Genomic DNA, 57,671 nt, shown 5'->3' on the forward strand with positions numbered 1-57,671 from the left:
ACTTCAGACGGGCGGTTTCTGCCTGCAATATTTTGGGATCGTCAAAATGACTCGCTGCGATAACACTGCTGTAAGCGAGCTGCTTTTGCATGCTTTTCAAAAACTGTTCAGTGCTGGCCGCCAGTTTTGCGGCATAGACACGGTTCTCTTCAAGCGTATTGTCGATTAACAACTGGCGCTGGACGCTGTAGCTGGCATAGAAGCTGTTTGCCAGCGTCACGAAGGCGCTCATGACGGCTAAACTGAGGATCAGGCGTCGAAGATCGATACGAAACAAGGAGTTGGAAAGGAATAAGCGCAACGAGAATTCAATCCACTGTCAAAAAAGTGGCTCATATTTAACACCCGCGGCCCGGATGCACAATAAGGCTGAAAAAATAAACAATAAGCCCATGAAAATGAGATAAAAAAAGGGAACCCTCAGGTTCCCTCAGATAGCGTTAATCAGGCATCAGATTCTGATGACTGTCAGCTTACATATTGGCGATCATGTCGTCGGCAAACTCGCTGCATTTACGCAGCTTAGCGCCTTCCATCAGACGTTCGAAATCGTAAGTCACGGTTTTAGCCGCGATTGCGCCTTCCATGCCTTTCACGATCAGGTCTGCCGCTTCGAACCATTCCATATGACGCAGCATCATCTCTGCAGACAGAATGATGGAACCTGGGTTCACTTTATCCTGACCCGCATATTTCGGTGCCGTACCATGAGTGGCTTCGAACAGCGCGCAATCAGAACCGATGTTTGCGCCCGGTGCGATACCGATGCCGCCAACCTGTGCCGCCAGGGCATCAGAGATGTAGTCACCGTTCAGGTTCATACAGGCAATAACGTCGTATTCAGCAGGACGCAGCAGGATCTGTTGCAGGAAGGCATCAGCGATGACGTCTTTGATGATGATGTCTTTACCATTGTTCGGGTTCTTGATTTTCACCCACGGGCCGCCATCGATCAGCTCACCGCCGAACTCTTCACGCGCCAGCTGGTAGCCCCAATCCTTGAAGGCACCTTCGGTGAACTTCATGATGTTGCCTTTGTGAACCAGCGTCAGTGAATCACGATCGTTAGTGATGGTGTATTCAATCGCCGCACGAACCAGACGCTTAGTGCCTTCTTCGGAGCAAGGTTTGATGCCGATACCGCATTCCTGTGGGAAACGGATTTTCTTCACACCCATTTCGTCTTGCAGGAATTTGATCACTTTGTCGGCTTCAGCAGAGCCGGCTTTCCATTCGATACCCGCATAGATATCTTCGGAGTTTTCACGGAAAATCACCATATCGGTATCTTCCGGACGTTTAACCGGGCTTGGCGTGCCGGTGTAATAACGCACCGGACGCAGACAGATGTACAGATCGAGCTGCTGGCGAAGGGCTACGTTCAGGGAGCGAATGCCGCCGCCAACTGGCGTAGTCAGTGGGCCTTTGATAGCAACACGGTAATCACGGATCAGATCCAGAGTTTCTTCTGGCAGCCATACGTCTTTGCCGTACAGTTCTACTGATTTCTCACCGGTGTAGATTTCCATCCAGGAGATTTTACGCTCACCTTTGTAGGCTTTCTGAACTGCCGCATCAACAACCTTGATCATGGCTGGAGTCACGTCAACGCCGATACCATCACCTTCGATGAATGGGATCACAGGATTATTAGGAATAACCAGTTTACCCTGAGCGTCTACTGTAATCTTTTTACCTTCAGCCGGAACAACTACTTTGCTTTCCATTAACCTCTCCTTCGAGCGCATTTTTGTTAAAAATTTGTAAGATGCCGGTTGATACTACTCGAATATTTCCCGCTAGCCAATCCGAAACATTTTTCAAGTATAATGCGCTAATTCTCTCTAACTTCAATGCCTATGAACCCGCTATCTTTTAAAAATCACAACGTTAAACGTTTCAGCAAACGGCCTGCCAAAGAACAATCTGCCCCAAAAGGGCCGAGAAAAGTGATTCTCTTCAATAAACCGTTCGATGTACTGCCACAATTCACTGATGAGGCCGGTCGCGCGACACTAAAGGATTACATTTCGTTAACAGATGTCTATGCCGCAGGCCGTCTGGATCGCGACAGCGAAGGTTTACTGGTGTTGACCAACGATGGCAAACTGCAGGCTGCGCTGACACAACCGGGCAAGCGTACCGGGAAGATTTACTATGTTCAGGTCGAGGGTGAACCCGATGCTGCGGCGGTTGTGGCGCTGCGTGAGGGCGTGGTGCTGAAAGATGGTGCCACCCTGCCCGCTGGCGCTGAAATCGTTGATGAACCGGAATGGTTATGGCCGCGTCATCCGCCAATCCGTGAGCGCAAAGCGATCCCCACTGCGTGGTTGAAAATCACGTTGTACGAGGGGAGAAACCGCCAGGTGCGCCGCATGACGGCACACGTGGGTTTTCCGACGCTGCGTCTTATCCGTTACAGCATGGGCGAGTTTACACTCGGCGACTTACAACCCGGCCAATGGAAGGAAATTTCACATGTTTAAACCGCACGTTACCGTTGCCTGCGTCGTACAGGCTCAGGGAAAATTTCTGGTGGTGGAAGAAACCGTCCACGGTAAAGTCACCTGGAATCAGCCCGCCGGTCATCTGGAAGCTGACGAAACATTAATCAGCGCCGCGAAACGTGAATTATATGAAGAAACGGGCATTCATGCCGAACCTCAGTCGTTCCTTGGTCTGCACCAGTGGCAGGCACCGGACGGCACGCCCTTCCTGCGTTTCGCCTTCGTGATTGATCTGCCACACATGTCCGACACCGCGCCGCAGGACGACGACATCGATCAGTGCCGCTGGGTCACTGCCGAAGAGATTATGGGTTCCTCACAGTTGCGCTCGCCGCTGGTGGCGGAAAGCATCCGCTGTTATCAGCAATCCCCGCGTTACCCTCTGGAAATCCTGCACAATTTCAACCTGCCGGAATAACCTGCCGGGCCGGTTGTTGCTTTCCTGTGAATCAGCGATGCAGCAACCGGCCTGACGTGATAAAATTTCGCGCGTTCTTTTTTGCGTAATCTTTAAGAAGTAACCGATGTCCGGGTTGCTGTGGTGTTTTTTGTCGCGCGCGGCCTTCATCCTCGTGGGACAAATACCCTGAAAAACACCGTCAGCGCCGGGCAATTAATTCCTATGTTTCGGGACTATTATGTCTGACAACAGCCAGAAAAAAGTGATCGTCGGGATGTCCGGCGGTGTCGATTCCTCTGTATCTGCCTACCTTTTGCAACAGCAGGGTTATCAGGTCGAGGGTCTCTTCATGAAAAATTGGGAAGAGGATGACGACGAAGAGTATTGCACAGCAGCCACCGACCTCGCCGATGCGCAGGCCGTGTGCGACAAACTGGGCATTGAACTGCACACCGTGAATTTCGCGGCGGAATATTGGGACAACGTGTTCGAATTATTCCTCGAAGAATATAAAGCCGGACGCACGCCGAACCCGGATATTCTGTGCAACAAAGAAATCAAATTTAAAGCCTTCCTCGAATTTGCGGCAGAAGATTTGGGCGCGGATTACATCGCGACCGGTCACTATGTGCGCCGTCAGGATATCGACGGTGTCAGCCATTTGCTGCGTGGCGTTGATGGCAACAAAGATCAGAGTTATTTCCTCTACACGCTCGGTCACGAACAGGTCGCACAAAGCCTGTTCCCGGTGGGTGAACTGGAAAAACCGGAAGTCCGCCGCATCGCGGAAGAACTGGATCTGATCACTGCTAAGAAAAAAGACTCTACCGGCATCTGTTTTATCGGTGAGCGTAAATTCCGTGATTTCCTTGGCCGCTATCTGCCTGCACAACCGGGCGTGATTAAAAGCGTTGATGGTCAGGTCATGGGCCAGCATCAGGGGCTGATGTATCACACGCTTGGTCAGCGTAAAGGTCTGGGTATCGGCGGCCAGAAAGACGGCAGCGAAGAGCCGTGGTACACGGTGGAAAAGGATGTGGAAAACAACATTCTTTACGTCGCGCAAGGCCACGAGCACCCGCGTCTGATGAACGTCGGTCTGATTGCCCAGCAGTTGCACTGGGTCGATCGCAAAACGCTGACCGCCCCGCTGACCTGTACGGTGAAAACCCGTTATCGCCAGGAAGATATTCCCTGTGTGGTGACACCGCTCGGCGAAGACCGCATTGAAGTGCGTTTTGATGCGCCTGTTGCGGCCGTGACACCCGGCCAGTCAGCGGTATTTTACCTCGGTGAAATCTGTCTGGGCGGCGGCATTATCGAACAACGCCTGCCACTTCAGGTCTGATACTGAACAATCTGGCGCATGAATACGGGACGCTTTCGGGCGTCCCGCTTTATTTCTGCCCGCCTGTGACGTTCTGCACTGATTCCGAACTGTGTTTAGGGGCAGTTTTATGGCATGATCTGTCGCCAATAGTTTGGGCTATTTTCTTTGGCACCGCGTCTCATCGTTTCGAAAACGCTTACAGGAGTAAACGTGGCTAAAAATTACTATGACATTACGCTGGCATTGGCGGGGATCTGTCAGGCAGCACGCCTGGTTCAGCAACTGGCACATGACGGTCAGTGCGCTCAGGAAGAAATGTCAGTTTCACTGCGCAGCCTGCTGGAGATGAATCCGGCGTCCACGCTGGCGGTGTACGGTAATAATGAAGCCAATTTGAAGATGGGGCTGGAGACACTGTTAGGCGTGCTCAACGCCAACCGTCAGGGGCCGGGCGCTGAGTTAACGCGCTACGCATTAAGCCTGATGGTGCTGGAGCGCAAGCTTTATGCCAATAAGCCGGCGATGAATCAGCTTGGTGAACGCATCGATCAGCTCGACCGCCAGCTGGCACATTATGAGCTTGAATCCGACACCATGATAAGTTCACTGGCCTCAATTTATGTCGATGTCGTCAGCCCGGCCGGTCCGCGTATTCAGGTGACCGGTTCACCGGCCATTTTACAAAATTCTCAGGTGCAGGCGAAGGTTCGCGCTATTTTACTGGCCGGTATCCGTTCCGCTGTGCTGTGGCATCAGGTCGGCGGTGGCCGCCTGCAGCTGATGTTTTCCCGTAATCGTCTGTTTGAACAGGCGAAAAATATTCTCGCTCATTGTTAATAAGATCCCAGGAGTTGCTACCGATGGAATTATCCTCACTGACCGCCGTTTCCCCCGTTGATGGACGCTACGGTGATAAAGTCAGCGCGCTGCGCACTATTTTCAGCGAATTTGGCCTGCTGAAATTCCGTGTGCAGGTTGAAGTACGTTGGCTGCAAAAACTGGCCGCCTGTGCAGAAATCAAGGAAGTTCCTGCTTTTGATGCCGACGCAAACGCTTTCCTTGACCAGTTAGTGGCCAATTTCGATGTCAACGATGCGCAGCGCATCAAAGACATCGAAAAGACCACCAACCATGACGTCAAAGCGGTGGAATATTTCCTGAAAGAAAAAGTGGCTGCCATCCCTGCCCTGCACGCGGTGTCTGAGTTCATCCACTTCGCCTGCACCTCCGAAGACATCAATAACCTGTCCCACGCGCTGATGCTGCAAACGGCACGTCAGGACGTTGTACTGCCGTACTGGAAACAAATCATTGATGCGGTCAAAGGTCTGGCGCACAAATACCGCGACATTCCGCTGCTTTCACGCACCCACGGCCAGCCTGCGACGCCATCCACCATCGGTAAAGAACTGGCTAACGTCGCTTATCGTATGGATCGCCAGTTTAAGCAGCTGGAAAACGTTGAAATTCTGGGGAAAATCAACGGTGCTGTCGGCAACTATAATGCCCACATCGTTGCCTATCCGGAAGTGGACTGGCACCAGTTCAGCGAAGAGTTTGTGACCTCTTTAGGCGTGACATGGAACCCGTACACCACGCAGATCGAACCGCATGATTACATCGCGGAATTGTTCGACTGCGTGGCGCGTTTCAACACCATTCTGATCGACTTCGACCGCGACATCTGGGGTTACATTGCCCTGAACCACTTCAAACAGCGCACCATCGCTGGCGAAATCGGTTCTTCCACCATGCCGCACAAAGTCAACCCAATCGACTTTGAAAACTCAGAAGGTAACCTGGGTCTGTCCAACGCCGTATTGCAGCACCTGGCGAGCAAACTGCCGGTATCACGCTGGCAGCGCGACCTGACCGACTCCACCGTACTGCGTAACCTCGGCGTGGGTCTGGGCTATGCGCTGATCGCCTATCAGGCAACCATGAAAGGCGTCAGCAAGCTGGAAGTGAACGAAGCGAATCTGGCGAATGAACTGGATCACAACTGGGAAGTGCTGGCCGAGCCAATCCAGACCGTGATGCGCCGTTATGGCATTGAAAAACCTTATGAAAAACTGAAAGAACTGACACGCGGCAAGCGTGTTGATGCTGCGGGTATGCAGACGTTCATCGATTCTCTCGAATTACCGGAGGAAGAGAAAGTCCGCCTGAAAGCCATGACACCGGGCAATTACATTGGCCGTGCAGCCAAAATGGTTGATGAACTGAAGTAATGTTCTCTTCACGGACGCGCCAGCTCAGCGGGCGCGTCCGTGTTGTTTGTAAGGCTTAACTCTGGGTCTGGAATTTACTTTGACGCAAATCGCCGATGATGTCGTTCATCCGGTCTTCCGTTAAACGGTAATAGCGGATGGAGAACGCGGTAATCAGATAGAAAATTGCCGGTAAAACGGTAAACAGAATTAATACACCCCGTATCGCTTCAGCTGACTGTTGTTCAACGCCTGCCTGATAACCAAACCATGCCAGCCCCCAACCTGTCAGCGCACCACCGATTGCCACGCCGAGTTTAATGACGAAAATATTCGCCGCAATATTCATGCCCGTAATACGACGTTGCGTTTTCCACTCGCCATAGTTATTGGCATCGGTAATCATTGACCATTGCAGCGGTGCATTTATACCCTGTAATAAATTCAGCGCGATATGCACGATAAATGCGGGGATCCAATATTCTGTTGGCAGTACAAAGAATAATAACCCGACCAGCGCACTTAATACGTTAACCCACACGGAAGCGCGGATTTTACACATCCAGGTACCCAGTGATTTCGCGAATAAACTCCCGATAACAGAAGCGACTGTCGTTGCCAGCATAAAGATGGAAATAATACCGCTGCCCTGATGCAACACATATTGCACGAAATACACCAGCAGGCTTCCGCGAACTACTACCCCACAAAGCATGGCAAGATTATAGACAGACAGGATCCGCCACTGGTCATTTTTCATCAAAATACGCACGTCCCGAAGGATATTCATATTCTCTTCTTTGACCGGCGTAATACGCTCGCGCGTCGTCAGGAAGCAGGTCAGGAACATCAGGCAACCAATCACACCAAAAATCCCCATCGCCCACTGCATGCCGGTAGCACGATCGCCGGGAGCGATAAAATCAGCCAGCGGCAGGATGAGTGCAGTCCCCATTGCGCCACCGATAGGAGCAATCGCAAAGCGCCAGGACTGGAGTGACAGGTTGTCCTGCGGGTCTGCGGTAATTGCTGCGCCTAACGAACAGTAAGGGATATTGATTGCCGTATACATGATGGTCATGAAGATATAGGCCAGCACCGCATAAACAATTTTGGCCGTTTGTCCGAAGTCAGGTGTGGAATACACCAATACGCAACTCACGGCAAAAGGCACACAAATAATCAGTAACCAAGGGCGGAAACGCCCCCAGCGACTTTTCGTCTGATCGGCAATTGCGCCCATTATCGGATCAGTAATCGCATCAAGTATGCGCACCACCAAAAATAGCGTGCCCATCACGGCGGGAGAAAGCCCGTAAATATTAGTATAAAAGTAAGCCAGAATAGCGACAGAGGAATCAAAAACGATATGGCTTGCCGCATCACCTAATCCAAAACCCAGCTTTTCTTTGTTGGTGATCCTTTCAGTTAACGCTGACATGCATTCACCTTAATTTTTAAATTAGAATTCCTTTGTCTTTATAATTCCTGACATTGAGGCGGGATATTCTGATATTTCACTTATGTTTTATGCTTTTAATCAAATGTGACGCAGACACGGCTTATTCCTGCTTTTTGTAATAAACAAAATTAATATATTCGAGCCGCATCACATTTAAGGGAGAAAACCAAAAAACATAAGTTGGATGGCGGTTTCGGCAATTGTTGTGTTTGCTTTGCGCTACCAATATTGATGGTCAGAAAACATATCCGCGCCGTCGTGCGGATGGCAACACTTACAAGGGGAAAGCATGTCTGCCATTTATAAGGATGCCCACCGTCCGGTGCATGAACGTGTCGCCGATTTGCTGGCACAAATGACGCCTGAAGAGAAATTCGCACAAATGCACGCGTTCTGGCTGATATTGTCCGCCGCGGGCGATCATCGCGAGCGCACCGATCTGAGCGATGAATTCGCCGGCGTCACTCAACAGGCGGCGCTCAGCGAACGCCTTAAACGCGGGATCGGGCAGATTACCCGCCCGCTGGGAACGCATATTGTCGAACCCAAAGAAGGGGTTCGCGCCCTTAATCGTCTGCAAAGAACCTTAATGGAAGAAACCCGTTTGGGTATTCCGGCTTTATTTCATGAAGAGTGTCTGGTCGGTTTATTGTGCAAAGATGCCACACTGTTTCCTTCGTCGCTGAACTACGCCTCCACCTGGGATCCGGCGTTGATGCAACGTACCGCTGCCGCCATTGGCGATGAAGCCCGCAGCACCGGTTGCCGTCAGGGGTTAGCGCCGGTACTGGACGTCTCCCGCGACGTACGCTGGGGGCGGACTGAAGAGACGTTTGGGGAAGACCCCTACCTGACGGGTGTGATGGCGACCCGTTTTGTGCGGGGTTTACAAGGTGAAAAACGCGATGTGCTGGCGACGCTGAAACACTATGTCGGGCACTCTTTCAGCGAAGGGGCGCGCAACCATGCGCCGGTGCATCTGGGGTTTAGTGAGCTTAATGACACCTTTCTCCTGCCGTTTGAAATGGCAGTGAAACTGGCAAATGCCGGTTCAGTCATGCCTGCCTATCACGATATTGATAATCAGCCCGGCCACTCAGATGCCTTCCTGATGACGACGCTGCTGCGCGAAGAATGGGGCTTTGACGGTCTGATAGTGGCGGATTATGGCGGCATCAGTCTGCTGCACCAGCATCATGGCATCAGCCGCAACGCCACGGAATCCGCCGCGCTGGCTTTTAACGCCGGTCTGGATATCGAGCTGCCGAAAGATGACTGCGCACGCCATCTTGCGCAAGCCGTTGAACAGGGTCTGATCTCCATGGCAAAAATCGACGAGATCGTCGGACGCGTTCTGCAGGAGAAATTCCGTCTGGGGCTGTTCGAGCACCCTTATACCGATGAAAATGCCATTGCGCTGCAAACACCCGAAACCCGTAAACTGGCATATGAAGCCGCAGTGAATTCCATCACGATGCTGGAAAATAATGGCGTTTTGCCGTTGGCTGGCCAGCAACGGCTCGCGATCATCGGGCCGACGGCCGATGATCCGCTGGCGCTGCTCAGCGGCTACAGTTTTCCGGTTCATCTGATCATCAGTGATATGCAGGACAGCGCGTCGCAGGTCGTGACGCCCTTACAGGCATTACAAAAACGCGTAAGCAGCCAGAATCTGCGTTATGCCAAAGGCTGCCACATTATTGAACATCGGGTGGCGGGTGCTCCGGTCTTCCCCGGTGATACGGGTAAACCGATACAAACCTCCCCCGTCTCACGGGATACCCGGTTGATTGCACAAGCGGTTGAAGCCGCAGAACAGAGCGATGTCGCGCTGGTCTTTGTCGGTGATCTGGCCGGATTGTTCCAAAGTGGCACCGTTGGCGAAGGGTCAGATACCGACAGCCTGCGCCTGCCCGGCGTACAGCAGGAGTTGGTCGCCGCCGTGGTGGCAACAGGAAAACCTGTGGTTGTCGTGATGACTGGTGGCCGCCCTTACAATCTCGGCGGGCTTGAAGATCAGGTCGCCGCATTGGTGATGGCATGGGCACCGGGCCAGGAAGGCGGAAATGCGATTGCCGATGTGCTGACCGGCGTGCGGGAACCTGCCGGGCGCCTGGTGGTATCCGTTCCCCACAGCGCGGGCGCCATGCCCTATTACTACAACCACAAACTCAAGAGCGGCGGCACACCCTATGCTTTCCATTTCGGCTCCCGCTATCCCTTCGGATACGGTAAAACATGGACCACATTCCGTTATGGCGAACTGTCGATTGTTCAGCCACAGGTAGCGTCGCTGAACGGCAACGTCATCGCAAAAATTACCGTCAGTAATAGCGGGGATAAAGACGGCAGCGAGGTGGTACAAGTGTACGTCCGCGATCGCGTGGCCTCGCAGGTTCGCCCGGTTCAGGAGCTGAAAGCCTTCCAGCGGGTGCATCTGCGCGCAGGCGAAAGTGCTGAGCTGACCTTCACCCTGCCCACCGACATGCTGAATTTCACTCAGCGTAACGGGCAGCGCGTGGTCGAACCCGGTGAGTTTGACATTCGCGTGGGTGCCTCGAGTGGGGATATCCGCAGTCAGGGCGTAGTGGAAATCACCGGCGAAGCCCGTGCGCTGGAGAAAATGTGGCGAATGGAAAGCCACTGCGTCATCACACATTAACCTTACGGGGCGTTTGAATTTATCTTTAACGCCCCTTTTCCCTCCCGCAGATTTAATCCCGCATACGCGTAAAATGTCACTGCAAAAATTCTCTTTCCTTCTAAAATAGAGGCCATTACAGCCATCAGGAAAAGCCCGTATGAGCATGGACACTAACCAGCAGGTGCTGGAAAAACTGAAAACCGATCTGGCTCAGACAGGCACTATGCCGCTGTATTTGTGTTTTAACGAATCGGTTCGTCAGGCAATGGAATCGGGTATTTTGCAGGACGGCGATTTCCTGCCGAGTGAGCGACAGTTCACCGAAGCGCTGGGGATTTCACGGATCACCGTGCGTAAGGCGCTGGCAAAGCTGGAACAGGACGGGCACATAGGCCGTTCACGCGGTTACGGCACCTTTATCAAAAAAGCGGTTGATGCCAGGCTTTCTTACTCGCTGGCCGGGGTGAAAGGGTTTTCGCGCGAAGTGATGTTACAAGGCCGCAAGCCCGATACGCTGTGGATCAGCCGTGATCAGATACCGGCATCCGCGCTGATTGCCAGCAAACTGGCGATCACCGAAGGCACACCGGTTTATATGCTCAAGCGAATTCATTACATCGACACGCGCCCGATGTCCGTGGCGGTTTCATACGTGATCATGGCCGCCATCGGGGATGTGCAGGATATCGGCGTCTCGCTCTATGACTATTTCAGCCGCAACAATATTGAGCTTGGCGCACTGCAAAGCCGGGTCAGCGCAGCAATGTCCGACGCTGAAACCTTGCAATCTTTGCAGCTGACTGAGCCCATGCCGCTGCTGATCATAAAGCAGACATTGTTCGACGGGCAAAACCGGCCGATTGAATACAGTGAAAGCTTTTGCCGCAGCGACATGTATGAGTTCATCAGCGAAGACTGATTCACAGCGCCGGTTCACTCTTTTCAAACGTGCTGGCCAGTTGCGCCAGCGTCGGCGCGCAATCCCCGCCAGTCTGCGAAACAACATAGGCCGCCACGCAATTTGCCAGCGTCATGCTTTGCCAGTGTGTCAGGCCGAGTGAAAGCCCTGCCAGCAAACCGGCGCAATGGCTGTCACCCGCACCTATGCTGTCAGCCACAGTGATTTTACGCGCCGCAATCCAGCCGCAATCACTGGCCTCCGCAAAATAATAGCTTCCCTTTTCGCCGCAGCGCAGTACCACCAGTTCACCGGTTTTGGCATTCAGCTCACGGCAGAAGGCTTCGGCGTCATCGGTAAACCCCAGCAGCGTGGCTTCCCGTTCGTTGAGCGTCAGGATCACGCCGGGGCGGATCACGCGGCGAATGCGTTCTTCGGGCATCACATCCAGACGCGGGCCAAAATCCACCACCACGCGCACCGCATCGGGTAAGGTTTCCAGCCAGTCGAGCAGCACCGTTCCCTGTTTCGCGCCCAACTGATAACCCGACACATACACCAGCCCGTTTTGTGGCGTAGCGTCGGTCAGCCAGCCGGGCTGCCACTGATTTTCAATACCGTCGACAGAGATAAACGTCCGCTCGCCGTCCGGCTCAACCAGCGCCAGACACCAGCCGTTATCCGCGCCGCGCACCTGCAAATCCGAGGTGATTTCCCGTGCCGCCATTTCACGCCTCAGACGATCGCTCCACATGCCTTCGCCCACCGGCAACAGATTACGGCTGTGAATACCCAGCTGTTTCAGCCCGAGCGCAATATTCAGCGCGCAGCCACCGAGGTGAAAACCGGTTACGTCGGCGGCAATATCCCCACCGCGCTCCGGTAACGCATCGGCTCTGGCAACCATGTCCATGACCGCAGCGCCGACGACCATCACCGGTGCCTGCTGATGCCAGTCGCCCTGCATCAGCGTCTGTAATAATTCGCGATGGCCCTGGCTCATTCAGCCTCCTGCGCCTGCTGGCGGAAACGCTGAAATGCGTCGCTGTAGCGCGTCATATTCTGCGGATTGACCCGTTTCAGTTCATCCAGCCACTCTTTCTTAAACACCTCAATGCCGTTCAACGCGCCGCAAATGGCGGTTGCCATCGCACCAATGGTATCGGTATCGCCGCCGAGATTGGCACACAACACTGCGCACTGATTCGGGCATGTTCCGGCCAGCTCCACCATCGCCAGCGCGGCAGGCACAGACTCAATGGTGCTGACGCCCGCGCCAACCAGCTGATAAACCGCTTCGGACGCCTGCTCCGTTCCTTCGGCTTTCTGCACCGTGGCGAAAGCCAGTTCGATGCGCGCCGCCAGTGAAGCGCTGAAAGTGGTGGGTTTGCGCGTTTGGGCATATTTCGCAATATCCGGCAGTGCCAGGCGGATTTCAGGCCAGCTCGCCCCTTCAATGGCCCGCGACACAGCCCAGGCAATCACCACCGCGCCTGCCACGGCAATATCAGATTTATGCGTCGGGCTGGACGCCAGCCACACCTGCTCGCAGAATCTCTCCAGCGGCGCCGAAGGCAGTACGCAGCCAAGCGGGGAAACGCGCATCGCCGCGCCATTGGTCACACCATTGTTTTCCAGCGCCTCAATGACCACGCCTTTCTTCTGTTCGGCCAGCGCAAGTTTCGAGCTCGGGCCAAGAATGTTTTTATTAAACGCGTCAAAACTGTCTACCCAGCGGATCACATTCCGCGCAATCAGTTCCGGTACGACGCGGCCTTCCGCTTCCAGCAGCGCATCGGCCAGCGCCAGCGCCATCGACGTATCATCAGTAAACTGTGCAGCGGTGAAATAACAGGCGGCGCTATTTTCTGCCGGGCCATCAAGAAAACGATCGATCCAGCCGAAGTGTTGCTTAACCCGCTCGCGCGGCCAGAGCTCCGAGGGCATGCCCAGCGCGTCGCCCAGCATTTGTCCGTACAACGCGCCGAGCATACGGCTCTCAAGGCTTAGCTGTGTCATGTAAATCTCCTGCTATCAATGTCAGAGGGGCAGCCTGCCCGCCTGTTGTGAAAAGAATGCTTAGGAAGGCTGGCTAAGGCTGACCGGTGTAATGGTTTTGCTGCGTTCGCGAAAGAACAGCAGAAACAGCAGCATCACGCTGACAACCATCGCAGCACCCACGCCCCAGACCGCAAACCAGTCGAACGTCATGCCATTTTTCGGCGTGCTCAGCGAGAAAGTGGTCATCGCCCGGCCGCCCAGCCAGTTGCCGATAAAACTGCCCAATCCCTGACAAATCATTGTGATCAGGCCCTGTGCCGCCGTGCGCATATGCAGCGGCGCTTTTTTATCGACATAGATATACCCGGTGACAAAATAGAAATCGTAGCTGACGCCGTGCAACAGAATGCCGAGGAACAGCATGCTGTAAGCCCAGACATCCGCCGTGCCGCCATAAATAAAGAATACGTAGCGGATTGCCGCTGTGACAAAGCCCAGCATCAGCACTTTTTTTATACCGTAGCGTTTGAGCAGGAAAGGTAACGCCAGCATGGCGAAGATTTCAGACACCTGGCCGAGGGTCATCCAGCCGGTTGCGTTGGGCAAACCCACCTGCGTCAGGTAACCGTTGGCAAACTGGTAGTAAAACGCCAGCGGCATACAAAACAGAAATGAGCACAACGCGAAAATCGCGAAAGAGCGGTCTTTCAGCAAGCCCAGCGCATTCAGGCCGAACAGCGCTTTGATATCCACCGGCCCTTTGCCTTTTGCCGGTGTCTCCGGCAGCCAGAAGCTGTAAACCCCAAGCACCAGCGAGGCAATAGCGGTGATCCACAACGGCAACCCGGTATCAGAAATGTTGTTCATGCCAAGCAGCAGCGGCAGCACAAAACCGATCACCAGCCCGGAAGCAATCCAGCCCAGCGTGCCAAGTACGCGGATGCGCGGGAAATCCTTCTCGGTGTCATTGATGTTGGCGAACGCAATGCTGTTGGTCAGCGCCACCGTTGGCATATAGGTGATGGCGTAAACCACCAGCAGCGGGAAGAAGGTGGAAAATTCGGTTTGCAGCGCGATAAACGCCATCAGCACAGCACCGGCCAGCAGCAGCCAGCCAAGCACTTTTTGCGCGACGAAGTAGCGGTCAGCCATCACGCCCACCAGCACCGGCGAGAGAATGGCCGCTATGGCGGTGCTGCTGTAAGACCAGGCGATTTCGGAGGGAGTAAAACCCAGCTTATTCAGGTATTGCCAGAGAGGCACAAACCACGCTCCCCAGATAAACCACTCGATAAACATCATAACGGACAGCTTCAGATGGGTACGTTTCATTATTATATCCTTGCTGAATGAGGGGCCCGCGCGGTGCGATACGCACCCAAAGCGACGGAAAGAGTCAGGTATTCAAGATACCTTTGAAATACCTTAATAGTACCTTTGGTATTTAACAGCGATCGATCTCACATTTTATGCTTCTGCCCGGCAAGCCCGTTTATAATTGGTTTAGGTTTTGTTTAGATTGCCGGTCACGGCGTTGATGTGAGGTTGATTAAAATGTTTCTGAATCATTTACAATTACACTCAGAATGTTTCTGTCGCCTTACGCGCCACAAGGATAAGGAATTACCATGCGAATTTTAGTCATTGAAGATAACGCACTGTTGCGCCATCACCTTTCAGTTCAGATGAGAGAGATGGGGCATCAGGTTGATGCCGCTGAAGACGCCAAAGAAGCCGATTATTTTTTGCATGAACATGCACCGGATATCGCGATTGTCGATCTCGGTTTGCCGGGCGAAGACGGCCTGAGCCTGATCCGCCGCTGGCGCAGTCACCAGGCAAATTTGCCGATTCTGGTGCTGACCGCCCGCGAAAGCTGGCAGGATAAAGTCGCGGTGCTGGAAGCCGGTGCCGACGATTACGTCACCAAACCTTTCCATCTGGAAGAAGTGCTGGCACGTATGCAGGCGCTGATGCGCCGCAACAGCGGCCTGGCATCACAGGTCATTACCCTGCATCCGTTCCAGATTGATTTATCCCGTCGTGAACTGACCGTTAACGAAAATCCCATTAAACTGACCGCTTTCGAATACACCATCATCGAAACGCTGATCCGCAACGCCGGAAAAGTGGTCAGCAAAGACTCACTGATGCTTCAGCTCTACCCGGACGCAGAACTGCGCGAAAGCCATACCGTGGATGTCCTGATGGGGCGCCTGCGCAAAAAACTGCAGGCAGAGCACCCGGAAGATGTGATCACCACGGTACGCGGCCAGGGTTATCGTTTCGACATCCGCGCATAACGACGTGGTTTACTACCGCCTGATGCCTCACTACGTAAGGACGCGTCATGAAAGGACGTACTAAAAAACCCTTCTCCCTGCGCGTGCGTTTTATGATGGCGACGGCCGCCGTTGTGCTCGCGCTTTCGCTGGCCTACGGGCTGGTGGCAGTGGTTGGCTACATGGTGAGTTTCGATAAAACGGCCTATCGCCTGCTGCGCGGTGAGAGCAATCTCTTCTTTAGCCTGGCGCAATGGCGCGAAGGCAAACTCTCCATCAATGTTCCGCCCGATCTGGACCTTAATACGCCCACGCTGGTGTTTATTTACGACGCCGACGGTAAATTGCTGTGGGCGGAACGCCGTATCCCGGAACTGGAAGCTCAGATCAATAAAGCCTGGATGAATAAACCAGGTTTTTATGAGCTGGATACCGACACGCAAATCAGCAGCGAAGTGTTGGGTAATAATCCGCAGGCGCAGGACAAGCTGAAAGATTACGACGACACCGATGCCAACGCCATGACGCACTCCATCGCGGTGAATACCTACAACGCCACGGCGCGCCTGCCGGCACTGAACATCGTGGTCGTCGATACGATCCCGCAAGAGTTACAGCGTTCCGATCTGGTCTGGGAATGGTTCAGTTATGTGCTGCTGGCCAATCTGTTGCTGGTGGTGCCGCTGCTGTGGCTGGCGGCGTACTGGAGCCTGCGGCCCATCAAAGAAGTGATCCATCAGGTCGCCGAACTGGAAACCCATGAGCGCGAATCGCTGGATGAAAATCCGCCGCGCGAGCTGCTCGGGCTGGTGCGCAATCTGAATATCCTGTTGCACGGCGAACGTGGGCGCTACGATCGCTATCGCACCACGCTGGCAGACCTGACTCACAGCCTGAAAACGCCGCTGGCGGTGTTGCAGTCCACCCTGCGCGCCCTGCGCAATGGCAAACAGATGACCATCGAAGAAGCTGAACCGGTGATGCTCGAGCAAATCAGCCGCATCTCGCAGCAGATTGGCTATTACCTGCACCGGGCCACCCTGCGCTCTGAACAAAATTTACTGATCCGCGAAGTGCATTCGGTGCCTGCGATCCTCGACGGTTTGTGTTCGGCGCTGAACAAGGTGTATCAGCGTAAAGGGGTGGTGATCACCGTCGATATCTCGCCGGAAATCACCTTCGTCGGCGAAAAGAACGACTTCATGGAAGTGATGGGCAACGTCATTGATAACGCCTGTAAATACTGCCTGGAGTTTGTGGAAATCAGTGCGGTGCACACCGAAAACCAGCTGGTGATCCTGATTGAAGATGACGGCCCTGGCATTCCGGTCAGCAAACGTGAAGTGATTTTCCAGCGCGGGCAGCGCGCCGATACCCTGCGTCCGGGGCAAGGGCTGGGACTTTCTCTGGCGAACGACATCATCGAGCAATACGACGGCCAAATCATCATTGGCGACAGCCCGCTCGGCGGGGCCAGCATGCGGGTTTGCTTTGGTTTACAGCAAGGCATCGAGCTCGAATAACAGACGACGGATGCAATCTCCGGCAAATTTCGATGCTTTATTCACCGGAGTACGAAATTTGCTGGCAATTGCCCAACGCAGCCGCAACACCTTCCGTTATAATCCTTTACAGACCCACCTTCTTTTGGAAAAAAAATGGATTACAAACTAGACCTGGACTGGAACGATTTCCTGCAACGTTACTGGCAAAAACGTCCTGTCGTGTTAAAGCGCGGTTTCAAAAATTTCGTCGATCCGATTTCTCCGGATGAACTGGCCGGTCTGGCAATGGAAAGTGAAGTCGACAGCCGTCTGGTCAGCAATCAGGACGGTCGCTGGAACGTCAGCCACGGGCCATTTGAGAGCTATGATCATCTGGGCGAAAACGGCTGGTCGGTACTGGTTCAGGCCGTCGATCACTGGCATGAGCCCTCCTCGCATCTGATGACGCCTTTCCGTCATATTCCTGACTGGCGCATGGACGATTTGATGATTTCTTTCTCGGTGCCTGGCGGTGGCGTAGGCCCGCACCTTGATCAATATGACGTGTTTATCATTCAGGGCACCGGCCGCCGCCGCTGGCGCGTGGGCGAAAAAATCGCCATGAAACAACACTGTCCGCATCCGGATTTGCTTCAGGTTGAGCCGTTTGAAGCCATTATCGACGAAGAACTGGAACCTGGCGATATCGTCTACATTCCGCCGGGCTTCCCGCATGACGGCTATTCGCTGGAGAATTCCCTCAATTATTCAGTGGGTTTCCGCGCGCCGAACACCCGCGAAATGATCAGCGGATTTGCCGATCATGTCCTTTCCCGTGAACTGGGAAGCCATCGTTATACCGATCCGGATCTGGTTGAGCGCGAACATCCGGCTGAAGTCCAGCCTGCCGAGCTGGATAAGCTGCGCGGTATGATGCTCGAACTGATCAATAACCCTGAGCATTTCAACAGCTGGTTTGGCGAATTCATCTCACAGTCACGTCATGAACTGGATCTGGCTCCGCCGGAACCTCCGTATCAGGCGGGTGAAATCTATGAACTCATGGCGTCGGGCGAAACGCTTGAACGCGTCGGTGGTTTGCGCGTACTGCGCGTAGGGGATGTGTGTTACGTGAATGGCGAGGCGATGACGTCTGAACAAACCGCCGCCGTTGACGCCATGGCACGCCACAAGACGGTGACTCGTGAAATGCTCGGTGATGCGCTTGACGATCCTTCGTTCCTCGCCCTGTTGTCTGCACTGGTGAACAGCGGCTACTGGTATTTCAACGACTGATATTGATAAAAAAATAAGGGCATTCTGATGCCCTTATTTTTTCCGTTATTAATTATTCCGTTCTTATTTATTTTTTCTTGTTTATAAAAAAACTAGCGCAAACGAAATACCGTTTTAAAGGGGTTTAAATTTCGGGTTTTCGCTGACATTCTTATTTTTACAGCCTTATTATTATCTCGTAAGAGATTACAAATTACAGCAATACGCTTAGGCGTTGAGACGTAAAAGTCACCGTCCATTATCCCAAACACTTTATGCCTGAGAGGGGAATTAATTAAACCGGCTTTTAATATCCTCCCTACTATATTTGCACAATTTTTTGATAATGTTCTAAAGGATGGCGAGTCTTTGGAGTAACAAATGTCATGCCATGTCCGCTTCATCGCTACTTCATCCAGCGATCTGATACCATAAATGACATCCGGATCACAGGCTTCTCTTTCACAATCTATTTCATAACCCGCTGAGGGTCTGGCAGGGTATTTCCTGAAAAGAATTTTGTCGTCTTCGAACCGTGGCCACCAGCTGACATAAGTGCTTTCATGAGCAATCGGACCAATAAACATGGCTGCATGACCAATATTCCCGTCTCCGGGATACCAGATAAATACCCATGCGTTAATTCCCTGACTGAAATCGGCGAAAGCCGTTCTTTGCTTAACAAACTCTCTGATCCCTTCTACTGTCTGCAATCTGGCTACTGTTCGTGCTGTCGGTGCTGTTTCCACGCTATCTCTCCATGATTAACCTGCCAAAATTATGGCATTGATGGAGGCGTAAATATAATGTCATTAATGAATAGAGGTATTATTGATATTGATGGAGGTTATCATTGATATTCAGATAAACTGTAAGTAATCTCTGCGTGTCATGTAATAAACACCCCCGACTTTAATAATAAATCCGGAGGTGTTTAATCAACTTATCTCGATTTCTCTGCGGTGAGCTCTGCAATACGCATAATCACTGATACCGCTTTTTCCATTCCTTCCAGCGTGACAAATTCATGTTTACCGTGGAAGTTATAGCCGCCGGTAAAAATATTCGGGCAAGGTAAACCCCGGAAAGAAAGTTGTGCGCCATCCGTGCCGCCGCGAATGGGCTTCATGATCGGTTCTATATCACAATCCTTCATTGCCTGTTGCGCCAGCGCAATAATGTGCGGATGCTGGGCCACTTTATCGCGCATATTGTAATAGTGATCGTCGAGCGTCACTTCAATATAGCAATCCCGGTGCAGGCCTTTACCGACCAGATGCGCGATATCAATAATCTTTTGCTTACGGGCTTCGAATGCCACTTTGTCAAAGTCACGGATGATGTAATGCATTTCCGCGCGTTCAACGTTGCCCTTAATGGTGGTCAGGTGATAGAAACCTTCATAACCTTCAGTCTGTTCCGGGGTTTCATCGGCGGGTAATTCGCTGTGGAACCGGGTGGCGAGAGAGAGTGCGTTCACCATCACGCCTTTCGCACTGCCGGGATGAACATTATTACCGACGATTTTAATGGTCGCTGAGGCAGCATTGAAGTTCTCGAACTCCAGTTCCCCCACTCCGCCACCGTCAACGGTATAAGCCCATTCAGCACCAAAAGCAGGAATATCAAAGCTTTGTGCGCCTTTGCCGATTTCTTCATCCGGCGTAAAAGCAATGCGGATTGGTCCGTGCGGCACATTGCTGTTTTGCAGACGCACCATCGCGGTAACGATTTCGGCGATACCCGATTTATCATCAGAACCGAGCAACGTTTTGCCGTCTGTGGTGATGAGCGTCTGGCCCAGTAATTGATGCAGCACCGGGAACATCACCGGAGAAAGCACTTCATCACCGTTACCCAGCGCAATATCGCCACCACGGTAGTTTTCGACTACCTGCGGATTGACGTGTTTGGCGGTGAAATCGGGGGCGGTATCAAGGTGGGAAATAAAACCGATAACCGGCACTTTCCAGGCCACATTGCCCGGCACCGTAGCCATGACGCAGCCTTTATCACTGAGCGTTACCTGTGAAAAGCCCAGCGCCATCAGTTCATTACGCAACGCCTGCGCCAGCTTAAGCTGTCCGTCAGTGCTCGGCGTATGTTTTACATTGGGCTTTGATTGGGTATCGAAAGAAACATAGTGAAGAAAACGGTCAAGCAACTTATCCATTTGGGTATCCTCTGGCGGCTGTATTTTATTATGCGCAGCATGAATACCGTGAATATTGCGTCAGGTCATTTTTCACCAAGTTTACGCAAAGAACTCTTAGGATCAGGCGCAATTTTTGGGATGTATCGTTAAAAAAGCCCGGCTATGACCAGGCTTCATCCTTCTTCGTCAGGAATTTATGCACGAATTCAGGCACCACTTCGCTCGCCAGCCCGTAGTGTTTCATATCAAATTCGCTTTCAACCTGACTGGGTTCGAGGTTGAGTTCCACCGCACAGGCGCCGCCGATGCGCGCTTCATGAACAAATCCCGCCGCCGGATAAACATGGCCGGAGGTGCCAATCGCCACGAAGAAATCCGCCTTTGCCAGCGCATCGTAGATGTTATCCATACCCAGTGGCATTTCGCCAAACCACACAATATGCGGGCGCAGCGGAGCCGGGAACTGGCAGCAATGACAGCGATCGTCAACGCTCAGATCACCCGGCCAGTCCAGAATTTGTCCTGACTGCGTGCAGCGCACTTTCAGCAGTTCGCCATGCATGTGCAGCACGCGTGAACTGCCTGCGCGCTCATGCAGATTGTCGATGTTCTGCGTAACCAGCAGGAAATTGTCACCGAGCGCTTCTTCCAGCGTGGCCAGCGCGTAGTGTGCGGCATTAGGTTTGAGATCGTCCTGCTGCAACTGGCGGCGACGTTCATTGTAAAAACGCTGCACCAGCTCAGGGTCGCGGCGATAACCTTCCGGCGTCGCCACATCTTCCACGCGATGTTCTTCCCATAAGCCATCGGCAGCACGGAAAGTCCGGATGCCGGACTCGGCGGAAATCCCCGCGCCGGTGAGCACCACCACGAACGGTTTCTTCAATGACGCGGCGGCCATTGAATCACGGTGGAAAATGTTCGACCGGAACCGCTGATGCCGGATACGTTTATTTTTGCGAAACCGACACAGACGATGACGTGTGCGCATGAAGTGCTCCTTACTCTCTGTGTCTGAACATAAAGGCTGCTTTTGACAATGTGATCACTGACCGCCACTGAGTACCCGGGCCGGATCGATACGGCTTGCACGGCGCGCAGGATACCAGCTGGCCAGCAAACTCAGCACCAGTGCGGTAAACAGTACGCCCGCCACGTCAGTCCAGTGAACTTCCGATGGCAGGAAGTCGATGAAATAAATGTCGCCCGACAGGAACTGATGTCCGGTAAGCTTTTGCAGCGCGTTAATGATATTGGTCAGCTGGAACGCGGCGATCACGCCGATCACTACCCCGGCGATACTGCCGACCAGCCCGGCCAGTAAACCGTACCAGATGAAGACGGCGCGGATAAGCCCGTCTTTCGCGCCCAGTGTGCGCAAAATCGCAATATCACTGCTTTTATCTTTCACCGCCATCACCAGCGTCGAAACGATATTAAAACAGGCTACGCCAATCACCAGCACCATCGCCATATACATAATCGCGCGCACCATCTGGATATCGCGGTACATATAGCCGTAAGTGCCCACCCAGCTGCTGATGTAAACATACGCCTGCGTCACTTCACCGGCGTCGTGCACCAGTTTTTGCGCGGCGAAAACATCGTTCACTTTGATATCGATACCGGTGACGCTGGTACCCATATCCTGATATTGCTGCGCATCCGCCAGTGGCACCATGCCGAGGCTGTGATCAAGCTGGCCACTGAGTTGCAAAATGCCGGTGACCTGCAAACGGATGCGTTTTGGCTGCAACAGCTTCATTTCAGGATCGCTGTTTGGGATCATCACCGTCACCCAGTCGCCCTGCTTCACACCGACCGCATCGGCAACGCCTTTACCGAGGATCAGCTGTTGCTCCCCGGCTTTAAAATTCTGCCATGCGTTGTTTTGCACAAACTTCGGCGCGGCGCTTACGCGGGGTTCACTCTGCGGATCCACGCCTTTGAGCTGAATCGCGCGCAATTTTGCGCCGTGTTCGATCAGACCGTTGAACTGAATATACGGCGCAGCGGCCACAATACCCGGCACTTTTTCAACACGTTCCAGCACGCCCTGCCAGTCATTGAAAGGCTGATTCACCGGACGAATTTCACCGTGAGGCACCACCGCCAGCACGCGATCTTTCAGTTCGCGTTCGAAGCCGTTCATCGCACTCAGACCGACGATTAACACCGCTACACCCAGCGCGATACCCAAGGTCGAAATCACCGAAATCAGCGACACCATGCCGCTGCGACGGCGGCCACGGCTGAACCGCAGGCCGATCAGTAAGGAAAACGGAATGCCTGACATTACTTCGCTCCCAGCAACATCGAATCCTGCTGCAACCTGCCGTCGCGCATTTCCAGCTGACGCGTCAGGCGGTTCGCCAGTTCCAGAGCATGCGTGACCACCAGAAACGCGGTGCCCTGACGCACGTTCAGTTCGCCCAGCAATTCAAAGATACTGTCGGCATTGCGCTGATCCAGGTTACCGGTCGGTTCGTCGGCCAGCACCAGTGAAGGATTATTGACCAGCGCACGGGCGATCGCCACACGCTGACGCTCGCCACCGGAAAGCTCGGAAGGACGGTGATGGCTGCGGTGTTGCAGCCCAACCGCTTCAAGCATCGCCATCGCACGTTCCTGCACCTCAGCGGATTTCTTTTTACCGATCAAAAGCGGCATCGCGACGTTTTCCAGCGCGGTGAAATCAGGCAGCAAATGGTGGAACTGATAGATGAAGCCGAGCTCGCGGTTGCGCAGTTCTGATTTCGCGGAAGAAGACATCGAATTCAGCGACTGGCCTTTAAAAATGACTTCGCCGGAGGTCGGTGAGTCCAGCCCCCCCAGCAAATGCAACAACGTACTTTTACCGGAACCTGAGGTGCCAACGATCGCCATCATTTCGCCCGGCTGCATGGCGAATGTCACGTCACGCAACACGTCGGTGCGCAGTTTGCCTTCCTGATAAGTCTTACAGAGGTTGTCACACTGCAATAATAAAGAATTACTCATAACGTAAAGCCTCTGCGGGGTGGGTGGCAGCAGCGCGCCAGGAAGGATACAGCGTAGATAATAAAGCAATGATCATGGCGGACAGCGCGATAACCACGACCTGAACCGGTTCAATATCGACCGGCAGCGACGCGCCATCAAGCATCAGCCCGATAGCCGGCATAATTGTATTGAGCTGGGTCGCGAGCACCACGCCCAGTACGGCACCGAGCAGCGCGCCGATCACACCGGCACTGGCGCCCTGCACCATAAATACGGCCATGATCTGACGGCGGCTTAGCCCCTGCGTTTGCAGAATCGCCACTTCGCCTTGTTTTTCCATCACCAGTAAACCCAGCGAGGTAATGATATTGAACGCGGCAACCGCCACGATCAGGCTAAGTAGGAGGCCCATCATATTTTTTTCCATGCGCACGGCCTGGAACAGCTCACCCCGACGCTCACGCCAGTCTTTCCAGCTGGTGCCTTCCGGCAGCTTCTGAACGCTCAGGCTGTCGACATCCAGCGGTTTATCAAGGAATAAACGCCAGCCGGTCACGTTGCCTTTCGGATACAGCATCAGACGTGAAGCATCCTGGATATTGACCAGCATCTGATAACCATCGACTTCGCTGTTCGCTGAGAACGTGCCAATCACGGTAAACAAACGCTGACTTGGCACACGCCCGACCGGCGTGAACTGGCTGACGCTGGTCACCATCAGACGCAGCTTATCGCCACGCCGTACTTTAAGCTGTTGCGCGAGCTGATCGCCCAGAATGACGTTGTATTTACCGGGTTGCAGCTCCTGCTGGGCAACGCCAATCATATATTTCGCCAGCGGATCCTGCTGTGTCGGATCGACACCGAGCATGACACCCACGGCCACGCTGCCGGGGCTTTGCAGCACCACGTCACCGGTGGTCAGAGGCACAGCGCGGTTGACACTTTTCAGCGCCGTTATCTGTAGATGGGTAATTTTTTGAGGATCCAGCGATCCGGCCGGTGTGGTCACCAACGCCTGAGGCATCAGACCCAGAATATTTCCTTCCAGATCCTTCTCAAAACCGTTCATGACCGACAGCACCGTGACCAGCGCCATCACCCCGAGGGTAATGCCAATGGTGGACAGCCAGGAGACAAACCGCCCAAAGCGGTCCGAACCACGCCCGCGCATGTAGCGCAGGCCTATGAATAACGCGACAGGTTGATACATGACTTCCGTTTTAAGTGCTTGGCCGCAAATAAGTGCATGGCGCAGACTAAAGTGATGAAGGATAATAAAGGCTAGCACCGCTTTATGGAACCATTAACCCAAAGTAATCGGTTTAATCCCGGGGCTCTTTTGTCCTTTTTTATTGCAGAGCCGGGTTGACCCCGATTGTATGCGCATCGCAAGATACGGTCTGCTAATTGGCCCCCTGCTGCCGCCAAACGAGAACGCAAAACAGCCTATGTCTCAAGATTATCGTTATTCATTGCCTGAACGCCCCGGTGACACCCGCCTTTTAGGGCAACTGACCGGCTCCGCCTGTGCCCTGGAATGCGCCCAAATCAGTGAACGCCACGCGGGCCCGATCATGCTGATCGCACCGGACATGCAAAATGCCCTGCGTCTGCGCGATGAAATTCAACAGTTTACCGATCATAAAGTGCTGAGCATTTCGGACTGGGAAACCCTGCCCTACGACAGTTTCTCGCCACATCAGGAAATCATCTCTTCGCGCCTTTCCAGCCTTTATCAGCTTCCAACCATGGAACGCGGCATCATTATTTTGCCAGTGAATACGTTGATGCAACGCGTCTGCCCGCACGAGTTTTTGCACGGCCACGCGCTGGTGATGAAGAAAGGCCAGCAACTGTCACGCGATAAACTGCGTTCACAGCTGGAACAGGCGGGTTACCGCAGCGTCGATCAGGTGATGGAGCACGGTGAGTTTGCCACCCGTGGCGCCCTGCTCGACCTCTATCCGATGGGCAGCGATGAGCCTTTCCGCATCGATTTCTTCGACGATGAAATCGACAGTCTGCGCACGTTTGACGTCGATACACAGCGCACGCTGAGCGAAGTTGATCACATCAATTTGTTGCCCGCGCATGAATTCCCGACCGATAAAAATGCCATTGAACTGTTCCGCAGCCAGTGGCGCGAGAAGTTCGAAGTGCGCCGCGATGCCGAACACGTGTATCAGCAGGTCAGTAAAGGCACGTTCCCGGCCGGGATTGAATACTGGCAGCCGCTGTTTTTCAGCCAGCCGCTGACCACCTTATTCAGCTATCTTCCGAAAAATACGCTGGTGCTTAATACCGGCGATCTTGACGTTGCTGCCGAGCGTTTCTGGCAGGACGCCAACCAGCGTTACGAAAACCGCCGGGTGGATCCGATGCGTCCGCTGCTCGAGCCTGAAAACCTGTGGCTGCGCGTGGATACCCTGTTCGCTGAACTCAAAGCCTGGCCGCGCGTTCAGCTGCGTACCGATTCGCTGCCGAAAAAAGCCGCGAACACCAATCTCAGTTATGAAAAGCTGCCGGATTTATCTGTTCAGCCGCAAAATAAAGCGCCCATGGATAACCTGCGCCGCTTTAATGAATCCTTTGCCGGCAGTCTGGTTTTCTCAGTGGAAAGTGAAGGCCGCCGGGAAACGCTGCAGGATTTACTGGCGCGCATCAAACTGATGCCGCAGCTCATCACCCGTATTGAAGAAGCTGAAACGGCCGGTCGTTACATTATGATTGGCGCCTGCGAACGCGGTTTTCTGGATGCCGATAAACAGCTGGCGCTGATTTGTGAGAGCGATCTGCTCGGCGAGCGCGTGGCGCGCCGTCGTCAGGACAGCCGCCGCACCATCAACACCGATACGCTGATCCGCAATCTCGCGGAACTGCGCCCCGGTCAGCCGGTGGTGCATGTCGAACACGGCGTGGGCCGTTATCTGGGTCTGACCACGCTCGAGGCCGGTGGCATCAAAGCCGAGTACCTGATCCTGACCTATGCGGGTGAAGATAAACTCTATGTGCCGGTGTCGTCCCTGCATCTCATCAGCCGTTATGCGGGCGGTGCCGATGACAGCGCTCCGCTGCACAAACTCGGGGGCGAAGCCTGGTCAAAAGCGCGGCAAAAAGCCGCCGAGAAGGTACGCGACGTGGCCGCCGAGTTGCTGGATATTTACGCCCAGCGCGAAGCCAAAACCGGTTTCGCCTTCAAACACGACAAAGAACAGTATCAGCTGTTCTGCCAGGCCTTCCCGTTTGAAACCACGCCGGATCAGGCACAGGCCATCAATGCCGTACTGACCGACATGACACAGCCGCTGGCGATGGATCGTCTGGTCTGCGGCGACGTCGGTTTCGGCAAAACCGAAGTGGCGATGCGCGCGGCCTTCCTCGCCGTCGCCAACAACAAACAGGTGGCGGTGCTGGTGCCGACTACGCTGCTGGCGCAGCAGCACTTTGACAACTTCCGCGACCGCTTTGCCAGCTGGCCGGTGCGCATCGAAATGATGTCCCGTTTCCGCAGCGCCAAAGAGCAGCAGGCGGTGATCGAAGAAGCCGTGGAAGGCAAAGTGGATATTATTATCGGCACGCACAAACTGCTGCAAAGCGACCTGCGCTGGAAAGATCTCGGGCTGCTGATTGTCGATGAAGAGCATCGTTTCGGGGTACGCCACAAAGAGCGTATCAAAGCGATGCGCGCTGACGTTGATATTCTGACCCTGACTGCCACACCTATCCCGCGCACGCTGAATATGGCGATGAGCGGCATGCGTGATCTGTCGATTATCGCCACCCCGCCAGCGCGCCGTATGGCGGTGAAAACCTTCGTCCGCGAATACGACAGCCTGGTGATCCGCGAGGCTATCCTGCGTGAAATTTTGCGCGGCGGGCAGGTGTATTACTTATTTAATGATGTCGAAAATATCGAGAAAGCCACTGAGCGCCTGGCGGAACTGGTACCGGAGGCACGTATCGCCATTGGCCACGGTCAGATGCGTGAACGCGACCTCGAGCGGGTGATGAATGATTTCCACCATCAGCGTTTCAACGTGCTGGTGTGCACCACGATCATCGAAACCGGCATCGACATCCCGACGGCGAACACCATCATTATTGAACGTGCCGATCACTTTGGTCTGGCGCAGCTTCACCAGTTGCGTGGCCGTGTAGGGCGTTCGCACCATCAGGCGTATGCTTACCTGCTGACGCCGCCGCCGAAAGCCATGTCTGTTGATGCGCACAAACGCCTCGAAGCGATCGCTTCACTGGAAGATCTCGGTGCAGGTTTTGCGCTGGCGACGCATGATCTGGAAATTCGTGGCGCAGGCGAATTGCTCGGCGAAGGCCAGAGCGGACAGATGACCAGCATCGGTTTCACGCTGTACATGGAATTGCTGGAAAACGCCGTGGAAGCGCTGAAAGAAGGCCGCGAACCTTCGCTTGAGGATCTGACCACCAGTCAGACCGAGGTCGAGATGCGCATGCCTGCGCTGTTGCCGGAAGAATTCATTCCTGACGTCAATACGCGATTGTCCTTGTATAAACGTATCGCCAGTGCGCGCAATGAAAGTGAACTGGATGAGCTGCGTGTCGAACTTATCGACCGTTTCGGCTCCCTGCCAGACGGCGCGCGCAATCTGATTCAAATCGCCATACTGCGTTTAAAGGCGAAAGATCTGGGCATCAAACGCATTGAAGGCAATGAGCGCGGCGGCTTCATTGAGTTTGGCGATAAAAACCGTGTCGATCCGGGCCACCTGATTGGCCTGCTGCAAAAGCAGCCGCAGGTGTATCGTCTCGACGGCCCGACCAAACTGAAGTTTATGCTGGATCTGACTGACCGGCCAAAACGGCTGAAGTTTGTCAGCGAGATGCTCGGAGAATTCGCTGAGCATGTGATCTGAGGGTCTGGTGATTAAAAAAAGCCCGGTGAACATATCATTCACCGGGCTTTTTTATGCCTTCAGGTTATCCGCTATGGCTTACGCAGGGCTTTCACCTGTTCCGGTGTGATATCTCCCGGCAGGCCACCGAACGTCACACGCAGGTAATTCACCATTTCAGCGATTTGCGCGTCGTTCAGTCGGTCAGCAAAACCCGGCATGGACTGCATGCTTTCACCGTTGGGGAATTCCTGCGCCGGTAAACCGTCGAGCACTGAAACGATCAGGTTGCGGCCATCCGGCTGGCGCAAAGTGGCGTTGTTTTGCATCGCCACCGCAACATGCGGTTTGCCCGCGCCGTCGGCCATATGGCACCCGGAACACTGGTCGAGATAAGTGATTCGGCCAGCGTCATTGCCGCCCTGCGCGATGCTCACCGGTACCGCTGCGGGCGGCTTGTCGCCCAGTAAATAGGTGACAATGGCGCGATGATCTTCTTCAGTCAGATGACGGGTGCTGAGATCAATAACCTTGTGCATCTCATCAAACGCTGAGCCCTGGGGTGCAAAACCGGTGGCAAGAAAACGGCTCAGATCGGCCGGGTTCCAGCCACGCTGCGCCAGTGCATCCGGGGTGATCGCCGGTGCGGTGATGCGCCCGAGTGTCCCGCCCTTCAGGTTATTCTCCGTGTCCATCTGGCCGAGTTTGCCGCGCGGCGTATGGCATTCGCCACAGTGGCCGAGCACGTCAGTCAGGTATTTCCCGCGCTGCCAGTCGGCAGAATGTCCCTGCGAGCTGGCCGGCATCGGATCAGACGTGCGGAACAACAGATTCCAGCCAATCATCGCCATGCGCTGATTGAACGGGAATGGCATTTCGTTTTCCGGCACCGGCAAATCCACCACCGGGCGCGTCATCAGAAACGCATACATATCGTCTGAATCCTGACGGGTCACGCCTTTGTACGAGGTGTAAGGCATCGCCGGATAGAGATGACGCCCGCCCGGCGCCACGCCTTTGGTCAGCGCCAGATAGAAATCCTCAGAGGTCCAGCGGCCGATACCGGCGTCAGCAGAAGGCGTCAGGTTGCTGCCGAAGATTTTGCCGAACGGCGTTTCCAGCGGATAACCGCCCGCCAGCGGTGCGCCGCCGGAGGCCGTGTGGCAGGCCGCACAGTCAGACGCCTGCACCAGATAGCGGCCACGTTCTGTCTGCGCGGTGTCCGCCGTCACTTTCTGCACCGGTGCATCCAGCGTGCGGTTTTCCCGCCACCACAACACCGCAATAACGATGATAATCACCGCCAGCAGCGCGAGGAAAAGACGTTTTTTCATCACGCGTGCTCCCTGATCAGACCCGGCGTTTTCAGCACAACATCACGCACCGCTTCGTAGTAACGGACATAGCCGGTACAGCGGCAGATGTGGTTTTCCAGCGCACCGTTGATAGCACCTTCCAGCTCGTTGAGCGCAATCGGATGTTTTTCCAGGCGCTCAAGCAGCAGCGTCGCGGCATTCACAAAACCGGGTGTGCAGTAGCCACACTGGAAACTGTAATGTTCCAGAAACGCCTGCTGAACCGGGGACAGCGTCACGTCGCCCTTATCATCGGTTTTGGCATGGCCTTCCACGGTACGGACTTTTTTACCGTTGAAAAAATGCGCGCCGGTAATGCAGGTACGCACCTCTTCGCTGGTGCCGCTGTCGTGATCGAGAATAGCCACACAGGCATGGCAGATACCCTGACCGCAGCCGAGGCGGCAGCCGGTCAGCGCGACGTATTCGTGCAGGAAGTCGATCATCATCAGGCCTTCAGGTACGTCCAGCGGGCCGTAATGTTGATTGTTAATGGTCAGCTCTAAGGGCTTGGTTGGGATGCTCATTGTAAAACCTCACGAATATTTTCAGCACGAACGGGCAAATCACGGAAACGGTGGCCGGTGGCATGGGCGATGGCGTTCACCAGCGCGGCGACGACCGGGATCATCACCACTTCGGCCATGCCTTTCGGCGGATCGGTTTCCGACAGCGCAGGCAGGATATCGCTGGTCTGTTTCCAGACCGCCACATCGCTGGCGCGCGGCAAATGGTAACGGTTGAAATTCCAGGTTCCGTTGCCCGGCCCGTCTTCGTACAGCGGTAAATACTCGTGCAATGCGTGGCCGATCCCCATCGCCAGCCCGCCCTGCAACTGGCCGGACACCAGCTCAGGCACGATCAGGTTGCCACACTCCATAATGGAATGGTGGGTGAGTAATTCGACCTTGCCGGTGGCAATGTCCACCGCGATTTCAGCCAGGGTGCCGACCGCGCTGTAATAGGTCACGGAGGCGTTGTTACGCTGCGTCGGCGGATAATACACCGCGTCACGCGCCAGCGTGCGGAACTCGCCTGCGCCGTTTCGCACCGCCATGCCATCCACCGGAATACGCTGGCGCACCGTGTTCAGTGTGAAATCGGCTTCCGCCCATTGCCAGCGGTTGAAAACGTGCACCGCCGCGCCGGTCATGCCGTTCATTTCGTAGACTTTTTTCGCCAGCGTTTCGAGGCTGAGAATTTGCATGCCGTTGGCGGTCAGGCCGCCTTCAACCCAGCGGGCATCTTCCTTGCGCACGATGTACGGCGCGGCCTGTCCGCCGCCGATACCGGTTTGCCAGATAGCCATCGCCGCAGGCCATAAACCCTGGTCGAAAATCAGCCGCGCGGCTTCGCGGGTGCTGTGGGAGAAATAATAGGCGGAGTTACTGGCGCTGGACGGCGAGCAGTAAGACGGCGACCAGCGCGGATTGGTTTGCAGTTTGTCCTGCTCTTCCTGCGACATAATGTACGGGTCGCCGCTGGTTTCCACCGGCAATACCGACCAGTCGGTCACTGAGAAATGCGCCTGTTCAGCCGGTTTCCCCAGCCATTCGGCGCACAACACGGATTGCGACGTGGACATTCCCGTCCCCATTTCTGCGCCGCTGTGCCACAGGCTGATTTCGCCTTTTTCACTGAGTTCGACGCGAGCGAAAGAGGTTTCCGCGCCGGTGCCGAAGTCTTTCTGCACGCAACCAAAACCGACGCCATAACGTTTACCCGGATTCTGGCTTTCGTATTCGGCTTTGCGCTTCTGGCGCTGCGTCCATAACGGATGAACGGCGGCTTTTTCCAGCACTTCATCGGCGCGAATTGCGCCCGCAGGAATGGCGCCCTGGGTGTTTTTCATGCCCGATTTCAGGACGTTGCGCAGACGGAACGCAATCGGATCCAGTTTCAGTTCGGCAGCCAGTTCATCCATCATCATTTCGGTGGCGGCCATGCTTTGCAGCGTGCCGTAGCCGCGCGCTGAACCGGCGTCCAGCGCGCGCGACGCCAGCCCGACGGCTGAAAGATCACTTTTCGGGAAATAGTAAATCGACTGCGCAGCGGTCGCGCCCACCATCACCACCGACGGCGTAAAGTTGCTGCGCCCGCCGCCGTCTGCGGTCATTGCTGCGTGGAATGACTGCAACATGCCGGTTTCACGGTTAACCGCGATGTCGTAATTCATATCAAACGCGTGGCGTTTAAGGGAAGACTGGAACTGCTCGAAGCGGTCATTGGCCAGACGCACCGGCAAACCGTCGCCGTACATCGCCGCGACGGCACCGTAATACGGGAAGTTGTAGTGATCTTTCGAGCCATAGCCGACGGTGTAACAGGGATGCATAATCAGCGTTTTCACCGTGCGGTGCGATTTCGCCATCATGCGTGGCATTTCATCGGCCACTTCCTGCGGCGACTGGGTTGGCACCACCATATGCAGCGTTTGCGTCGCCGCATCGTACCAGCCGTTGGCATTATCCGGCTCGAGGGCGGAAGTATCGACGGACTGCGTGGTGAATTTGCGCGACATCACCAGCCAGTCCTGTGGCGGAGAGTTGAGCTCATCGGCCATTTCACGGGCGTAGAACATGCCCTGTTCATCCAACTTACCGCCCTCGCGCCCTTCCGGCCACACCGGCAGATGTTTGCGCATACTGACCGGGAAAACCGGCATGTCTTTCAGGCTGGAGAATTTATCGTCTTCAAAGGCGGTTTCGCCCCCTACGCGCACAAAGCGGAAGGTTCCCCAGGGATCTCTTTCCAGCGGGCCGGTCTTCTCACCGTAGCGCACCACGTTGTCTTTGAACTTGAGGGCGTTTTTGGCGAAGCGGAATTTCGCGAAATCCTGATACACCAGAATCGCCACCGCCTGGCCCAGATAAGCCGGGGTTTTGCCTTCCGGCAGCAGCATGTCTTCACCATAGAATGCCGGGAAGGCCAGCCCGTCACGCGCCAGTACGTCGGCGGTCACCAGCTGATCGGGCTGCAAATCATCGCCCAGCAGAGAGAGATCTAACCCGGCATAAATTTTGTCGGCCTGGGTCACGCGGAGGATAAAGGCATGCGCCTGTTTTTGCGGCCAGTGCGGCATGTCCTGCGCGCGGATATCGCGGGCAAACACCTTCTGCCCCATGACTTTCGCCTTTCCGTCAATGCGGAAACGAACGCGTTTGTTTTGTGCGTCCCATTGTGGCGATTGCAGAATTTTTTCTTCGAACAGCGCAGCGTATGCACGACTGTGCAGCGGCGCGAGATAAACGGAGACACCAGCGATCACAGCGCCTTTAACAAAGCGCCGCCTGGACGGGTTGAAATTGCTCATAAAGTTCCTTGCTTCTTATTGTCTTTCTTATAGTGCGGCGCTTTTACAATTTGTCATAAATTCTAAAAATACCGTTTAACGCGGGCGATTATAGGCAGTCATGTTGCGCTAAGTAATGACGTAATACACATTTTTAATATTTCGTTCACAATTTTGCGCAATAAAATGGGATAATTAATCCTGTTGCGCAAACAATGTACAAAAGGGATGCAAGGAAAATGGCAGGTATTATTCTTCTCGCCGCAGGGCTGGGGAGCCGGTTTATCGCCGCCGGAGGCAAAGGTAATAAGCTGAATGCAATATTGCCCCAAACAGCACAAAATGCTGCCACCCTTTTTGACCTCACCCTCCGTCAGGTGCTGAGCAGCGGGCTGCCGGTGCGCGTGGTTACGCGTGCTGAAAACCGGCAGGTGCAGGCAAGTTGCCTGCGTGAAGGGGTGCCTTTCACGCTGACAGAGAGCGCCGGCACCGGGGGTTCCGTCGCGGCCGGGGTGCGCGATACGCCAGACTGGGACGGGTGGCTGGTTCATCTTGCCGATATGCCTTTCGTCACGCCGGATATTTTTACCGCCGTGGCCGCTTCCCTGCCTCTGAAGCCCGTGGTTCGGCCTTACTGGCAAAATCAGCCGGGACACCCGGTGGGTTTTTCCCGCCCGATGCGGGACGCCCTTTTACAACTTCACGGTGACCACGATGCCAGGGAACTTATCCGCAGCCAGCCGCTGTTACGCCTGGATGTCACAACGCCCGCCGTGATCACCGACATCGATTTGCCGGAACAACTTTCTCTCTCTGCGCTTTTTTCAAACGGATCTCCGCATGCAGCATCTTGATAATCAGGTTATTTCTCAGGCGCATGAATGGCTGACGCATCAGCCGGTGTGGTTGTGTACTGTTCTGACGACGTACGGTTCCTCCCCGCGCGCGCCCGGTGCCTTACTGGCGGCGACCGGCAATGGCCGCTACTGCGGTTCGCTGTCAGGCGGATGTGTCGAAGAGGATTTCTTACGGCGCATTGCCGCCGGAGACTATCAGCAGGCCAGCCAGATTGTGCGTTACGGTGACGGCGGGTTAACCCCCGATGTCGCCTTGCCCTGTGGCGGATCGCTGGATGTGCTGATCGAATATCTGCCCGCAACGCAGGGCAATCTGGATTATCTGCAAAAAATGGGGATGGCGCTGGCCGGGCATTTTGCGCTGGATAAATCACTTACCCTGCCCGCCGCCTGCGATCATCTGGCGCTCACGGGCTATCACAGCGCCACCCAGGTGATGCGTGACGGTGACTGCGTCAGATTACATCTGGCGGCACCGCCGCGTTTGCTGATTGCCGGGCTTTCAAGCGTCGCGATCTACTGCGCAGACTTTGCCTGTGCGCTGGGCTTTGACGTGGTGGTGTGCGAATGCCGTGAAGAGGTGCTGGAAAATTTTCTGCCTGCGCTCAAAGCTGAGATCCGGCTGGAGAAACAGTTTCCGGCAAAGTATCTCGAGTTACAGGGTTGCCATGCCAATACAGCGATAGTCGCCCTGACCCATGATCCGCGCATGGATGACCTGACGCTCATGGAAGCAGTGAATACACCAGCGTTTTACATTGGCGCAATGGGTTCACAACGCAACAGCCTTCGCCGTCGTGAACGCCTGCAAACCATCGCGGATTTTTCCGCTGAGGATTTCGCCCGCCTTCATGCCCCCGTCGGCTTGCCCATTGGCAGCAAAACGCCCGCTGAGATTGCGCTGGCCGTCATGGCCGATATCGTGAAACACAAAAACGGCCTGAATGCAGCGGATACTGCGGCCTGAGCACGTCGTCAGAGACATAAAAAAAAGCCTGAGGTTTGCGCCTCAGGCTTTTATTTGCCACTTACCGGTATCAGGAACGGGTAAGCTGCAACTGACCGCTTTTATCCAGCGGGATTTGTGTGCCCGGATCGTGGTCCATACGCACTTTGCCCTGCTGATCGCCTATCTTATAGGTCACATCATAACCGAGCATTTTATCTTCTTTGTCGTAGACGGTTTTACAACGTTGCTGCTGCGTGCTGTAGGTATCGTTATCCTGCATGCTGCTCTGTACACGGTTACCCGCATAGCCACCGCCCAGCGCACCGGCAACTGTCGCCACATCACGGCCACGACCGCCACCAAACTGATGCCCCAGAACGCCACCGGCGACAGCGCCCAGCACGGAGCCGGCGATCTGATGCTCATCCTGAACAGGACGACGGTGAGTCACAGTGACATTGCGGCATTCCTGACGCGGCGTTTTGATGGTTTCTTTAATTGGCGTCGCGCTGACAACCTGCGCGTATTGCGGGTCAGATGAAAAGACATTCATGCTCGCCACACCGGCAATGCCTAATGCCGCAGCCACACCAATACCGACCCCAGCTAACATTGACTTGTTCACAGGACTTCCTCCGAAAATGTTACCACGCATATTGCGCCTGACTCAGGACACATACCTCAGTGGAAAACTTCACATCCTGAGGTTCGGCGTGCGTGAATCGCCGGCTGTAAACTTGTTAAAGTTTGTACCTGGAATGGTTAAGGAACAATAAGACGAAGTCTGTAAGTGAGAGAAATGCGGGTGTAACGAGGTGTTTCAGAGCATTCTTAGCGGACAAACTAGTTTTCGGTGGCAGGAGCATCTGGTTAGCAATAAAAAAGCCTGCGGGAAGCAGGCTTTCAGTGGCCAAACCGTGAGGAAACGATTCAGCGGACGGTCAAAAAAATCAGTGCAGTTTCAGACGCGGGCGGATCACCCGGTTGATTCCACCTACCAGCATCATCAGGCCGGTTTTGATGTAACCGTGCAACGCAATCTGGTGCATACGGTAAAGCGACACATACACCAGGCGCGCAAGACGTCCTTCCACCATCATCGAACCGCGCATCAGGTTGCCCATCAGGCTGCCGACGGTGCTGAAACGGGAAAGAGACACCAGTGAACCATGATCTTTATAGACATAAGGTTTCAGGCTCTGACCTTTGCGCTGCGCCATGATATTAGCAAAGCAACGTGATGCCATCTGATGCGCTGACTGCGCGCGCGGCGGCACAAAACCACCTGAGGGCTGCGGGCAGGATGCGCAATCACCGATTGCATAAATATCAGGGTCGCGGGTGGTTTGCAGCGTTGGCTCAACCACCAACTGATTGATACGGTTGGTTTCCAGCCCGGCGATGTCTTTCATGAAATCAGGAGCTTTGATTCCCGCCGCCCAGACCATCAGATCGGCATCAATGAATTCGCCAGACTTGGTGTTAAGACCGTTTTTATCCGCACTGGTGACCATCGTTTGGGTCAGAACGCGCACGCCCAGCTTGGTCAGCTCCTGATGGGCCGCCGCAGAAATACGCGGTGGCAATGCAGGCAGAATACATTCACCGGCCTCGACCAACGTGACGTTCAGCGCTTCGCTGTCCAGCCCTTTAAAGCCGTAGCTGTGCAGCTGTTTCACCGCATTATGCAGTTCAGCAGACAGCTCAACGCCTGTCGCGCCGCCGCCGACGATAGCAATGTTCACTTTCTTTTGCTTATCTGCGCTGGCTGAGAATTTGAGGAACAAATTCAGCATTTCGTTGTGGAAACGGTGCGCCTGATGCGGGTTGTCTAGGAAGATGCAGTGGTCTTTCACGCCCGGCGTGCCGAAGTCATTAGAGGTGCTGCCCAGCGCCATGACCAGCTGGTCATAAGCGATATCACGCACAGGCACCAGCATTTCGCCGTTTTCGTCGCAAATTTCAGCCAGCTTGATGGTCTTATTTTCACGGTCGATATCGGTCAGTGAACCAATCTGGAACGTGAAACCGTGGTTACGTGCATGCGCCAGATAGCTCAGGGCATCAACACCATCATCCAGGCTGCCGGTAGCCACTTCGTGCAACAGTGGTTTCCACAGGTGGCTGTGATTACGGTCGACCAAAATGATCTCCGCTTTCTTTTTACGGCCAAGCTTATGCCCGAGGCTGGTCGCCAGTTCCAGACCGCCAGCGCCGCCGCCAATTATGACAATTTTCTTCATTGGTGATGTCAAAATGACCCCCTCAAATGTGAACCATTTGTTATATAAGAGTTAAAAAATAATCCTTATATTACATAGGGTTGCTTAAGTTAATTCGGTATCTGAGTGGGAGGATATCATGCGTGGTGATTTGGTCATACCAAAATTGATGTAGGTCAATTTAAAATGATTTGGTCTGATTGCCCTGATGAAATGGCACGCATTTTGACATTTTTAAATCAGGCAGTTAGCGCGTTTAGCATGAAAACATCACCGGATGCTTTCTGCCGCCCATAAAAAAACCACCGCGCGGGGCGGTGGTTTTAGCGGGATATAAACATCTTCAGGCGATGGTTTTGAAAGCTTTGATCCGCTGCAAATGCGTCGAGATATCCTTGAATTTGTGGCTCTGTTTTTCGTCCCATTCCACAGGATAATAATGATGCAGTTTCTCCGCCGTCTTGCTGCTGTCGAGCACGCCGTCTTCGCGGGACAAAATCACCAGGCAGCGGTCGCGGTTTTTCTCACGAAAATCGCTGATGCACTTGGTGGCAATGTCTTCATACTCTTCAGGACGATCAATCTTTCCGGCCATATTATCCTGCGGAGATAAATTCGGATTGAACATCACCTGGCGGATACCGCACAGGAAACCAATGCGCTCCGCCCAGAAACCCCCGAGGCCGACGCCGCAAATCAGCGGGTGCGGATCCTGCGTTTCGTGCAGCACTTTATCGACTTCTTTCAGCAGATGCTGCATGTCATGGCGTGGATGCAGCGTGCTGTAACTGATAAAGCGCACGTCCGGGTCAATAAACTGAAGCTGTAAAACCTTCTCGTGGTTACCGGGGCTGGTTGAATCGAAACCATGCAAATAGATAATCATCGTTTACCTCATCCTGAATGTGCGTTGACACCCTCTGCGGTCCGAAAACCGTTACCGGGCAGCCTGTTTGTGTTCCTGCCAGCGGGCATCGAGCGCCGTTAAGTCACGGTTTGCCTGCTGCCAGCGGGTTGAATTGAGCAAGTCCTGACGGGCCTCTTTTCCACTGTACCGGCCGCGATGATACAACTGCGCAACACGCTCTGCGTTGACCGGCGACAGGTTATCGAGCACGCTGACCGCGCCCTGACGGTTGTTACAGGCAAGGATCATATCGCAACCCGCATCCAGCGAAGCCTGTGCCCGCTCCGGATACGTGCCCATGATGGCCGCGCCTTCCATCGAGATGTCATCAGAGAAAATGACGCCGTCAAACTTCAGTTCCTTGCGCAAGATTTCCTGCAACCAGTAAGGCGAACCGCTGGCCGGTCGTGGATCGGCCTGGGTATAAATCACGTGCGCAGGCATGACCGCATCCAGCAATTTACGCTGGTTGAGCTGACGGAAAATCGCCATGTCGTGCTCGCGGATTTCTTCCAGCGGACGATCGTCGCGCGGTGTCTCTTTATGAGAGTCAGCGCTGACCGCGCCATGCCCCGGGAAATGTTTGCCGGTGGTTTTCATACCGGCAGAATGCATACCGAGAATATAGCGTTCCGCCATCTCCAGCGCTTTTTGCGGCTCTGCGTGGAAGGAACGTTCACCAATGGCGGCGCTGATATGTCCGATATCCAGCACCGGTGCGAAACTGATGTCGATATCCATCGCAATCATTTCAGATGCCATCAGCCAGCCGCTTTCCTGCGCCAGCCGCCCCGCTTCATGCGGCGCATTCAGCGCGGCAAAAGATTGCGCGGCAGGCAGACGGGTGAACCCGTCACGAAAACGCTGCACGCGGCCGCCTTCCTGATCCACCGCCAGCACCAGCCGGTCGTGCGAAGCCGCACGGATCTGACGGATCAGTTCATGCAACTGTTCGACGTCGTGATAGTTACGGGTAAATAAAATCAGCCCGCCAACCAGCGGATGCTGCAAAATTTCACGTTCTTCGGCATCCAGCTCATAGCCAGCCACATCCAGCATTACAGGTCCCAACAAGATGGCCACTCCTTTTCAATCAATTCAGATAAGCAATTCAGCATTCATCACAGGCGCAGTTCAACGCTGGCGGTGCAGCGGCTGCGCCCATTCACAATATTTCTGCTCGCCGGTTTGCTGCCAGCGCACTTCAAACCACATCAGCATCAGGTAATCCACCCAGGGTAACCAGCGGTTTACCTGCTGCTGTAAAAGAGTTAAATCCCGATAACCGCCCGCGGAGACGTAACGCTGTAAAAACGCGCGCTGTTGAGCAAAACTCCAGCCGTTGCCCCGAATAATGGCAGCCAGCTCCAGCGCGATATCGGCGTCAGCGGCGTATTCCCAGTCAATCAGCCGCAGCCCCTGCGGCGTTGCCAGCACGTTGCCAGCGTGAATATCCATGTGAACCAGGGATAACCGCAGCGGCGCGGGAGGCGGCGTTCGCATCATCTTTTTATGCCACCGCAACCAGCGCGGCGTCAGACGACGGCGGTCCACGTGCTGCCAGTAACGGGCAAATTGCTGATGTAAATTCAGCCGGTAACCCGACAGAGGCAACTGATGCAGTAACACCAGACTCTCACTCAGCGCCTGCTGCCCGGCCGTGGCGGCAAAAGCCTGCCCGGTCAGCGGTGCGCCGTTAATCCAGTCCACCAGCAACCACGGCGGCGAATAAAGTCTGACACAGGGGCCGGGATAATGCCGGGCGATATGCCGCAAAACACGATGTTCGCGGCGTCTGTCCGCTCCGGAAATCAGACGATCAGGTGACTGATATCGAGCCAGTAAATCACCGGCAGGAGAGCTGATTTTCCAGCTCTCCCCCGTCAGACCGGCCACCGGAGACAAATGAAAACCGGCGGTTTTCACCGCCGGATAATGCTGTTCAATCAGTTGCTGTAATTGCGCGTTAATTCTGAACGGCGCCACGGCCAGACCAGACAATTTCACCGCTCGGCGCGGTAATCAAACGCATGGACATGGTCGGTGATTTCACATCGCCGCTCACCGTGCTGTAGAGCACGTACTGTGCTTTGACGATATTGGCCAGACCGATGGCCTTGCTGACTGACGCCAGGCTGTCATCCGGCGATAACCCCAGCGATTGTTTGGCAGAAGCCAGCTGTTCAGCCGGGATCACCTGGAAGGTCGTGTTGTTCGCCAGCGCCGTGCGTAAAGCATCGGTGGCTTTGGCGGTTTGCAATGAGCCGTTGGTGCTGTTTTTCACACTGTCGACCAGCAGAACACTGCCTGACTGAACGCCATCTGCTTTCAGCATTTTCGCCAGCATAGGCTGAACAGTGGCTGTCCAGTCGATGTTGGCAAATTTAGGAGGCTGAGGAACAGGAGGAACGGTCGGTTGCTCTGGCACCGGCGGATTTACCGGCGGCTGAGGCTGCTGCGGTTGCTGGGGTTGTTCCGGCTGCTGTGGCTGTTGCTGGTTTGGCAATGTACAACCGCCGAGGATCAATGCGGCCATTGCCACAATGAGGAAATACTTTTTCATCAACCTACTCCGTCGAGAACATTAGAGATAAAGGTAAAGACGCACGCTGTCCGCATCAAGATTACCATTCAGGGAACTGACTTCCAGACTGCTGTTGGCAGGCACGGTGACCGTTCTGGGTTCGGCAACGGGCAGTAAATCCAGCCCTTGCTTGTCGTACCAGAAGAAACGGTAATGCAACGTCACGGCGTGCGGCTGGTTGTTATTGAGCGTACTGGTGGCTTGCTTTTGTCCACCGGATTCACCGACAGAGGGCGAACTGGGGATAATCCCCGCCGTCAGCACGGGCGATTCCATGACCACTTTTTGTTGATTATTCAGCGCAATGCCCGGACGACTGCTGCACCCTATCAACAAAAGCACCGGCAATATTGCCATCAAAAATCGCATTTTTTATCCTTACTGACATGACAGCAATGGACCCAGCGCGCGGCCACCGACCAGGTGCATATGAATATGATAAACCTCCTGCCCGCCGTCACGGTTGCAGTTCACGATCAGGCGATAGCCGCTTTCAGCAATCCCTTCCTGCTCTGCAATTTTCGCCGCCACGGTCATCATGCGGCCAAGCGCTGCTTCGTGCGTGGCATCCACATCATTCATGGTCGGGATCAGCACGTTCGGGATAATCAGAATATGGCTGGGTGCCTGAGGAGAAATGTCGCGAAACGCGGTGACCAGTTCATCCTGATAAACCACATCGGCAGGAATTTCACGGCGGATAATTTTGCTGAAAATTGTCTCTTCGGCCATCTTAACTGTCCTTAACAAAGTAAAAAGCGATGTACGCAGTATGGGTCAGAATTTCCATTCCTTTCAACCTGATTACGCTTTTAGCTGCTTAATTGCCGCAGAAAGCGCCAGCGTAAGCCCGCGCGCGCCCTTGCCTTAAATCGCAGGCATGAAAAAAGGAGGCCGAAGCCTCCTTTCTCAGAACAGGTACCGCTCAGCATTAATGGCTGCGCATGTACTCATCCATATCGGTTTTCAGGTTGTCAGACTTGGTACCAAAGATTGCCTGAACACCAGAACCTGCCACAACCACACCGGCTGCACCCAGTTTTTTCAGGCCAGCCTGATCAACTTTGGAAATATCAGCCACGCTGACACGCAGACGGGTGATACAGGCATCCAGGTTGGTGATGTTGTCTTTGCCGCCGAAAGCCTGAACCAGAGAGGCAGACATTTCTGAACCGCCCTGAGTCGTGGTTTCGCTTGCAGAGTCTTCACGACCTGGGGTTTTCAGATCCAGTTTGGCAATCAGGAAACGGAAGATGCTGTAATAAACCACTGCATAAACCGCACCGACTACAGGGAACAGCCAGATGCGGCTGCTGTTGCCGCTCAGCACGATGAAGTCGATCAGACCGTGTGAGAAGCTGGTGCCGTCACGCATCCCCAATAGGATACAGATTGGGAACGCCAGACCTGCCAGAATCGCGTGGATCACATACAGGATCGGCGCAACGAACATGAAGGAGAATTCGATCGGCTCAGTGATACCGGTCAGGAACGCAGTCAGTGCAGCGGAGATCATGATGCCGCCGACTTTTGCACGGTTCTCAGGTTTCGCTGAGTGCCAGATAGCCACAGCAGCTGCCGGCAGGCCGTACATTTTGAACAGGAAGCCACCAGACAGTTTACCCGCAGTCGGGTCACCCGCCATGTAACGTGGGATGTCGCCGTGGAACACCTGGCCCGCAGAGTTGACGTACTCGCCGATTTGCATCTGGAAAGGAACGTTCCAGATATGGTGCAGACCAAACGGAACCAGTGCGCGTTCTACCACGCCGTAGATACCGAATGCCACTACCGGGTTCTGGTAAGCAGCCCATTGAGAGAAGGTTTGGATAGCGCTGCCGATAGGTGGCCAGATGAAGGACAGAACCACACCCAGAATAATCGCCGCCATACCGGAAATGATTGGCACAAAACGTTTGCCCGCGAAGAAGCCCAGATATTCAGGCAGCTTGATGCGGTAGAAACGGTTGAACATGTATGCCGCAATCGCACCGGAGATAATACCGCCCAGTACGCCGGTGTCCGCCAGATGGCTGGCTGCAATTTCTTCAGCCGGTAAATGCAGAACCAGTGGAGCCACAACCGCCATGGTTTTGACCATGATGCCGTATGCCACAACGGCCGCCAGTGCAGAAACACCGTCGTTGTTCGTAAAGCCTAAAGCAACGCCGATAGCGAAGATCAGAGGCATGTTAGCGAAGACTGAACCACCAGCCTCGGCCATGACATGAGAAACGATCAGCGGAAGCCAGCTAAAGTTTGCAGAACCGACGCCAAGCAGAATACCTGCGATTGGCAGTACGGAGACTGGCAACATCAGCGATTTACCGACCTTCTGAAGGTTTGCAAACGCGTTCTTAAACATAATTGAGTGTGCTCCTGAGTAATGATGCTTTTTGATACTTCATGCGGTGTAGCCTGATAACTCACCGCGTAGCAAGCGGTCTGAAACCCCGTTGCCGTCGGGTGTCTGAGCACCCCTTTTAATTTTTACGCAGGGTAAAATAAATCCCTTTGTTAATGTTTGATGGCAGTCACGTTTTTCTGAAAAATGCTGAAAAACTGGATTAAAAACCGTCACTTTCACACGAAAAATCCGAATGAGGCTTTCCCGACAACCGAAAAACGGTGCCAAGATACCTCATTCAGACGATTAATTACGAGGTGAAAAATAAATCCAGCGAATATGACTAAGCTACAGCCTAGATCAAGGAGGAAGTGTCGACATGAAATAATCGTGAAAAGTTCTGAGTTGTCGCCTCTGCCAGTTGCTCCAGACTGACGCCTTTAAGCACCGCCATGTATTCGGCAACATCACGCACGTAAGCAGGCTGATTTTCTTTTCCACGATGAGGCACCGGTGCCAGATACGGCGAGTCAGTTTCCACCAGCAGACGATCCAGCGGTACGTAGCGGGCAACTTCGCGCAAGGCTTCGGCATTGCGGAACGTCACGATGCCGGAGAAGGAAATGTAAAAACCCAGATCCAGCAGGAATTCTGCTGTCGGCAAATCTTCAGTGAAACAGTGCAGAACGCCTCCGCATTCCCCGGCATTCTCTTCTTTCAGAATATCCAGCGTGTCCTGGCGGGCATCGCGGGTATGGACGATCACCGGTTTATTCAGCGCACGGCCAATGCGGATGTGCTCGCGAAAAGAGTCCTGCTGCAACTTCAGCTGGTGCGCTTCTTTCTGATAGAAATAGTCCAGACCGGTTTCGCCCATCGCCACTACTTTCGGGCTGGCGGCCAGACGGCGCAGTTCCGCAAAGTCATAACCGTCATCAATATTCAGAGGATGTACACCGCAGGAAAACGCCACATCAGGGCGATCGCCAATCAGTTGGGTCATCGCCTCATAGCCAGGCAGCGTGGTGGCGACCGCCAGCATGAATTTCACATCACGCTCACGGGCCTTTTCCAGCACGTTGTCCGCGCCGGAATGCAGTTCGTTGTAATCCAGGCTGTCGAGGTGACAATGGGAATCGACTAAAAACATAGTGGTTAACTCATTACGATTGAAAGTGGGGTTCAGCGCGACAGGTCAGAACTGAAGTAAGAAGGGACAACTGCGCCTTGCAACATATGTTCCCATTCGAGCAATTGCTCCGTCAGCAGCAGTTCGCGGTTCACACCTGTAATGGAGAGCAACTGCTGACGGCACTGCATCCATGCCGATACGGATTGTTGCAGTGACGCATTGGACTGCGCGCTGGCAAGCAACGCGATCAGAGGTTGCTGGTCATGATTAACGATAAACTGCGCAGCCTGTTGCTGCCATTTGATGGCATCCAGCAGCAGCGAAGCCAGCCAGCTGATGCGGTCTGCGGCATCATCATGGTTCAGCTGTGGCAGCAGAGCCAACATATCCTGCTGCTGACACTGGGTGAAAAGCAGCTGGCACAGCGCCAGACGCTGTTTCCAGCGTTCCGGCTGCAACAGTTCGAGCGCAGAAAGAGGCGCGCCCTGTGTCAGGCGTAATGCGGTTCTGACCGTTATCACATCTGCGCTGAGCTGACGGTTGATCCACTGAACCGACAAAGCTTCTTCGGGCACCGGCAGATGCCAGTAGAAACAGCGGCTGCGGATAGTTGCCAGTAACGCAGAAGGTTCACGGCAGCCCAGCAGAAAATAGGTTCCGGCCGGAGGTTCTTCCAGCGTTTTGAGCAAAGCATTGGCTGCCGCTTCCGTGAGCAATTCGGTCTGCGGGATCCACACAACTTTCGCCCCGCCCTGCTGCGAATAGTTGTAGAGCGTCTCAATCAGCTGACGCACCGGATCAATACCCAGTGAGCTTTTACCCTTTTCGGGCTGCAGCACATGCCAGTCAGGGTGGTTTCCGGCGATCATCAGCTGGCAGCTGTGGCATTTGCCGCAGCTTTTCTCGCCGTCTTTATGCTGACACAACAACCAGCGGCTTAGCCCGTAGACCAGCGCATCGTCGCCCATACCTGCCGCAACATGCATTAGTACGGCGTGATGTCCCCGGCCGGTCTGATACTGTCCAATCAGCTGACGATAGGGAGCGCTGAGCCACGGATACCAGCTCATGATGCGCGACCTTGCGCCAATGATTGTTCATCGAACCAGTTTTTCAGCGTCTGTTCGATAGACGCAGTCACCTGTTCGATAGTCTGAGAGGCATCAATGGTTTTGATGCGGCTGTCCTGACCAGCAAGTTCCAGATAACGGGCACGCGTGCGTTCGAAAAACGGCAAGGCTTCCTGCTCAATACGATCCAGCTCGCCACGGGCGCGGGCTCGTTGCAGGCCAAGCGCGGGTGGAAGATCAAGATAGAGCGTCAGATCGGGACGAAAGTCACCCAGTACGGTGTCACGCAGCGAACTCATCAGCGCCGCATCGATACCGCGGCCACCGCCCTGATAGGCCTGGGAAGAAAGATCATGACGATCCCCCACCACCCATGCACCACGCGCCAGAGCGGGCAGGATCACCGTCTCAACCAACTGAACACGCGCTGCGTAGAGCATCAGCACTTCAGCTTTCACGGTAGGTTTTTCACCGTCCACGCCGCGTTTAAATAAATCCCGCAGCTTTTCCGCCAGCGGCGTGCCGCCGGGTTCACGGGTAAAAACAATTTCTTCGACGCCATGTTGGCGTAACGCATTCACAACCACTTCATGAGCGGTCGTTTTGCCCGCCCCTTCAAGGCCTTCAATTACAATGAAGTTACTTTTCATTCTTATTCTTCAGAGCCTCTAAATACACGCGAACCGCCTTGTTATGATTCACAAGGTTAGTGCTGAAAGTATGCCCGCCTTTGCCGTCAGCGACAAAGTAAAGATAGGGCGTTTTTGCAGGGTGTGCCGCAGCCTGAAGAGAAGCTTCACTTGGCATCGCGATGGGCGAAGGCGGCAAACCGGAAATGACGTAGGTATTGTACGGCGTTGGCGTCTCGAGATCTTTTTTGCGAATATTGCCGGTATAACTTTCGCCCATGCCATATATGACCGTCGGATCGGTTTGCAAACGCATACCAATGCGCAGACGGTTAATGAATACCGATGCCACTTCTGCGCGTTCACCCTTGACTGCCGTTTCCTTTTCGATGATTGACGCCATTGTCACCAACTCAGCAGGCGTTTTATAGGGTAAGGCATCCGCGCGCTCCTTCCAGATATCCGCAACGGTTTTTTCCATGCGCACGTGCGCACGTTTAAGCAGCGATAAATCCGTCATGCCCGCCGTGTAGTGATAGGTATCAGGATACAACCAACCTTCGGCATTTTTCGTGTCGGTCATGCCCAGCACTGCGGCGATCTCTTCCCCGCTTTTGCCTTTTAATTCATGTTTAATAAACTCTGAATTATCCAGAACCTTCATCCAGTCACTGAGCTTAAAGCCTTCGACAAAACGAATGCTGAACTGCGCTTCTTTGCCACTTTTCAGCAACTCGAGCATCTGGCGAACGGTCATACCTTTCTCAAAACGGTAAGTGCCCGCTTTGAATTCACTCAGTTCAGGCTCAAGGCGCAACAACCAGGGAAACCACGGATTGGGTTTCATGAGTTTTTTATCGATCAGTAATGTTTCCAGCACCACGCGCCCGGTGCCCGCTGGCAGGGTAAAAATGGTTTCGCTGCTGACGTTAATCGGACGGTCAGCGAACTGTTTCACTTTGTGGTAGGAAAATGCCGCCATCCCGAGCAGGATCAGGACAATCAGGGCGAGGATTTTAGTTTTTTTGTGTGTCATAGATTGTTCACTTTTTAACAACTGTGGCGCAGGAAATCGTACAAATGTCGCGAGGAATAATGGCGTTCATTCACTTGCGTCACCGGTAATAATGGCATTAATGCGTTACAAATCAGGATCTCATCAGCATCGGCCAGTGTTTCCGGCGTTTCACTGACAATATCGACTGTCCAGTCTGACCTTGCACGCAGCTCCCGAATAATGTGCTGGCGCATAATGCCGTCCACACCAGACTGCGATAAATCCGGGGTGTAAACGCGGTTCCCCTTGCGCCAGAATAAATTGGCCGCACAGCATTCCACCAGGCAACCGGAGGTGTCAACCACCAGTGCCTCATTGGCGTCCGTCTGGTCAAGATGCATGCGGATCATGACCTGTTCAAGCCGGTTTAGATGTTTGATACCGGCCAGCAATGGATTTTTGCTTAACGTGACCGGGCTTGATATGAGCTTCACGCCCTGCTCACGCCACAGGTGATAATGGGCAGGATAATCAGAGAAAGAGACAATGCGCGATGGGGCACTGCATCCTGCGGCGCTGTAACCGCGCCCTCCCTGACCGCGGGTGAGGATCGCTTTCACCACGCCCTGAGCATGTCCCGACGCGGCCTGCATCATTTCGGACTCAAGCGCCTGCCAGTCAGCCTGAGTAATGCTGAGGGCGCTGGCGGCTCTCTGCATGCGGGCAATGTGTAAGGGCAGAAACTGAATGTCTCCCTCAATCACCCGCGCGGTTGTAAAGCAACCGTCGCCAAACTGCACCGCCCGGTCGCCTGCCGGCAATGCATTTGTCACCACACCGTTAATCCACATGGTTACACCCTCCGGGCATCAAAATTTCTGTCAGCAGAGCCTGCGGGAGCAGGCTCATCTCAGCAAGTGGAGCATTCCGACTTTACCGCACTGCAATCTACAGCTGGCATCAACACGCATTCTGTTGAACAGCCGTTTGAGGGGCGCCCTTTCATCCAGACAGCAAAAAGGCCCGATCAACGGGCCTTCTATTTCAGTCATCACCGACTGACTCAGATCTTACGGAACACCAGTGAACCATTAGTGCCACCGAATCCGAATGAGTTACACAACGTGTACTCCATATCTTTGACCTGACGTGCTTCGTGAGGCACGAAGTCAAGGTCACAACCTTCATCCGGATTATCCAGGTTGATGGTTGGAGGAACCGCCTGATCGCGCAGCGACAGAACCGTGAAAATGGATTCTACCGCGCCGGCAGCGCCTAACAAGTGTCCGGTCATCGACTTAGTGGAACTGACCAGCACGCGATGCGCATCCGCACCAAAGACAGATTTCACCGCCTGAGCCTCGGCTTTATCTCCCGCAGCGGTGGATGTGCCGTGCGCGTTGATATAACCCACTGAAGAGGCAGAAATGCCTGCATCACGTAACGCATTTTCCATTGCCAACGCAGCACCTGCACCGTCTTCCGGTGGTGATGTCATATGGAAGGCGTCGCTGCTCATGCCAAAACCGACGATCTCAGCGTAAATCTTCGCCCCACGTTTGCGGGCGTGTTCATACTCTTCCAGCACCATAATGCCTGCGCCGTCACCCAGTACGAAACCATCACGATCTTTATCCCAAGGGCGACTTGCCGCCTGAGGGTTGTCATTGCGCGTCGATAACGCACGAGCCGCGCCAAAACCACCGACACCCAAAGGGGTACTGGCTTTTTCTGCGCCGCCTGCCAGCATCACGTCAGCGTCGTTATACGCGATAATACGTGCCGCATGGCCAATGTTGTGTACGCCAGAAGTACAGGCTGTAGCAATAGAAATGCTCGGTCCACGCAATCCAAACATAATGCTCAAATGGCCTGCGATCATGTTTACGATGGTGGAGGGAACGAAGAAAGGACTGATTTTGCGTGGTCCGCCGTTAACCAATGAGGAATGGTTTTCTTCTATCAGACCAAGCCCGCCGATACCGGAACCGATCGCCGCACCAATACGGGGCGCGTTCTCAGCCGTCACTTCAAGCCCTGAGTCTTGCATCGCCTGAATACCGGCGGTAATACCATACTGAATAAAGGCATCCATCTTGCGGGCATCTTTGCGCGGGATGAACTCTTCACAGTTGAAATCTTTAACTAAGCCTGCAAACCGTGTTGCGTAGGCGCTAGTATCAAAATGGTCGATCAGGCTAATGCCACTCTGACCGGCAAGGAGAGCGTTCCAAGTGGACTCTACAGTATTGCCGACAGGAGACAGCATGCCCAGTCCAGTCACTACAACTCGACGCTTAGACACGGGTGTCCTCCAGGGAGGGAAAAAAGTAGTAATACCGTGGGATAAAAAAAACTTAGGCGGTCAAATGACCGCCTAACTATCTAAACTTAAAGCATGTACGCTTACTGTTGGCTAGCGTTGATAAAATCAATTGCTGCCTGAACAGTAGTGATCTTTTCAGCTTCTTCGTCAGGGATCTCGGTATCAAACTCTTCTTCCAGAGCCATAACCAGCTCAACGGTGTCGAGAGAATCAGCGCCAAGGTCGTCTACGAAAGATGCAGCATTCACTACTTCTTCCTGTTTAACACCCAGCTGTTCAACGATGATTTTCTTAACGCGTTCTTCGATAGTGCTCATACTCTTAAATTTCCTATCAAAACTCGCTTTCGCGATGGTTTTCGTAGTGTATAAAATGTTGAAAAAGATGCAACTAAATCCAGGCTGTTCAAACCACGAATTTGCTCTATTTTGCGGTTTTTACCGCAAAAAACGCAAATAATTTCGTAATTTTTAAATCATGTACATGCCGCCATTGACATGTAATGTTTCACCGGTGATATAGCTGGCCTCGTCAGAGGCTAAAAAAGCAACGGCGCTGGCAATTTCTTTGGCATCGCCCAACCGGTTGGCTGGAACTGATGACAAAATGCCTGCGCGTTGATCATCTGTCAACGCCCTTGTCATATCCGTCTCAATAAAGCCGGGAGCCACGACGTTGACAGTAATGCCACGTGAAGCAACTTCACGCGCCAAAGACTTACTAAAACCAATCAAGCCAGCTTTAGCCGCCGCGTAGTTCGCCTGCCCTGCGTTACCCATGGTGCCAACAACGGAACCAATTGTAATAATCCGTCCACACCGTTTCTTCATCATAGCCCGCATGACAGCTTTTGACAGCCGAAACACTGAAGTCAGGTTTGTATCCAGGATATCCTGCCACTCATCATCCTTCATACGCATGAGAAGGTTATCACGGGTAATGCCGGCATTATTAACTAAAATATCAATTTCGCCAAATTCAGCTCGAATCGTCGTCAATACTTGCTCAATAGATGCAGAATCAACCACATTGAGCATAATACCTTTGCCGTTATCGCCTAAATATTCACCGATCGCTTCAGCACCTTTCTCGCTGGTCGCCGTGCCGATCACTTTCGCGCCGCCAGCAACCAGTTTTTCTGCGATAGCGCGGCCAATACCACGGCTGGCGCCTGTTACCAGTGCAATTTTGCCTTCGAAGCTCATAATATCCTCTTTTTACTGTTCCAGCGCCGCTGTCAAGGTTGCAGTGTCGTTCACTGCGACAGCCGTCAGGGTATCAACAATACGTTTCGTCAGCCCTGTCAGCACCTTACCAGGCCCTACTTCGACCAACTGCTCTACACCCTGAGCCGCCATAAATTCGACAGATTCAGTCCAGCGTACCGGGCTGTATAGCTGACGAATTAATGCACTGCGGATCGCGTCAGGCGAGGATTCTACTTTAACATCCACGTTGTTGACCACAGAGAACTGTGGTGCACTGAAGGTAATGTTTTCAAGTGCTACGGCCATTTTATCTGCTGCTGGCTTCATTAAAGCACAGTGAGACGGCACGCTGACAGGTAACGGTAAGGCGCGTTTTGCACCCGCGGCTTTACAGGCAGCCCCGGCACGCTCTACGGCTTCTTTGTTACCCGCAATCACAACCTGCCCCGGCGAATTGAAGTTCACCGGAGAAACAACCTGGCCCTGGGCAGATTCTTCACACGCTTTTGCAATGGCGTCGTTATCCAGACCGATGATGGCATACATCGCACCGGTGCCTGCAGGAACAGCTTCCTGCATCAATTTGCCACGCAGTTCAACCAGAGAAATAGCCTGTTTGAAATCCAGAACACCGGCACAAACCAGCGCTGAATATTCACCGAGGCTATGACCTGCCATCAGAACGGGTTTAGCGCCGTTCTGTTGCTGCCACACACGCCAGATAGCCACGGACGCTGCCAGCAACGCAGGCTGTGTCTGCCAGGTTTTGTTCAACTCTTCAGCGGGTCCTTCTTGCACCAGCTGCCATAAATCGTACCCCAGCACCGAAGAGGCTTCGGCAAATGTTTCTGCTACCACCGGATATGCAGCGGCTAAATCCGCCAACATACCGAGCGTTTGAGAACCCTGACCAGGGAAAACAACTGCAATATTTGTCATTTTTATGATCCTGTTAAATCAAAAACGAACCAGCGCCGAGCCCCAGGTAAAGCCACCGCCAAATGCTTCAAGCAACACTAATTGCCCGCGCTGAATTCTGCCGTCACGTACCGCTTCATCAAATGCCGCTGGCACGGAGGCCGCTGACGTGTTGCCATGACGATCCAGCGTAACCACAACTTTATCCATCCCCATGCCCAGCTTTTTCGCTGTGGCACTGATGATGCGCAGGTTAGCCTGATGCGGCACCAGCCAGTCGAGTTCGGAGCGATCCAGGTTATTCGCCGTCAGTGTTTCATCAACAATGTGCGCCAGCTCAGTGACCGCCACTTTGAAGACTTCGTTCCCCGCCATGGTGACGTAAGCAGGTTTTTCCGGCTCCGTCTGGCTTGGATACGGTAACGTCAGCAGATTGCCATAATGTCCGTCGGCGTGCATATGGGTGGAAATGATGCCTGGTTCTTCGGATGCGCCGAGCAAGACTGCACCGGCACCATCACCAAACAGAATCACCGTACCGCGATCCTGAGGATCGAGTTTACGCGACAGTACATCTGAACCGATCACCAGCGCATGTTTTACTGCGCCGTTCTTGATGTACTGATCGGCCACACTCAGCGCATAGGTGAAACCTGCACATGCAGCAGCCAGATCGAACGCTGCGCAATCCTTAATGCCCAGCATATTCTGCAACTGGCAGGCTGAGCTTGGGAATGCATGTGAAGATGAGGTTGTTGCAACAATGATTAAACCCACGTCGCTTGCGCTGACGCCGGCCATTTCAAGTGCTTTTTCTGCTGCGTGCAGGCCCATTGTGGCCACAGTCTCATCCGGAGCAGCGATACGACGTTCACGAATACCTGTGCGGGTGACAATCCACTCGTCGGAGGTATCCACCATTTTTTCTAAGTCGGCGTTGGACCGAACTTGCACGGGCAAATAGCTCCCCGTACCGAGAATCTTTGTATACATGTACGATCAGTCACTCTTGGGTAATACAGCTTCAAGGCGCGCGGCAATCCTCTGAGGGACCTGCCGCTGCACCGCCTGCACAGCCTGTTCGATAGCAACAGCAAACGCGCGCTGATTTGCTCCACCGTGGCTTTTAATAACGATGCCCCGTAATCCTAACAAACATGCGCCATTATACTGGTCGGGGTTGAGATGGCTAAAACGCTTTAGCAATTTCTTCTGTAAAATCCGACCTAACCACTTCAACCACCAGGCCTTCTTGCCACCCTCTCCAGAGGATTTTAACAGTGACAAAAACATCCTTATTACACCTTCCATGGTTTTGAGCGTAACGTTTCCGACGAAACCATCACACACCATCACATCTGTCTTACCGGTCAGAAGGTCATTGCCTTCAAGATAGCCGATATAGTTGATAGAGGTGGTTTTTTTTAAAATAGCTGCGGCTTCACGGATGTTATCCAGCCCTTTGCTTTCCTCTTCACCGATGTTGAGTAAGGCAACGCGGGGGTTACTGATACCCACCACCTGCTCCGCCATTACTGACCCCATCACGGCAAACTGAACCAGCATCGTGCTGTCACACTCAACGTTAGCCCCCAGATCCAGCACCACCGTTTTACTACGCTGCTGATTGGGCAATACGCTCATCAGCGCCGGGCGCTCAATACCTTCCAGGGGTTTTACAACCAGTTTCGCTAATCCCATCAACGCGCCGGTATTCCCCGCGCTGACGCACGCCTGCGCATCACCACTTTTGATCAATTCCAGCGCCACACGCATTGAGCTTCCTTTACTGGCGCGTATAGCTTGCGACGCGCGCATGTCGCTGGCTATAACGGACTCAGCAGGAATTATCCGAATTCGTTCTAAAAGAGAAGGATCGGCTTTGGCTAAAAAAGGTGTGATGTCGTCGGGAATGCCGACCAGAAGAAGGTCTAATTCAGAATTAGAGATAAGTGCCTGCAATGAAGCAGGCACTGTGACGGATGGACCGAAATCCCCGCCCATTACATCTAACGCGAGGGTTAGACGAGTCAAGGTATCGCCTTGCTAGCACTTATCACGTGAATAAGTAGCTGGCAAATATCAGCCGATTACCTTGCGACCGCGGTAGAAACCGTCGGCAGTGATGTGGTGACGCAGGTGAGTTTCACCAGAAGTCTTGTCCACAGACAGAGTGGAAGTGGTCAGAGCATCGTGTGAACGACGCATGCCACGTTTAGAACGGGTTGGTTTATTCTGTTGTACGGCCATGGACCTTACTCCTTAAGTACTTTTCTTTAAACTCGCTAATACGGCAAATGGATTTGGTTTCTCCACCTCTGCAGGCAGTTTACCAAATACCATGTCCGCGTCGGACACTTCACAGTGTTCAGATTCATGTACCGGAACGACAGGCAGTGAAAGAATAATTTCGTCTTCAATCATCGCCAGCAGATCGACTTCGCCAAACTCATCGACTTCAATCGGCTCGTACGCTTCCGGTAATGCTTCAGCCTGTTCATCATTACGGACAGGACTAAAACAATATGTTGCGTGAACCTGGTGCTCAAACGTCTTACCACATCTCTGGCATTCCAGAGTCACAGTAACATCAGACTGACCATTAATAACGGCCAGACGAAGATTGTCGATATCAAACGACAAAGAAGTCTGGACATCAGAGTCAACGCTCACCACTGATGCTGCTAATCGTGTCACCTGACCAGGCGTATAAACACCGGAGTAGTCTAAACGCTTTTGGGCGGTACGAATCGCATCAACGGCTAAGGGTAATTTTACTTTTTGCATAGGGCGCGCATATTAACTTTGTAACGACAGAGAGTCAAAGAAAAAGGCCTCAAAACCGCACCTTTCACCAATATTCGCTTCCACAGCGGCCAACAGTTTAAAATGTACTATTCAATAACGCTACGCTTTGTGAAAAAAATTATGACTATGCCTTCTCCACAACTGCTTTTAGCCTCAACCTCGGTCTACAGAAAAGCACTGCTTGAAAAAACCGGCCTCGTCTTTCGCTGTGCTGCGCCAAATATTGATGAAACACCCCGCGCAGAGGAACAGCCTGAAAATTTGGTGCAACGCCTGGCACAAGCTAAAGCCAGCGCACTCAGCGTCTCGCATCCACATCATCTGATTATTGGATCGGATCAGGTCTGTGTCATCAATGGCCACATCACAGGCAAACCCTACACATTTGAGAACGCCTTTCGCCAATTGCGCGCCGCCAGTGGCCAAACTGTCACGTTCTACACGGGTCTGTGCCTGTTGGATGTAAAAACCTCGCAGGTACAAACGCTGTGCGAAACTTTTAACGTTGTATTCAGATCATTATCTGATGACGAAATTTCCGGCTATCTGCACCGAGAAAAACCTTACGACTGTGCTGGCAGCTTTAAGTGCGAAGGACTGGGCATCACGCTGTTTGAAAGCCTGAACGGGCGTGACCCTAATACACTGATTGGTTTACCGCTTATCGCCCTGCTTGGCCTGCTGCGTGAACGCGGTATCAATCCACTTCTCTAAATTTAATCCAGAAAAAGGGCGCAACCTGTGCGCCCTTTTTAGGATAGACGATGACTTATCGGGCGCTGCTTTTACCACGCAGTGCTTTCAAACAGTTACGCAATTTGGCATCCATCGGTGCCTCAATTCGCATCGTCTCGCCGGTATTGGGATGTTCAAAACGCAATGCCGCTGCGTGCAGGAACAAACGATTCAGACCTGTTCCTGACAGTTTTGCATCAAAATCACGCTCACCATAACGATCATCGAACGCGATAGGATGACCGGCGTGCAAAGCATGGACGCGGATCTGATGGGTTCTGCCCGTCACCGGGCTGGCTTTAATCAACGTGGCAAACTCGTAGCGCTCTTCAATTTTGAACCGGGTTTCGGAAGGTTTACCTTCGGCATTCACCCGGACGATACGCTCGCCGCTTTGCAGAATATTTTTCAGCAAAGGAGCCTGAACGACTTTGCAATGGGAAGGCCATTCACCCCGTACCAGCGCAAGGTAGTCTTTCTGCATACTCTTAATGCGCAACTGCTCGTGCAATGAACGTAACGCAGATCGTTTTTTCGCAACCAGCAAAACCCCGGAAGTATCGCGATCCAGACGGTGAACCAGTTCCAGGAAACGGGCTTCAGGACGCAATGCCCGCAAACCTTCAATCACACCAAAACTCAACCCGCTGCCGCCATGTACTGCGGTACCTGAAGGTTTATTAAGGATAAGGAGGTGATCGTCTTCATAGAGGATGCAATCCGTCAGAGCAGCGACTTTATCCAGTTTGGCGGAAACCGGCGCTTCATCTCTTTCAGCAATTCGCACCGGAGGAACGCGGACTTCATCACCGGCGAGAAGCTTATATTCTGGTTTAATGCGTTTTTTATTAACCCTGACTTCGCCCTTACGCACGATGCGATAAATCATGCTTTTCGGCACGCCTTTCAGGATTTTAAGTAAGAAGTTGTCGATGCGCTGACCGGCTTCATCTTCCGAAATGGGAATTAATTGTACAGTTGGATTATCAGTTTTCATGGCTCGGGATTCTAAATATCAGGCACGATTCGCGCCACAGATTTTTATGTGCTTAACTCATAGCTTACCAGCAACTACCATGGAAAACCTGCAAGAAAACCAGATAAAAAGCATGAGCAATGTGCATTGCCTCGCAGATGGATAAGATTCTTGGTCACAACGGGAAAAGTCACCTTGCTATCACAGTGCCTGCAATGGAATAATGAAGTCACTTTCCGCGTTGTTTCTCTTAAGTTAGGGAAAACGCAGGAATTATAGATTTGCCTGATCGCACAAAAACGCAGCAATGGCGTAAGACGTAATGTGAAATCAAGCAATTAGCGGGCTGCGGGTTGCAGCTTGGCCGGCAAACGGAATGAGATCTGTAAACTTAAATTCAGAAGCTATTCCCCTAATAAAAGTGCTGCTTTCATAACGCTGGTGTCTTTAATACAGCAAAAGCAGACTTACCGAAATAATGCGCCCCTATGCAAGCGACAGCCGTGAGGTTGACGATTTGCGAGAAGACTCGGGGCCAACGGTTTATCCGGTCATGACGTCATTTTGCCCGCAGCTCTGTCAATAATGGAAAAATAACGAGTAAGTTAAGATGAAAAGAATGTTGATTAACGCAACTCAGCAAGAAGAGTTGCGCGTTGCCCTTGTAGATGGACAGCGTCTGTATGATTTGGATATTGAAAGTCCGGGCCATGAACAGAAAAAAGCGAATATTTACAAAGGTAAAATCACCCGCATTGAACCTAGTCTTGAAGCGGCATTCGTAGATTACGGTGCAGAACGACATGGTTTCCTTCCTCTGAAAGAAATTTCCCGCGAATATTTCCCTAACAATTACGCCTCACATGGCCGCCCGAACATCAAAGATGTTTTACGCGAAGGTCAGGAAGTGATTGTTCAGGTTGATAAAGAAGAACGTGGAAATAAAGGCGCAGCGCTGACGACGTTTATCAGCCTGGCCGGTAGCTACCTGGTTCTGATGCCAAACAATCCACGTGCTGGGGGAATTTCCCGCCGGATTGAAGGTGATGACCGCACTGAATTAAAAGAAGCGCTGTCTTCTCTGCAACTGCCTGACGGCATGGGCCTGATTGTGCGTACTGCCGGTGTCGGCAAATCCGCAGAAGCCCTGCAGTGGGATCTGACATTCCGCCTGAAACACTGGGATGCCATTAAAAAAGCTGCTGAAGGCCGCCCTGCTCCGTTCCTGATCCATCAGGAAAGCAATGTTATCGTTCGTGCGTTCCGTGATTACCTGCGCCCGGACATCGGTGAAATCCTCATCGATAACCCTAAAGTCCTTGAGCTGGCTAAAGAGCATATCGCTGCTCTCGGACGCCCAGATTTCAGCAGCAAGATTAAGCCATACGTAGGTGAAATCCCGCTGTTCAGTCATTACCAGATTGAGTCTCAGATTGAATCTGCATTCCAGCGTGAAGTGCGTCTGCCTTCCGGTGGTTCAATTGTTATCGACAGCACCGAAGCGCTAACCGCTATCGACATCAACTCCGCGCGTGCAACCCGCGGCGGCGATATCGAAGAAACGGCCTTCAACACCAACCTCGAAGCCGCTGATGAAATTGCTCGTCAGTTACGCTTACGTGACCTCGGTGGTCTGATCGTTATCGACTTTATCGACATGACGCCAGTACGCCATCAGCGTGAAGTGGAAAACCGTCTGCGTGATGCGGTTCGTCAGGACCGTGCTCGTATCCAGATCGGTCGCATTTCCCGTTTCGGTCTGCTGGAAATGTCCCGTCAGCGCCTCAGCCCGTCATTGGGTGAATCGACGCACCATATCTGCCCACGCTGTGCCGGGACCGGTACTGTGCGCGAT

Annotated in this window: 53 protein-coding genes (2 of these 53 cut by a window edge); 15 read left to right on the top strand and 38 right to left on the bottom strand. The window is 53.5% G+C overall.

The window, feature by feature from the left end; translation table 11 throughout:
* Together J1779_RS22000 and icd are read right to left on the bottom strand one after the other, a co-directional pair.
* Nucleotides 1–232 carry the start of a sensor domain-containing diguanylate cyclase gene (locus tag J1779_RS22000; protein ID WP_217204892.1) on the bottom strand. Its footprint begins 1,274 nt before the window's first position, so only the first 232 of its 1,506 coding nucleotides appear in the window; the start codon lies at nt 230–232; its stop codon lies off the left edge, out of view.
* A 241-nt stretch (nt 233–473) separates the two neighbouring features.
* Complete coding sequence (gene icd / locus J1779_RS22005; RefSeq protein ID WP_056778851.1) at nt 474–1,727, bottom strand: NADP-dependent isocitrate dehydrogenase; 1,254 nt, start codon at nt 1,725–1,727, stop codon at nt 474–476.
* A gap of 132 nt (nt 1,728–1,859) precedes the next feature.
* Here icd and rluE point away from each other — a divergent pair, with 132 nt between their 5' ends.
* The 5 genes from rluE (at nt 1,860) to purB (ending at nt 6,468) form a co-directional block, all read left to right on the top strand.
* A complete protein-coding gene (gene rluE, locus J1779_RS22010) occupies nt 1,860–2,486 on the top strand; it encodes a 23S rRNA pseudouridine(2457) synthase RluE (protein WP_217204799.1) in 627 nt (208 codons plus the stop codon).
* Nucleotides 2,479–2,925 (top strand): NUDIX hydrolase, encoded by a 447-nt coding sequence (locus J1779_RS22015; protein WP_217204800.1) that lies wholly within the window; start codon nt 2,479–2,481, stop codon nt 2,923–2,925. The genes rluE and J1779_RS22015 overlap by 8 nt, the downstream gene beginning before the upstream one ends.
* A gap of 220 nt (nt 2,926–3,145) precedes the next feature.
* A complete protein-coding gene (gene mnmA / locus J1779_RS22020; RefSeq protein ID WP_122095720.1) occupies nt 3,146–4,255 on the top strand; it encodes a tRNA 2-thiouridine(34) synthase MnmA in 1,110 nt (369 codons plus the stop codon).
* 192 nt (nt 4,256–4,447) lie between these two features.
* Nucleotides 4,448–5,074 (top strand): high frequency lysogenization protein HflD, encoded by a 627-nt coding sequence (gene hflD / locus J1779_RS22025; protein ID WP_056778839.1) that lies wholly within the window; start codon nt 4,448–4,450, stop codon nt 5,072–5,074.
* A gap of 23 nt (nt 5,075–5,097) precedes the next feature.
* Nucleotides 5,098–6,468: an adenylosuccinate lyase gene (gene purB / locus J1779_RS22030; protein WP_183846450.1), complete on the top strand. Its 1,371-nt coding sequence runs from the start codon at nt 5,098–5,100 to the stop codon at nt 6,466–6,468.
* 55 nt (nt 6,469–6,523) lie between these two features.
* Here the strand turns inward: purB and J1779_RS22035 are convergent, their stop codons facing one another.
* Complete coding sequence (locus tag J1779_RS22035) at nt 6,524–7,888, bottom strand: glycoside-pentoside-hexuronide (GPH):cation symporter (RefSeq protein WP_056778837.1); 1,365 nt, start codon at nt 7,886–7,888, stop codon at nt 6,524–6,526.
* A gap of 310 nt (nt 7,889–8,198) precedes the next feature.
* Between J1779_RS22035 and J1779_RS22040 the strand changes: the two genes are divergently transcribed.
* Together J1779_RS22040 and J1779_RS22045 are read left to right on the top strand one after the other, a co-directional pair.
* Nucleotides 8,199–10,571 carry a glycoside hydrolase family 3 N-terminal domain-containing protein gene (locus J1779_RS22040; RefSeq protein WP_217204801.1) on the top strand — a complete coding sequence of 791 codons (2,373 nt, stop codon included), beginning with the start codon at nt 8,199–8,201 and terminating at the stop codon, nt 10,569–10,571.
* A 139-nt stretch (nt 10,572–10,710) separates the two neighbouring features.
* The gene (locus tag J1779_RS22045; protein ID WP_056778835.1) at nt 10,711–11,472 is read left to right on the top strand and encodes a GntR family transcriptional regulator; all 762 of its coding nucleotides are present in this window, start codon (nt 10,711–10,713) and stop codon (nt 11,470–11,472) included.
* A gap of 1 nt (nt 11,473) precedes the next feature.
* On the opposite strand, the gene J1779_RS22050 is transcribed toward J1779_RS22045, so the two are convergent.
* From J1779_RS22050 to J1779_RS22060, 3 genes are read right to left on the bottom strand one after another with little or no spacing between them, the layout of a single operon-like run.
* Nucleotides 11,474–12,454, bottom strand: a complete 981-nt coding sequence (locus J1779_RS22050; protein WP_217204802.1) for a PfkB family carbohydrate kinase — start codon at nt 12,452–12,454, stop codon at nt 11,474–11,476.
* Nucleotides 12,451–13,470 carry an ADP-ribosylglycohydrolase family protein gene (locus tag J1779_RS22055; RefSeq protein ID WP_217204803.1) on the bottom strand — a complete coding sequence of 340 codons (1,020 nt, stop codon included), beginning with the start codon at nt 13,468–13,470 and terminating at the stop codon, nt 12,451–12,453. Before J1779_RS22055 ends, J1779_RS22050 begins: the two co-directional genes overlap by 4 nt.
* A 60-nt stretch (nt 13,471–13,530) precedes the next feature.
* Nucleotides 13,531–14,784 (bottom strand): nucleoside permease, encoded by a 1,254-nt coding sequence (locus tag J1779_RS22060; protein ID WP_217204804.1) that lies wholly within the window; start codon nt 14,782–14,784, stop codon nt 13,531–13,533.
* A gap of 296 nt (nt 14,785–15,080) precedes the next feature.
* Between J1779_RS22060 and phoP the strand changes: the two genes are divergently transcribed.
* From phoP to J1779_RS22075, 3 genes are all read left to right on the top strand, one after another.
* Complete coding sequence (gene phoP, locus J1779_RS22065) at nt 15,081–15,755, top strand: two-component system response regulator PhoP (protein ID WP_056778830.1); 675 nt, start codon at nt 15,081–15,083, stop codon at nt 15,753–15,755.
* Between the two features lie 47 nt (nt 15,756–15,802).
* A complete protein-coding gene (gene phoQ / locus J1779_RS22070; protein WP_056778829.1) occupies nt 15,803–17,257 on the top strand; it encodes a two-component system sensor histidine kinase PhoQ in 1,455 nt (484 codons plus the stop codon).
* 135 nt (nt 17,258–17,392) lie between these two features.
* Complete coding sequence (locus J1779_RS22075) at nt 17,393–18,514, top strand: ribosomal protein uL16 3-hydroxylase (RefSeq protein WP_136375120.1); 1,122 nt, start codon at nt 17,393–17,395, stop codon at nt 18,512–18,514.
* Between the two features lie 92 nt (nt 18,515–18,606).
* Here J1779_RS22075 and J1779_RS22080 read toward each other — a convergent pair whose 3' ends face one another.
* From J1779_RS22080 to lolC, 6 genes are all read right to left on the bottom strand, one after another.
* Nucleotides 18,607–19,242: a hypothetical protein gene (locus J1779_RS22080; protein ID WP_217204805.1), complete on the bottom strand. Its 636-nt coding sequence runs from the start codon at nt 19,240–19,242 to the stop codon at nt 18,607–18,609.
* Between the two features lie 194 nt (nt 19,243–19,436).
* The gene (gene pepT / locus J1779_RS22085; RefSeq protein WP_183846436.1) at nt 19,437–20,666 is read right to left on the bottom strand and encodes a peptidase T; all 1,230 of its coding nucleotides are present in this window, start codon (nt 20,664–20,666) and stop codon (nt 19,437–19,439) included.
* A gap of 142 nt (nt 20,667–20,808) precedes the next feature.
* Entirely contained in the window at nt 20,809–21,639 is an 831-nt protein-coding gene (cobB, locus tag J1779_RS22090) for a Sir2 family NAD+-dependent deacetylase (RefSeq protein WP_056778819.1), read from the bottom strand.
* A 54-nt stretch (nt 21,640–21,693) separates the two neighbouring features.
* Nucleotides 21,694–22,944, bottom strand: coding sequence for a lipoprotein-releasing ABC transporter permease subunit LolE (gene lolE, locus J1779_RS22095; protein WP_056778814.1), 1,251 nt, complete (start codon nt 22,942–22,944; stop codon nt 21,694–21,696).
* Entirely contained in the window at nt 22,944–23,648 is a 705-nt protein-coding gene (gene lolD / locus J1779_RS22100; protein ID WP_056778810.1) for a lipoprotein-releasing ABC transporter ATP-binding protein LolD, read from the bottom strand. The genes lolE and lolD overlap by 1 nt, the downstream gene beginning before the upstream one ends.
* Complete coding sequence (lolC, locus tag J1779_RS22105; protein ID WP_217204806.1) at nt 23,641–24,843, bottom strand: lipoprotein-releasing ABC transporter permease subunit LolC; 1,203 nt, start codon at nt 24,841–24,843, stop codon at nt 23,641–23,643. The genes lolD and lolC overlap by 8 nt, the downstream gene beginning before the upstream one ends.
* A 238-nt stretch (nt 24,844–25,081) precedes the next feature.
* On the opposite strand from lolC, the gene mfd reads away from it, so the two are divergent.
* Entirely contained in the window at nt 25,082–28,525 is a 3,444-nt protein-coding gene (gene mfd / locus J1779_RS22110) for a transcription-repair coupling factor (RefSeq protein ID WP_056778806.1), read from the top strand.
* A 71-nt stretch (nt 28,526–28,596) separates the two neighbouring features.
* Here the strand turns inward: mfd and J1779_RS22115 are convergent, their stop codons facing one another.
* Genes J1779_RS22115 through J1779_RS22125 form a run of 3 tightly spaced genes read right to left on the bottom strand, consistent with a single transcriptional unit; the run spans nt 28,597 to nt 33,172 of the window.
* On the bottom strand, nt 28,597–29,838 hold the full coding sequence (locus tag J1779_RS22115; protein ID WP_122095730.1) for a cytochrome c: 1,242 nt from the start codon (nt 29,836–29,838) through the stop codon (nt 28,597–28,599).
* Nucleotides 29,838–30,386 (bottom strand): (2Fe-2S)-binding protein, encoded by a 549-nt coding sequence (locus J1779_RS22120; protein ID WP_217204807.1) that lies wholly within the window; start codon nt 30,384–30,386, stop codon nt 29,838–29,840. Before J1779_RS22120 ends, J1779_RS22115 begins: the two co-directional genes overlap by 1 nt.
* Nucleotides 30,383–33,172, bottom strand: coding sequence for a xanthine dehydrogenase family protein molybdopterin-binding subunit (locus J1779_RS22125; protein WP_217204808.1), 2,790 nt, complete (start codon nt 33,170–33,172; stop codon nt 30,383–30,385). Before J1779_RS22125 ends, J1779_RS22120 begins: the two co-directional genes overlap by 4 nt.
* Nucleotides 33,173–33,390: 218 nt before the next feature.
* Between J1779_RS22125 and J1779_RS22130 the strand changes: the two genes are divergently transcribed.
* Together J1779_RS22130 and J1779_RS22135 are read left to right on the top strand one after the other, a co-directional pair.
* Complete coding sequence (locus J1779_RS22130) at nt 33,391–34,005, top strand: nucleotidyltransferase family protein (protein WP_217204809.1); 615 nt, start codon at nt 33,391–33,393, stop codon at nt 34,003–34,005.
* On the top strand, nt 33,992–34,975 hold the full coding sequence (locus tag J1779_RS22135; RefSeq protein ID WP_056778789.1) for an XdhC family protein: 984 nt from the start codon (nt 33,992–33,994) through the stop codon (nt 34,973–34,975). Before J1779_RS22130 ends, J1779_RS22135 begins: the two co-directional genes overlap by 14 nt.
* 70 nt (nt 34,976–35,045) lie before the next feature.
* Here J1779_RS22135 and J1779_RS22140 read toward each other — a convergent pair whose 3' ends face one another.
* From J1779_RS22140 to yceD, 22 genes are all read right to left on the bottom strand, one after another.
* Nucleotides 35,046–35,582: a glycine zipper 2TM domain-containing protein gene (locus tag J1779_RS22140; RefSeq protein WP_056779168.1), complete on the bottom strand. Its 537-nt coding sequence runs from the start codon at nt 35,580–35,582 to the stop codon at nt 35,046–35,048.
* 325 nt (nt 35,583–35,907) lie between these two features.
* Nucleotides 35,908–37,212: an NAD(P)/FAD-dependent oxidoreductase gene (locus J1779_RS22145; protein WP_217204810.1), complete on the bottom strand. Its 1,305-nt coding sequence runs from the start codon at nt 37,210–37,212 to the stop codon at nt 35,908–35,910.
* A 310-nt stretch (nt 37,213–37,522) separates the two neighbouring features.
* Nucleotides 37,523–38,065, bottom strand: a complete 543-nt coding sequence (gene ycfP / locus J1779_RS22150; RefSeq protein WP_056778785.1) for an alpha/beta hydrolase YcfP — start codon at nt 38,063–38,065, stop codon at nt 37,523–37,525.
* Nucleotides 38,066–38,116: 51 nt separating this feature from the next.
* On the bottom strand, nt 38,117–39,145 hold the full coding sequence (nagZ, locus tag J1779_RS22155; RefSeq protein ID WP_217204893.1) for a beta-N-acetylhexosaminidase: 1,029 nt from the start codon (nt 39,143–39,145) through the stop codon (nt 38,117–38,119).
* 75 nt (nt 39,146–39,220) lie between these two features.
* Entirely contained in the window at nt 39,221–40,072 is an 852-nt protein-coding gene (locus J1779_RS22160) for a phosphotransferase (protein WP_420804216.1), read from the bottom strand.
* Nucleotides 40,053–40,649 carry a penicillin-binding protein activator LpoB gene (gene lpoB / locus J1779_RS22165; RefSeq protein WP_056778781.1) on the bottom strand — a complete coding sequence of 199 codons (597 nt, stop codon included), beginning with the start codon at nt 40,647–40,649 and terminating at the stop codon, nt 40,053–40,055. Before lpoB ends, J1779_RS22160 begins: the two co-directional genes overlap by 20 nt.
* A gap of 21 nt (nt 40,650–40,670) precedes the next feature.
* On the bottom strand, nt 40,671–41,039 hold the full coding sequence (locus J1779_RS22170) for a YcfL family putative periplasmic lipoprotein (protein ID WP_056778777.1): 369 nt from the start codon (nt 41,037–41,039) through the stop codon (nt 40,671–40,673).
* A gap of 9 nt (nt 41,040–41,048) precedes the next feature.
* Nucleotides 41,049–41,402: a purine nucleoside phosphoramidase gene (gene hinT, locus J1779_RS22175; protein ID WP_217204811.1), complete on the bottom strand. Its 354-nt coding sequence runs from the start codon at nt 41,400–41,402 to the stop codon at nt 41,049–41,051.
* 199 nt (nt 41,403–41,601) lie between these two features.
* The gene (gene ptsG / locus J1779_RS22180) at nt 41,602–43,035 is read right to left on the bottom strand and encodes a PTS glucose transporter subunit IIBC (protein ID WP_056778775.1); all 1,434 of its coding nucleotides are present in this window, start codon (nt 43,033–43,035) and stop codon (nt 41,602–41,604) included.
* A gap of 337 nt (nt 43,036–43,372) precedes the next feature.
* Complete coding sequence (locus J1779_RS22185) at nt 43,373–44,167, bottom strand: metal-dependent hydrolase (RefSeq protein WP_217204812.1); 795 nt, start codon at nt 44,165–44,167, stop codon at nt 43,373–43,375.
* 32 nt (nt 44,168–44,199) lie between these two features.
* Nucleotides 44,200–45,219 carry a DNA polymerase III subunit delta' gene (gene holB, locus J1779_RS22190; protein ID WP_217204813.1) on the bottom strand — a complete coding sequence of 340 codons (1,020 nt, stop codon included), beginning with the start codon at nt 45,217–45,219 and terminating at the stop codon, nt 44,200–44,202.
* Complete coding sequence (gene tmk, locus J1779_RS22195; RefSeq protein WP_217204814.1) at nt 45,216–45,869, bottom strand: dTMP kinase; 654 nt, start codon at nt 45,867–45,869, stop codon at nt 45,216–45,218. The genes holB and tmk overlap by 4 nt, the downstream gene beginning before the upstream one ends.
* Complete coding sequence (mltG, locus tag J1779_RS22200; RefSeq protein ID WP_217204815.1) at nt 45,859–46,884, bottom strand: endolytic transglycosylase MltG; 1,026 nt, start codon at nt 46,882–46,884, stop codon at nt 45,859–45,861. The genes tmk and mltG overlap by 11 nt, the downstream gene beginning before the upstream one ends.
* Before the next feature lie 14 nt (nt 46,885–46,898).
* Nucleotides 46,899–47,696 (bottom strand): aminodeoxychorismate lyase, encoded by a 798-nt coding sequence (pabC, locus tag J1779_RS22205; RefSeq protein ID WP_217204816.1) that lies wholly within the window; start codon nt 47,694–47,696, stop codon nt 46,899–46,901.
* 212 nt (nt 47,697–47,908) lie between these two features.
* Entirely contained in the window at nt 47,909–49,150 is a 1,242-nt protein-coding gene (gene fabF / locus J1779_RS22210) for a beta-ketoacyl-ACP synthase II (RefSeq protein WP_072158133.1), read from the bottom strand.
* Between the two features lie 101 nt (nt 49,151–49,251).
* A complete protein-coding gene (gene acpP, locus J1779_RS22215) occupies nt 49,252–49,488 on the bottom strand; it encodes an acyl carrier protein (RefSeq protein ID WP_015690190.1) in 237 nt (78 codons plus the stop codon).
* A 153-nt stretch (nt 49,489–49,641) separates the two neighbouring features.
* A complete protein-coding gene (gene fabG / locus J1779_RS22220) occupies nt 49,642–50,376 on the bottom strand; it encodes a 3-oxoacyl-ACP reductase FabG (RefSeq protein WP_122095740.1) in 735 nt (244 codons plus the stop codon).
* 12 nt (nt 50,377–50,388) lie between these two features.
* Entirely contained in the window at nt 50,389–51,318 is a 930-nt protein-coding gene (gene fabD, locus J1779_RS22225) for an ACP S-malonyltransferase (RefSeq protein ID WP_217204817.1), read from the bottom strand.
* An 18-nt stretch (nt 51,319–51,336) separates the two neighbouring features.
* Entirely contained in the window at nt 51,337–52,290 is a 954-nt protein-coding gene (locus J1779_RS22230; protein ID WP_056778754.1) for a beta-ketoacyl-ACP synthase III, read from the bottom strand.
* Between the two features lie 6 nt (nt 52,291–52,296).
* Entirely contained in the window at nt 52,297–53,331 is a 1,035-nt protein-coding gene (gene plsX / locus J1779_RS22235; RefSeq protein WP_056778751.1) for a phosphate acyltransferase PlsX, read from the bottom strand.
* A 48-nt stretch (nt 53,332–53,379) separates the two neighbouring features.
* Nucleotides 53,380–53,547, bottom strand: a complete 168-nt coding sequence (gene rpmF / locus J1779_RS22240; protein ID WP_013576249.1) for a 50S ribosomal protein L32 — start codon at nt 53,545–53,547, stop codon at nt 53,380–53,382.
* A gap of 12 nt (nt 53,548–53,559) precedes the next feature.
* Nucleotides 53,560–54,084: a 23S rRNA accumulation protein YceD gene (gene yceD / locus J1779_RS22245; RefSeq protein ID WP_056778749.1), complete on the bottom strand. Its 525-nt coding sequence runs from the start codon at nt 54,082–54,084 to the stop codon at nt 53,560–53,562.
* 141 nt (nt 54,085–54,225) lie between these two features.
* On the opposite strand from yceD, the gene J1779_RS22250 reads away from it, so the two are divergent.
* Nucleotides 54,226–54,819 carry a Maf family protein gene (locus tag J1779_RS22250; RefSeq protein WP_274388826.1) on the top strand — a complete coding sequence of 198 codons (594 nt, stop codon included), beginning with the start codon at nt 54,226–54,228 and terminating at the stop codon, nt 54,817–54,819.
* 55 nt (nt 54,820–54,874) lie between these two features.
* On the opposite strand, the gene rluC is transcribed toward J1779_RS22250, so the two are convergent.
* The gene (gene rluC, locus J1779_RS22255; RefSeq protein ID WP_217204818.1) at nt 54,875–55,837 is read right to left on the bottom strand and encodes a 23S rRNA pseudouridine(955/2504/2580) synthase RluC; all 963 of its coding nucleotides are present in this window, start codon (nt 55,835–55,837) and stop codon (nt 54,875–54,877) included.
* 589 nt (nt 55,838–56,426) lie between these two features.
* Between rluC and rne the strand changes: the two genes are divergently transcribed.
* Nucleotides 56,427–57,671: the start of a ribonuclease E gene (gene rne, locus J1779_RS22260; protein WP_217204819.1), read on the top strand. Its footprint extends 2,103 nt past the window's final position; the window shows 1,245 of its 3,348 coding nt (coding positions 1–1,245); the start codon lies at nt 56,427–56,429; its stop codon lies beyond the right edge, outside the window.

It is taken from the genome of Rahnella rivi (assembly GCF_019049655.1).
Classification (GTDB): Bacteria; Pseudomonadota; Gammaproteobacteria; order Enterobacterales; family Enterobacteriaceae; genus Rahnella; species Rahnella rivi.

Excerpts from the sequence above, each read along its gene's own strand:
- cobB (WP_056778819.1), bottom strand. The coding sequence starts at position 21,639 with ATGCGCACACGTCATCGTCTGTGTCGGTTTCGCAAAAATAAACGTATC.
- J1779_RS22015 (WP_217204800.1), top strand. The coding sequence starts at position 2,479 with ATGTTTAAACCGCACGTTACCGTTGCCTGCGTCGTACAGGCTCAGGGA.
- J1779_RS22050 (WP_217204802.1), bottom strand. The coding sequence starts at position 12,454 with ATGAGCCAGGGCCATCGCGAATTATTACAGACGCTGATGCAGGGCGAC.
- J1779_RS22075 (WP_136375120.1), top strand. The coding sequence starts at position 17,393 with ATGGATTACAAACTAGACCTGGACTGGAACGATTTCCTGCAACGTTAC.
- purB (WP_183846450.1), top strand. The coding sequence starts at position 5,098 with ATGGAATTATCCTCACTGACCGCCGTTTCCCCCGTTGATGGACGCTAC.
- J1779_RS22170 (WP_056778777.1), bottom strand. The coding sequence starts at position 41,039 with ATGCGATTTTTGATGGCAATATTGCCGGTGCTTTTGTTGATAGGGTGC.
- fabD (WP_217204817.1), bottom strand. The coding sequence starts at position 51,318 with ATGACAAATATTGCAGTTGTTTTCCCTGGTCAGGGTTCTCAAACGCTC.
- J1779_RS22125 (WP_217204808.1), bottom strand. The coding sequence starts at position 33,172 with ATGAGCAATTTCAACCCGTCCAGGCGGCGCTTTGTTAAAGGCGCTGTG.
- tmk (WP_217204814.1), bottom strand. The coding sequence starts at position 45,869 with ATGAAAAGTAACTTCATTGTAATTGAAGGCCTTGAAGGGGCGGGCAAA.
- J1779_RS22040 (WP_217204801.1), top strand. The coding sequence starts at position 8,199 with ATGTCTGCCATTTATAAGGATGCCCACCGTCCGGTGCATGAACGTGTC.
- phoP (WP_056778830.1), top strand. The coding sequence starts at position 15,081 with ATGCGAATTTTAGTCATTGAAGATAACGCACTGTTGCGCCATCACCTT.
- ptsG (WP_056778775.1), bottom strand. The coding sequence starts at position 43,035 with ATGTTTAAGAACGCGTTTGCAAACCTTCAGAAGGTCGGTAAATCGCTG.
- phoQ (WP_056778829.1), top strand. The coding sequence starts at position 15,803 with ATGAAAGGACGTACTAAAAAACCCTTCTCCCTGCGCGTGCGTTTTATG.
- acpP (WP_015690190.1), bottom strand. The coding sequence starts at position 49,488 with ATGAGCACTATCGAAGAACGCGTTAAGAAAATCATCGTTGAACAGCTG.
- yceD (WP_056778749.1), bottom strand. The coding sequence starts at position 54,084 with ATGCAAAAAGTAAAATTACCCTTAGCCGTTGATGCGATTCGTACCGCC.
- J1779_RS22035 (WP_056778837.1), bottom strand. The coding sequence starts at position 7,888 with ATGTCAGCGTTAACTGAAAGGATCACCAACAAAGAAAAGCTGGGTTTT.
- nagZ (WP_217204893.1), bottom strand. The coding sequence starts at position 39,145 with ATGCTGGATGTGGCTGGCTATGAGCTGGATGCCGAAGAACGTGAAATT.
- mfd (WP_056778806.1), top strand. The coding sequence starts at position 25,082 with ATGTCTCAAGATTATCGTTATTCATTGCCTGAACGCCCCGGTGACACC.
- rpmF (WP_013576249.1), bottom strand. The coding sequence starts at position 53,547 with ATGGCCGTACAACAGAATAAACCAACCCGTTCTAAACGTGGCATGCGT.
- J1779_RS22060 (WP_217204804.1), bottom strand. The coding sequence starts at position 14,784 with ATGAAACGTACCCATCTGAAGCTGTCCGTTATGATGTTTATCGAGTGG.
- fabG (WP_122095740.1), bottom strand. The coding sequence starts at position 50,376 with ATGAGCTTCGAAGGCAAAATTGCACTGGTAACAGGCGCCAGCCGTGGT.
- lolD (WP_056778810.1), bottom strand. The coding sequence starts at position 23,648 with ATGAGTAATTCTTTATTATTGCAGTGTGACAACCTCTGTAAGACTTAT.
- pepT (WP_183846436.1), bottom strand. The coding sequence starts at position 20,666 with ATGGATAAGTTGCTTGACCGTTTTCTTCACTATGTTTCTTTCGATACC.
- lolE (WP_056778814.1), bottom strand. The coding sequence starts at position 22,944 with ATGTCAGGCATTCCGTTTTCCTTACTGATCGGCCTGCGGTTCAGCCGT.
- holB (WP_217204813.1), bottom strand. The coding sequence starts at position 45,219 with ATGAGCTGGTATCCGTGGCTCAGCGCTCCCTATCGTCAGCTGATTGGA.
- J1779_RS22120 (WP_217204807.1), bottom strand. The coding sequence starts at position 30,386 with ATGAGCATCCCAACCAAGCCCTTAGAGCTGACCATTAACAATCAACAT.
- mltG (WP_217204815.1), bottom strand. The coding sequence starts at position 46,884 with ATGACACACAAAAAAACTAAAATCCTCGCCCTGATTGTCCTGATCCTG.
- lolC (WP_217204806.1), bottom strand. The coding sequence starts at position 24,843 with ATGTATCAACCTGTCGCGTTATTCATAGGCCTGCGCTACATGCGCGGG.
- J1779_RS22230 (WP_056778754.1), bottom strand. The coding sequence starts at position 52,290 with ATGTATACAAAGATTCTCGGTACGGGGAGCTATTTGCCCGTGCAAGTT.
- pabC (WP_217204816.1), bottom strand. The coding sequence starts at position 47,696 with ATGTGGATTAACGGTGTGGTGACAAATGCATTGCCGGCAGGCGACCGG.
- J1779_RS22130 (WP_217204809.1), top strand. The coding sequence starts at position 33,391 with ATGGCAGGTATTATTCTTCTCGCCGCAGGGCTGGGGAGCCGGTTTATC.
- rluC (WP_217204818.1), bottom strand. The coding sequence starts at position 55,837 with ATGAAAACTGATAATCCAACTGTACAATTAATTCCCATTTCGGAAGAT.
- icd (WP_056778851.1), bottom strand. The coding sequence starts at position 1,727 with ATGGAAAGCAAAGTAGTTGTTCCGGCTGAAGGTAAAAAGATTACAGTA.
- J1779_RS22045 (WP_056778835.1), top strand. The coding sequence starts at position 10,711 with ATGAGCATGGACACTAACCAGCAGGTGCTGGAAAAACTGAAAACCGAT.
- hinT (WP_217204811.1), bottom strand. The coding sequence starts at position 41,402 with ATGGCCGAAGAGACAATTTTCAGCAAAATTATCCGCCGTGAAATTCCT.
- J1779_RS22115 (WP_122095730.1), bottom strand. The coding sequence starts at position 29,838 with ATGAAAAAACGTCTTTTCCTCGCGCTGCTGGCGGTGATTATCATCGTT.
- rluE (WP_217204799.1), top strand. The coding sequence starts at position 1,860 with ATGAACCCGCTATCTTTTAAAAATCACAACGTTAAACGTTTCAGCAAA.
- ycfP (WP_056778785.1), bottom strand. The coding sequence starts at position 38,065 with ATGATTATCTATTTGCATGGTTTCGATTCAACCAGCCCCGGTAACCAC.
- lpoB (WP_056778781.1), bottom strand. The coding sequence starts at position 40,649 with ATGAAAAAGTATTTCCTCATTGTGGCAATGGCCGCATTGATCCTCGGC.
- J1779_RS22185 (WP_217204812.1), bottom strand. The coding sequence starts at position 44,167 with ATGTTTTTAGTCGATTCCCATTGTCACCTCGACAGCCTGGATTACAAC.
- mnmA (WP_122095720.1), top strand. The coding sequence starts at position 3,146 with ATGTCTGACAACAGCCAGAAAAAAGTGATCGTCGGGATGTCCGGCGGT.
- J1779_RS22055 (WP_217204803.1), bottom strand. The coding sequence starts at position 13,470 with ATGACACAGCTAAGCCTTGAGAGCCGTATGCTCGGCGCGTTGTACGGA.
- J1779_RS22250 (WP_274388826.1), top strand. The coding sequence starts at position 54,226 with ATGACTATGCCTTCTCCACAACTGCTTTTAGCCTCAACCTCGGTCTAC.
- J1779_RS22135 (WP_056778789.1), top strand. The coding sequence starts at position 33,992 with ATGCAGCATCTTGATAATCAGGTTATTTCTCAGGCGCATGAATGGCTG.